Below are 52,814 nucleotides of genomic sequence, written 5' to 3'. Positions count from 1 at the left end.
TTAATTGCTCGACAACATGCTGGTCGTAAGGCACAAGACCCCAACCCCCTCGGCTTGCCCCCCCCGGGCCCCGCGGGGGGGGGCCACGCCTCGCCGAGCCCCCGTCCGGTCCGCCGGACGGGGGCTCCTGCGCGTCTGCGCGGAAGTGCCCGCGGGCTGCCGTCACCGGATCGTGACCGGCGGTGATGACCGGCCGTCCGGGCGCGACAGGCCCGGCCGCGGCGCGCAGGGATCCCGCGGCGCGCCGACCTACCGTCGCCCGGTGGGCCCGGACGCGGGCCTGCAGCACGCTGAGCGGGAGGCGGGACTGCTGATGACGACGACGGAGGCGACGGGGACCACGGGGGGCTTCCGTGGCGGCATCGACGTCCGCGTGAGCCTGCGGGCCGACGCCGGGTCGGGGGAGAACGCCTTCGACGGGGCCTGGTTCCCGCGCGGTCGCGACCTCGCCGTCGAGGTGCCCGAGCTGATCGCCGCGCTCGACCGCCGCGGCGTGCGGGTCGAGCGGTTCACCTACGCGCTGGACTCGTGGCTGCCGGCGCCGCGCAAGGTCGTCGTCGACGGCCGGGTGGTGCGCACCGGCGGGTTCCGCAGCATGGACCCCGGCGTCGTGTGCCTGAGCTGGGCCGGCGGCAACCGGCGCGCGGACCTGCTGGTCGTCCCGCCGGAGACCGACGTCATCACCGGCGTGCGCGCGCTGCGGCTGTGCACCCGGCGGGGCCTGCCGCGGTCGCCGCAGATGGTGCTCGCCGCGGCCCGCTCCCAGCCGCTGCCGCAGGTGCCCGACCTCCCGGTGGTCACCCGGGCGGTCTAGGAGGGCCCCGTCCTCCCCGCCCTCCGCACGCTCGGGGCGGGACCCGGGACGGGGCCGCCCGAGTCGAGGACGCCCGGGTCCTTGCGCCGTCCGCGAACCGGGTGGACGGCGGGGGAGCGGCTCCGCTGGGGTGGGCCCGTGCGACTCCTCGTCCTCGGCGGCACCCACTTCCTCGGCCGGCACGTGGCGACGGCGGCCCTCGACCGCGGCCACGAGGTCGCCGCGTTCAGCCGCGGCGTCACCGGCGTGCCGCCCGACGGCGTCCGCCCGCTACACGGCGACCGCGACGACCCCGCCGCCCTCCCGCGCGCCCTGGACGGCTGGACGCCGGAGGTCGTCGTCGACACCTCCTGCCAGACCCGCCCGGCCGCCGACCACGCCGCGGCCGCCCTGGCCGGCGTGCGGGCGTACGCGTTCGTCAGCAGCCTCAACGCCTACTCGACCTGGCCGCCGGGACCGGTCCGCGGCGAGGACGACCCCACCTGGGACACCGCCGACGACGACTACGGCCCGAACAAGGCGTACGCGGAACGGGTGCTGGGCGCGGCGCTGCCCGGGCGGTTCCTCACCGCCCGCGCGGGCCTGATCCTCGGCCCGCACGACAACGTCCGCCGGCTGCCGTGGTGGCTGCAGCGGATCGCCCGCGGCGGCCGCGTCGTCGTCCCCGACGCGCTGGAGCAGCCGATCGCGCTGGTCGACGTCCGCGACCTGGCCGGCTGGCTGGTCGAGATGGCCGCGCGCGGGCAGGCCGGTCCGGTCAACGCCACCGGCCCGGCCGGGATGACGACCCTGGGCGGGCTGCTGGAGACGTGCCGGGAGGTCACCGGCAGCGACGCGGAGCTCGTCCCGGTGCCGGAGGAGGACCTGCTGGCCGCCGGCGTGGAGCCCTGGCTGCACCTGCCGTTCTGGCTGCCCCGGGAGACGGCGGCGACGGCGTGGGACGTCGACACGGCCCGCGCGCGGGCGCTGGGGCTGCCCAGCCGGCCGGTCCGCGACACCGTCGCCGACACCTGGGCCTGGCTGCGGCAGGACCCCGAGCGGCTGCCCCCGCCGCACGGCCTGCCCGAGCCCGGCCTCCCCGAGGAGCTCGAGGCCACGCTGCTGGCCGGCCGTTGAACGACGGGAGGCCCCGCCCGGCAGCTGCCGGACGGGGCCTCCCGGACCCGACCTCCCTGAAGGGGCCCGCCACGAGCTCGCGAGTGGTGGGGGGCGGGAGGCCCTTGTTCAGTCGCGCGGGTTGGCGGGGCGGCCGGCGCGGAGGCTGCGCTCGAGGTCCGCGACGTCCGCCGCGTCCGGGGAGTGCAGGTGCTCGTCCTTGGCCAGGCGGGCGGCCTCGGCGGCGAGGGCGTCGGCCGACTCCTGCGCGCGGTCCTTGCGGTACTGGAGGAAGGAGTGGGCGACGGCGGCGGCCCACACCAGGTAGATGACCGCGTAGACCGAGTAGCGGACCGGGTCGGAGGCGTCGATCCAGTCGCTGCGCAGCAGCGTGCGGGTGTTGGTCAGGACGATGATCCCGCCGACCAGGGAGCCGAGCAGCCGCGGCGGCACGTGCCGGACCAGCCAGGCGGCGATCGGCGCGGCGACCAGGCCGCCGAGCAGCAGCGCCACCACCCACGCGAGGTCGATGCCCTGCGAGCCGAGCGCGAAGAGGAAGCCGAGGCTGGCGGCCAGCGCGACGAGGAACTCGGAGGTGTCGATCGAGCCGATCACCTTGCGCGGCTCCATGCGGCCGCTGGCCAGCAGCGCGGGGGTACCGACCGGGCCCCAGCCGCCGCCGCCCGTGGCGTCGACGAAGCCGGCCACCAGGCCGAGCGGGCCGAGGAACCGCTTGCGCACCGGCTTGCCCAGGTTGCGGCGGTCGATGCCGCGGAAGGTGAACCGGACCAGGAGGTAAACGCCCAGCCCGAGCAGGGTCAGCGACATCACCGGGGCGGCGACCTCGGTGGAGAGGTTCGACAGCACGGTGGCCCCGGCGAACGCGCCGACGGCGCCGGGCACGCCGACCTTGGCGACGACCTTCCAGTCGACGTTGCCGAACCGCCAGTGCGACACCCCCGACGCGAGCGTCGTGCCGATCTCGGCGAGGTGGATGGTCGCCGAGGCGGCGGCGGGGTTGGTGCCGAGGGCCAGCAGCAGCGTCGTCGAGGTGACGCCGTAGGCCATGCCCAGGCTGCCGTCGACGAGCTGGGCGCCCAGCCCGGCGAGGGCGAGCACGATGAGGGTCTTCACGGGGGTGGGGGCTCCTGTCCGGCTGGGAGGCGGGCCGCGGGCACGCGTCAGGGCGCGACTCGGCGCGGGTCGTGCGAGGGGGAGGGGCGCCCCGGAGGGCGCGGGCGTCAGCGGCCCGGACAGGTGGCCGTGCAGACGCGCAGCAGGTCGACGTGGATCCGCCCCACCAGGAGCACCGCCGTCGCCGCCACGGGGTCTATGTCTACCAGATCGATCGGGATATGCCAGCGGGGGGTCGACGAGACGGAGGTCACCCCGCGAGCACCCCGCGGGGTGCCCCCTCGGTCAAGGGAGCGGCGGCGTCAGCCGACGAGGAGGCCGGTGAGGAGGTACGCCAGCGCGGCCACCGCCCCGGCGGCCGGCAGGGTGACGATCCACGCGACGACGATGTTGCCGGCCACGCCCCAGCGGACCGCCGACAGCCGCCGCGTCGACCCGACGCCCATGATCGACGTCGTCGTGATGTGCGTGGTCGAGACCGGCACGGCGAAGACCGTCGCCGTCGTCACCATGACGCCGGAGGCCACGGTCTGGGCGGCGAAGCCGCCGGCCGGGGTGAGCTGGATGATCCGCCGCCCCAGGGTGCGCATGATGCGGAAGCCGCCCGCGTAGGTGCCCGCGCTGATGGCGAGCGCCGCGGCGAGCACGACCCACAGCGGCACCTCGAAGTCGTCGATCTCGCCGGCGGTGAACAGCGCCAGCGTGATGATCCCCATCGTCTTCTGGGCGTCCTGCAGGCCGTGGCCGAGGGCCATGGTCGCGGAGCTGACGATCTGCGCGTAGCGGAAGCCGCGGTTGGCGCGGGTGACGTTGGCCCGCCGGAAGGTCCACAGGATGGCGAGCATGAACAGGTAGCCGAGGCCGAAGCCGACCAGCGGCGACACGACCATCGGGATGACGACCTTGTCGACGACGCCCAGCCACTGGACGTCGTGGGCCGCGGCGATCGCGGCGCCCACCAGGCCGCCGATCAGCGCGTGCGAGGACGACGAGGGCAACCCGAAGTACCAGGTGACGAGGTTCCACACGATCGCGCCGACCAGCGCGGCGAAGACGATCTCCAGCCCGCCGGTCCCGGTCGGCGCCTCGATGATCCCGGCGCCGACGGTCTTGGCGACCTCGGTGGACAGCAGGGCGCCGACCAGGTTCATCACCGCCGCCAGCGCCAGCGCCACCCGCGGTGTCAGCGCCTTGGTGGAGACGGCGACGGCGATGGCGTTGGCGGCGTCGTGGAACCCGTTGGTGTAGTCGAACGCCAGGGCGACGACGACGATGACGACCAGCGCGACGAAGGCCGCGTCCATCGACGCTCAGGACTCCTTGACCGCGATGGACTCGACGACGTTGGCCACCTTCTCGAACGCGTCGGCGGCCTCCTCGAGCTGGTCGGCCACCTCCTTGAGCCGGAGGACCTCCAGCGCCTCGAACTCGCCGCTGTAGAGCCGGGACAGCAGCCGCCGGTACAGCTTGTCGGCCTCGTTCTCGATGCGGTTGACCTCGATCCAGTAGTCGGGGAGGCCCTTCATCGTCTGCAGCCGCGGCATCGCCTCGGCGGTGGTCTCCGCGGCGCGCTGCAGCAGCGCCGTCTGCTGGCTCATCTCCGCCGGCAGGGTGCCCAGCCCGGTGAGGACGACGAGGTCGGCGGCGGCCTCCACGTAGTCCATGACGTCGTCGAGGTGGCTGGCCAGGCTGTAGATGTCCTCGCGGTCGAACGGCGTCACGAAGCTGGAGTTCAGCTGCCGGAAGATGGCGTGCGTCGACTGGTCACCGGCGTGCTCGAGGTCGCGCAGCCGGTCGGCGAGCTCCCTCCGGCGGGCGTGGTCGTGGATGAACTCGCCCAGGACGTCGGTGGCCGCCACCAGGTTCTGCGCGGAGTCGCTGAACAGGGTGTAGAAGCTCTGGTCCTTGGGGGTCAGGCTGAAGGGCACGAAGGGGCTCCGGATCGGCGGGGTTCGGGAGGGCGCCCGCCGCGGATGAGCGGTCGCACGGCCGTCGGGCAGCATAGGTACCCGTTCACGCGCGGTTCAGCGCAGGTTCACCCGCGGGCCGCGTCCGGCCCCTCCAGCGCGCCCCCGCCGAGCGCCTCGACCAGGTCGGCGCGGGCCCGGGCGACCCGCGAGCGGATCGTGCCCACCGGGCAACCGGCCACCTCGGCGGCCTCGGCGTAGGAGAGCCCGAGCAGCTGGGTCAGCGCGAAGGCCTCCCGGCGGTCGGGGTCCAGCCGGGCCAGCAGGTCAGTGACGGCGGCGCCCTCGCCCACCCGGTCGGCGTCGTCGCCGCGGCCGAGGGCCTCCAGGTCGGTGTCGTCGCGGACCAGGGTCAGCCGACGGCGGCGCCGCGAGCGGACGGCGTCGGCGCAGACCCGCCGGGCGATCGCCAGCAGCCACGTCCGCAGCGAGGAGCGGCCCTCGAAGCGGTGCAGCGTGGCGAAGGCGCGGGCGTAGGTCTCCTGGGTCAGGTCGTCGGCGGAGTCCCGGTCGCCGAGCGCGGCGCACAGCCGCCAGACGTCGGACTGGGTGGACCGCACGAGGGTGGCCGCGGCGAGGGGGTCGCCGTCGACGGCGGCCGCCGCGACCCGCTCGAGCTCGTCCACGTGTTCCCTCCGTCACATCCGGGCCGCTCCCGGGAACCGGACGGGCCCTCCGTGACGACTACGACGACATGCAGTGTGCCCCCTTCCGCGAGGCGGTCTCCGCGCGACTCGACGGCGAGCCGCTCGGCGTGCCCGCCGCCGACCTCGACCGCCACCTCGCCGCGTGCCCCGCGTGCGCCGGGTGGGCCGACGCAGCGGAGGCGGTGACCCGCCGGGCGCGGCTGGCCCCCGCGCCACCGGTGCCCGACCTCACCGCCGCCGTCCTCGGCGCGCTGCCGCGGCAGCTGCCCGGCACCGCGGCCGCCGCGCGCGCCCGGCTGGTGCGGTCGGCGCTGCGGCTGGCGCTGCTGGCCGTGGGCGTGGCACAGGCCGGCCTGGCGTGGCCGGCGCTGTCCGGCGGCACCGCGGCGATGAGCGCGCCGGTGCACGTGGCGCACGAGACCGGCGCGTGGAACCTCGCCGTCGCGGCCGCCTTCCTCGCCGTCGCCGCCGCGCCCCGGCTGGCCGCGGGTGCGCTGCCGTTCCTCGCCACCTTCACCGTCCTGCTGACCGTCACCACGGTGCGCGACCTGCAGGCCGGGCACGTGCACGCCGACCGCGCCGCCGCGCACCTGCTGCTGCTCGCCGGCGTCGTGCTCATCGCCGTGGTCGCCTGGCGGCAGCGGCCGCGACGGGCGGCCGCGCCCGCGGCGGCCCGGCGGGTGGTCGCGTGAGCACCGCCGTCCCGGCCCGCCGCTCACCGCGGCCGGCCCTGCTGCTGCTCGTGCTGCTCGCCGGCTGGCTCGGCCTCGGCGTGGCCACCGCCGGCCCCGCCGCCGCGCACGCCGAGCTGGTCTCCACCGACCCGGGGGAGGGTGCCCGCCTCGACGCGGCGCCCGGCCAGGTCACCCTGCGCTTCACCGAGGGCGTGTCCCTCGGGGCCGGCTACGCCCGCGTCCTCGGCGACGACGGCGAGCGCGTGGACACCGGCGCCGCGTCGGTGCAGGACGACACGGTCACCGTCCCGCTGCGCGGCGACCTGCCCGACGCCAGCTACGTCGTCACCTACCGGGTGATCTCCGCGGACTCCCACCCGGTCAGCGGGGCCTACGCCTTCGTCGTCGGCGACGGCGAGCTCGCCGACGCCGGGGCGGTCGCCACCGACCCCGACGCCGACCCGTTCGTCGCCGCCGCGCTGCCGGCCGCACGCGCCCTCGGGTTCGCCGGGGAGGCCGTGGGCCTGGGCGTCCCGGCGTTCCTGCTGCTGTGCTGGCCGGCCGGCTGGGCCTCGCGGCGGATGCGGCGGCTGACCACGGCCGGGCTGGCGACGGTCGCCGGGGCCGCGGTGCTCACCTTCCTGCTGCAGGGCCCGTACGCGGGCGGGGTGGGGCTGGGGTCGCTGCTCGACCCGGCGCTGCTGTCCACCACCGCCTCCTCGGCCTACGGCCTGACCACGCTCGGCCGCGGCGCGCTCGCGCTGCTGCTCGCCGCGCTGCTGGTGCCGCTGTGGCGCCGCGCGGCCGCGCCGCAGCCGCCGGAGACGGTGGGCGTGGCCGTCCTCGGCGCCGGCGTCGTCCTCACCACCGCGGCGGTCGGGCACCCGGTGGCCGGCAGCCTCCCGGTGCTCGCCACCGCCGTCACCGCGGTGCACGTCGCGGCCATGGCGCTGTGGCTGGGCGGGCTGGCCGCGCTGCTGGCCGGCCTGGTGCGGCCCGGCGTCGAGGCCGGGGAGCTGGCCGCGGCGCTGCCGCGCTGGTCGCGGATCGCCTCCGGCTCGGTGGCCGCGCTGGTGGTCACCGGCGTCGTCCAGTCGGTGCGCGAGGTCGGCTCGCCGGCCGCGCTGGTCTCCACCACCTACGGCTGGATCCTGCTGGCCAAGCTCGCGCTGGTCCTGCTGCTGCTGGCCGCCGCCGGCGTCTCGCGGGTGTGGGTGCAGCAGCACCTCGGCCTCACCCGCCCCCGGCCGGGCGGCCGCCGCCGGGTGACCGCGCACGCCTTCGCCGCCCCCGGCGCCGAGGAGCCGGCGGTCGCCGAGGCCGCCCGCGCCCGCGCCGCGGTGCAGGCCCGCGGCGCCGTCGAGGACGTCGCGCCGCTGCGCCGCACGGTCCTGGTCGAGGCCGCCGTCGCCGCCGCCGTGCTGGTGCTGTCCGCGCTGCTGGTGGGCACCCCGCCGGCCCGCGCGACGGCCGCCCAGCCGGTCGACGTCACCCTGCCGCTGCAGTCGTCGGCGGGGGAGTCCGGCAGCGTCCAGCTGTCGATCGACCCGGCCCGCCCGGGCGCCAACACGCTGCACCTCTACCTGTTCGACGACGACGGCCGGCTGGCCCAGCCGGCCGACCTGCGCGTGACGCTCACCGAGCCCGAGCAGGAGATCGGCCCGCTCGACGTCGACCTCGAGCCCGCCGGCCCCGGCCACTGGGTCGCCGACGGGATGTCGATCCCGGGCGCCGGCACCTGGACCGTCGCCGTCAGCGTCCGGCTCGACGAGTTCACCGCCACCACCGCGAGCACCGGGTTCCCGGTGCGCTGAGCCCCTCCCCGGAGCCACAGAAGGAGAACCGTGTCCCTCATCCTGCGACCGCTGGCCCGTGCCGGCGTCGTCCTGGCCGCCGTGCTGACCGCCCTGGTCGCGTCCGTCGTGGTCGCCGCCACCGCGTCGGCGCACGTGACGGTCTCGTCGGCCGACGCCGCCGCCGGCGGCTACGGGAAGCTGACCTTCCGGGTGCCCAACGAGAGCGACACCGCGAGCACCGTCTCGGTGCGCATCTCGATCCCGGAGGACGAGGTGCTGGCCTCGCTGCGGACGATGCCGGTGCCGGGCTGGTCGGTCGTCACGACCTCCGCCGAGCTGCCCGGGCCGGTCGACAACCACGGGACGGAGATCACCAGCTACGTGTCGGTGGTCGAGTTCCGCGCCGACGCCGGCGGCGGGATCGCGCCCGGCCAGTTCCAGGAGTTCTCGCTGTCCGGCGGCCCGTTCCCGGACGCCGACACGCTGTCGTTCCCCACGGTGCAGACCTACAGCGACGGCACCGAGTCGGCGTGGATCGAGCCGACCGTCGAGGGCCAGGAGGAGCCGGCGAACCCGGCGCCGACCCTGGCGCTGACCGCCGCCTCGTCCGGGGACGGCACGGCCACCGACACCGCGGCCGCCACGGACGAGCACGCCCACGACGCCGAGGTCAGCAACGCGCCGGCCGGGCTGGCGCTGTTCCTCGCCATCCTGGCGCTGGCCGTCGGGGTCGCGGGCGTCGCCCTCGGATACCGCGCCGGCCGACGTACCGTGTCCTCGTGACCGCTCCCGGACGCGGCCGGAGCGCCGCGCTGCTCCTCGCCGCCGGCCTGGCGCTGTCCGCCTGCGGCTCCGACGACGGGGACCAGGCGGCGGCCGCCGAGGGCCACTCCCACGCCGACGGGGACCACTCCGGCGGCTCCCTCGCCACGGTGGAGGGGCCCGACGACACCTACGCCGGCCTCGACCTGCCCGACCCCTACCAGCGGCCCGCGTTCACCCTGACCGACCAGACCGGCGCGTCCTACGACTTCGCGTCCGTCACGGCGGGGCGCCCGACGCTGCTGTTCTTCGGCTACACGAACTGCCCCGACATCTGCCCGACGACGATGGCCGACGTCGCCCTCGCCCTGCGCGACACCGACCCGGCGCTGGCCGGGCAGGTGCGGGTGGTGTTCGTGACCACCGACCCGGCCACCGACACCCCGCAGGTGCTGGGGGAGTACCTGGACCGGTTCGACGCCGACCTGTCCACCCAGTTCGTCGGGCTGACCGGCGACCAGGACGCGATCGACCAGGCGCAGCTGTCGGCCGGCGTGCCGCTGGCCGAGGAGGACGGCCGGCTGCACAGCTCGCTGCTGCTGCTCTACGGCGCCGACGACCGGGCGCACGTTGCGTTCGACGCCGGCAACACCGCGCGGGACATCGCCGGCGACCTGGCCCTGGTCGCCGACGGCGCGTGAGCGGCCCGCGGGCCGCCGGCGCGCGGCTGCTGGTCGTCCTGCTCGGGGTGCTGGCCACGCTGGCCCTCGCCGGGCCGGCGCAGGCGCACGTCGGCGGGGAGGTCGCCGGCAGCGACTTCGACGGCCGGGTCACCTCGCTGCAGCCGCCGGTGCCCGGGGTGAGCGTCCGGGTGCTGGAGTTCGGGGACTCCCTGGAGCTGGTGAACACCACCGGCACCGAGGTGGCCGTGCCGGGCTACTCCGACGAGCCCTACCTGCGGATCGGCCCGGACGGCGTCTGGCGCAACGCGCACAGCCCGGCCACCTACATCAACCTCGACCGCTTCGGCCGGGTCACCCTGCCCGCGGACGCCGACCCGCGGGCCGAGCCGGAGTGGGTGCGCGTCTCCACCGAGCCGCAGTACACCTGGCACGACCACCGCACGCACTGGATGACCGAGGGGCAGCTGCCGCCGGCGGTCGCGGCCGACCCCGACCGGGCGCAGACGGTGTTCGCCTGGACCGTCCCGATGCGGCACGGCGACACCGCGCTGACCGTGCGCGGGGTGCTCACCTGGAGCCCGCCGCCGCCGACGGCGCTCACCTGGGGGCTGCACCTCGCGCTGGCCGCCGCCGTCGCGGCCGCCGGCCTGCTGGCCCGGGCGCCGCGGCCGCTGGGCTGGGCGCTGGTCGCGGGCGGTGCCGCCGCGCTCTGGCACGCGGCGAGCACGCCCGAGCCCCCGGTGACGGTGTCCTCGCACGGGGCGGCGGTGGTGTCCGCGCTGCTGCCGGCGGTCACCGCGGCGCTGGTGGCGGTGCTCGGCCGGGTCGCCGCCCGGCGCGGCCGCGGGGTCGTGGCCGGGCTGTGCGCGGTCGTGCTCGGCTGGCTGCTGCTGGTGCAGGGCCTGCCCGACGTCGACGTGCTGTGGAGCGCGCACGTCGCCACCGGCGGCCCGGAGCTGCTCGCCCGGGTGGCGGTCGCCGTGCTCGTGGCCGGTGGTGCCGGTCTGGTCGTCGGCGGGCTGGCCGCCGCCCGGCGCTTCCGCGACCCGGAGCGGGCCCGCCCGCAGGACCCCGCCCCGGAGCCCCAGCCGGTCGCCTGACCGGCCGGGGCCCGGGGGCAGTTCCGGCTAGGCGGTTCCGTCCGGCACCGGGTGCAGGTGCGGGCGGGCGCCGGAGAGCATCTCGTTGGCCCGGTCCAGGTCGGCCTCGAAGTCGACCTCGACGGCGGCCCACCGCGAGATGTCCACCGGCCGGAAGCGCACGCCGGCCTCGATGATCGCCGTCTCCATGCCGCGCTCGAAGTAGTCCTGGTCGCCGCAGCCGTCGAGGTGCTCGACCAGCACGGCCTTGTCGGCCGAGGAGACGTAGTTGATGCCCACGGCCTCGCCCAGGCCGCCCTTCACCGTCTTGGACAGCTCGGCGATGTAACCCTCCCCGTCGAGGGTGTACTTGACCTCCTCGTCGGCGACGGTGGAGGTGTCGACGCACACGAAGCTCTCGTCGGCCTGCAGCGTGGGCAGCACGGCCTCCAGCACGGCGGCGTCGAAGACGACGTCGCCGTTGAGCCACAGCACGCCGCCCTCGCGGGTGGTGCGCAGGCCGCGCAGCAGGCTCTTGGAGGTGTTGGTCCGCGCGAAGTGCGGGTTGTAGGCGAAGCGCAGGTCGGGCGCGGCCTGCATGAGCAGCTCGCACTGGAACCCGACGACGGCGGTGACGTCGACGGCGGGGCCGAAGACCTGCGCGAGCGTGTCCAGCTGGCGGTGCAGGATGCTGCGGCCGTCCACCAGCGGGGTCAGCGGCTTGGGCAGCGGGCGCCCCAGCCGGGTGCCCATCCCGGCGGCCAGGATGACCACCTGCGGCGGGAAGGGCTGCGTGCGGGCGGCCGGCCGGACCGTTCCGGTCCTGCGGCCGGGCACTCGGGTCTGCACGAGGTCAGCGATGCGCACTGTCGTCCCCTCCTCGGGTCGAGTCAGCCGCGCCGGCGGGGCCGCCGGGCGGGAAGAACAGGTCGAGGACGCGCCCGGTGGCGTTGCCGTCCTCCAGGGCGGTGTAGGTCTCGCGGAAGGACCGGTAGCGGTCGGCGTGCTCCGCGGTGACGGCGTCCAGGTCGGCGAGCGCGTCGACCAGCTCCCCGCTGGTCGTCACGATCGGCCCGGGCGCGACCTCCTCGAGGTCCACGTAGAAGCCGCGCAGCCGGTCGCGGTACTCGTCGAGGTCGTAGGGGAACAGCAGGATCGGCTTCCCGGTGACCGCGAAGTCGAACATCGTCGACGAGTAGTCGGTGACCAGCACGTCGGCGGCCAGGTACAGGTCGCGGATGTCCGGGTACGACGACACGTCCTGCACCGGCATCCCGTCGATCGACTCGAGCCGGTCGGAGACCATGTTGTGCAGCCGCAGCAGCAGCACGTGGTCCTTGCCGAGCCGGTCGGTGAAGTCCGCGAGGTCGACCGGGAAGTCGAAGTCGCGCTCCCCGGTGCCCTCGAAGACCAGGTCGTCGCGCCAGGTGGGCGTGTAGAGGACGACGCGGGCGTCGTCGTCGATGCCGAGCCCGGCCCGCACCCGCGCGCGCACCGCGTCCCGCTCGGGGCTGGAGAGCAGGTCGTTGCGGGGGTAGCCGGTCTCGTGCACCGGCCCGCGGAAGCCGAAGGCCTGGCGGAACCGGCCGGTGCTGTAGGGGTTGGGGGAGAGCATCGCGTCCCAGCGGGCGATGTCGTGCTCCAGGTAGGCCAGCCGGCCCTCCGGCGCCCAGAGGACGTCGTTGTGGATCCGCTTGAGCGGGGTGCCGTGCCAGGTCTGCAGGTAGAAGGCGTCCGGGCGCTTCTCCCAGTCCAGCGGCACGTGGTCGTTGGACACGACGACGTCGGCGGCCTCGAGCGCGGCGATGCTCTCCGGGCTGCCGAACGGGACGGTCTCGACGTCGGCCGGGAAGGCGGACTCGGCGACCGGCGCGGTCAGCCACGTGTGCGTGACGTCGTCGCCGCGCGCCACCAGCGCCTCGTAGACGGCGCGCGGGCTGTCGGAGAACAGGCCGCGGAAGCTGGTGTAGACGATCCTCATCGACCACCTCCGGTCAGGACGGGCAGCAGCAGGTCGGCGAGCTCCTGCCAGGACGAGACGACGGCGAGCACGCCGGCCTCCCACAGCGCGGCCTCGCGCTCGGCGCGCTCGGCGGGCTGGACGAACAGCAGGTTCCCCACCGTGGGACAACCCGCGCGGACCGCGGAGAGTGCCCCCGGGACGGAGTCCTCCACGGCGAGGCCCTGCCCGGGGGCGATCCCCAGGCGCTCGCAGGCGTACAGGTACACCGCCGGGTCGGGCTTGCTCGTGGGCACCGGCAGCGAGTCCTCGGCGCTGAACCGGGCCGACGGCGGGATCAGCGCGTCCAGGTCCGTGGCGGTGAAGCAGGCGGCGAGCCGGGCCAGCGCGCTGGAGCTCACCGCGGCCAGGCGCAGGTGCGGGGCGAGCGCGCTGAGGGCGGCGTTCGTCGGCCCGTGCGGGCGCAGGTGCTCGCCCAGGTAGGCGGTGACCGCGCGCTTCTCCTCGGCCACCCACGGCTCGACGTCGACCTCGGGGCGGCCGGCCTCGGCGGCCAGCCGGCGCGACGTCGTCCGGAAGTTCATCCCGGTGGTGGCCAGGCGCAGCTCCTCCGGGGTGTACCGGCGCGCGTCGCCGAGCTCGGCGAGGAAGCGGTTGGTGACCTCGGCGGAGGCGACGAAGGCCGGCTCCTCGGAGGGGAACAGGTTGCCGTCGGCGTCGCACAGCAGCGCGGTCAGGCCCGCGACGACGTCGCGGGGGAGGACCGCGGCCGCCCCGCCGGTGCGGGGCGCGGTCACCGGGCGCTCGCGGCGGTGGCGGCGGCGACGGTCTCCCGGACGCCGTCGCACCGGAGCCGGCGCACGGCGTCGGCGAGTTCGTCGGGGAACCCGGGGACCGAGCCGAGGTCGCCGAAGACCGGCTCGTCGGTCAGCAGCAGGCGCGGGTCGTCGCCGCCGGCGCGGGCCAGGGCCTGCAGGTGCAGCCCGCGGTCGTCCTCGATCGGCAGCGACCGGCCGTGCTCGTCGGCCTGCTGCAGGTAGCGGACCCAGCCGGCGAGGGCCAGGGTCAGCAGCGCGTGCGGGCGGTCCTCGGCCAGGGCCTGGCGCAGCGAGGGCAGCAGGTGGTGCGGCAGCTTGGTCGACCCGCGGCGGCACAGCCGGGACAGCCGGTCGGCGATGGCCGGGTTGGCGAAGCGCTGCAGCAGCGTGGCCTTGTACTCGTCGAGGTCGATGCCCTCCGGCACGGGGATCAGCGGGGTGACCTCGTCGTCCATGAGCCGGGCGGCGTACGCGGCGAACACCGGGTCGCCCATGAGCACGTCGATCCGCTCGTGCCCGGCCAGCGTGCCGAGGTAGCCGAGCGCGGAGTGGCTGGCGTTGAGCAGCCGGGTCTTCATCAGCTCGTGGTCGGTGACGTCGCGGACGAACCGGACGCCGACCGCGTCCAGCGGCGGGCGGCCGTTGCAGAAGGAGTCCTCGATCACCCACTGGGAGAACGGCTCGGTGACGACCGGCCAGCGGTCGTCGATCCCGTGCCGGCGGGCGAGCGCCTCGCGCTCCTCGGGCGTCGTCTGCGGGGTGATCCGGTCGACCATGCTGCTGGGGAAGGCGACGCGGTCGGTGATCCACCGGGCGAGGACCTCGTCGCGCAGCGCGGCGAACCCGGTGACGGCGGTGCGGGTGGCGTCGCCGTTGCGGTGCAGGTTGTCGCAGGAGACGACGGTGAACGGCGCCGTGCCGGCCCGGCGGCGGCGGTCGAGGGCCTCGACGAGGAAGCCGAACACGGTGCGCGGGGCGCCGGGGTGCGCGAGGTCGTGCCGGACGTCGTCGTCGGGGGCGAAGACGCCGGTCGTGGGGTCGAGCAGGTACCCGGCGCCGGTGATCGTCATGGTGACCACGCGGGTGCGCGGGTCGCTGAGCCGGTCGAGGACCGCGTCCGGGGCGTCGGGGGCGAACAGGTAGTCGGTGAGGACGCCGACCACCCGGGCCCGCTCACCGTCGGGACTGCGCTCGACCACGGTGTAGAGGTTGTCCTGCGGCGCGAGGGCCTCCCGCAGCCGCCGGGCGCGCAGGCCGACGCCCACGACGCCCCACTCCGCGGAGATCCGCTGCTGGGCGACCTCGTCGAAGTAGGTGAGCTGGTGGGCGCGGGAGAACCCGCCCACGCTCAGGTGCACGACCGACGGGGTCAGCGCCGCCCGGTCGTAGGTGGGGACGGTGAGCCGGGCCCCGTGCTGCTCGAGCGTCGCCGCGGTCAACGGCCGGACGCGGCCGACGGGCAGTGCCGTCGGCTGCGCGGCCGTGCCGGCCCGCGGGAGGTGCCGCGGGAAGCGCTCGGGCTGTGCCATCGAGGCATCGGTCCTTCCTGTCGGTGCTCGGCCGGCGCGCGACCGGCCGCCCCCGCGCGGCACGGGACGATCATGGGACCACGCCGGCCGATCCGGGTGCACCTCCAGGGGCGGAGGGTCGCGGTGGGGCCGTCGTGCGGTGCGTCGCGCCGGTGGGTCGCGACACTGCCCGCGGAGTGTGCTCACGCGGGCACCTGGCGTGGGGGCGTCGGCCCGGCGGTCTCGTCGGACCGGCGCGGGCTGCTCCACGCCGGATGAAGTCATGTCCCCGGGAGGACCCCGTCGTAAACACAGCCGCTCGTGACACAGCGCACACGGCGTGTCACGAGCGGACACGCCGCACTCCGGGTCACGGAGAGGTCACGGTGTGTTTGGATCGACACGACTCGATCGGGCCCGGACGGGCCGCTTCCCACGAGCGAGCGGGGTACGCGCCTTGGCTAGTCACCGGAGTGATGCGGGTCTGCTGACCCGTCCCGTCAGCGGCTCCCTCGCGGCGGTCCCCGGTCCCCGGACCGGCGACTCCTGGACCGCGGCGGACCACCCGGTGTCCCCGCTGCGCGGCTTCCCGCCGGTCCGCCCCGCCGGCGTCCCCGTCCCGCGGTCCGCCGCCGAGGCCGCCGACGACGTCCCCGCGCCGGCCACCACCGCCCTGCCCGTCCCCGCCGCGGCCGCCGAGCCGGCCACCGCGCTCGCCGCCCCGCGCGCCCGCCGTCGCGGCCTGCGCGACCGCCGTCCCCAGCTGCTGCTCGCGGCGCTCGTGGCCGGCGCGATCGGCGCCGGGGTCGTCGGGGTGCCCGGCGGGTCCGGGGCGGAGGGCGGGTCCACGGCGGTGCTCGGCGCGCAGATGGAGCTGGCCACCGGCGAGGAGTCCCTCGAGGTCATGCCGATGGCCTCGATCACCGAGGCGGAGGCGCAGGCGCGCCTGCAGGAGGTCGCGGCCAGCCGCGCGGAGCGGGCCGCGGCCGAGGCCGCCGCCGCGGAGGCCGCCCGCGAGGCGGCACGACCCGAGGCCGTGCTGCCGGTCGACGGTGCGCGGTTCACCAGCGGCTACGGCTCGCGGTGGGGCACCTTCCACTACGGCATCGACCTGGCCGCCCCCATCGGGACGCCGGAGTACGCGGCCATGGACGGCGTCGTCGTCCGGGCCGGTGCGGCCAGCGGTTTCGGCCTGGCCGTCTACGTCCTCCACGAGAACGGCGACGTCACCGTCTACGGCCACATGGAGGAGATCCTCGTCGAGCCCGGCCAGTACGTGGAGGCCGGTGAGACGATCGCGCTGCTGGGCAACCGCGGCCAGTCGACCGGTCCGCACCTGCACTTCGAGGTGCACCAGGGCGGGATGGACGGCCGCAGGATCGACCCGGTGCCGTGGCTGGCCGAGCGCGGGGTCGAGGTCTGACCCGCGACGCGCGGGACGACCCCCCGCCGCGGGGGGCCGTTCCGGACGTCGTATAGTTCTCCGTGGCCCGAGCGAGACCGGGCGGGCCGAGGAACGGGGCTGTGGCGCAGCTGGTAGCGCACCACACTGGCAGTGTGGGGGTCAGGGGTTCGAGTCCCCTCAGCTCCACCCCGATGACCAGGCCGTTCCCCTCCGGGGGAACGGCCTGAGTCGTCTCTGGTCGCCGTCTGCGTGCGCGGCTGGCTGTGGCCCGGCAGTTCCCGCCCAGGAGCAGCGTGGGAGGTCCGGCTCCCGACTCCCCGCGACGGGTAGGCCGGCACCCGGCCGGCTCAGTACGGTGCGCGAGCCGGCTGAGGTCGTGGCGCGGCGGTGACGTCGGCCCCCGACCCGATGCCCTCGGTGTCCGGGGTGAGCGCTGCGACGACGTCCTCCTCGTCCTCGTGGGCGCGCCGGACGGCGGCGTCCAGCAGCCGGCGCTGGCGGTCCAGCGGCCCCTGCCGGTCGGGCGGTGCCACGCTCTCGAGGTCGGCCAGCGCCGCGCACATCTTCCGGGTCACCTGCGGCTCCGACGCCCCGGCCAGGCGGATCTCGTCGAAGGCCAGCCGGACGTAGCCGTCCCAGCTGACGGTCCGTTCGAGCAGGCGCACCACGCCGTCCTCGTCGCGGTGTTCACCGCAGGGCAGGGGGCGAGCGGCGATCTGGCGCAGCAGGTCGTGCAGCCGGTGCAGCGCCTGGACCGTCGTCGTGGGGTCGTTGAACGGCTGTGCGATCGACCGCACGGCGATGTCGACGAGCTTGCGGAAGCCGTAGGCGAGGTCCTCGGTGTGCACGCGCTCCGGGCCCAGCAGGACGTGGCGGGTGACGTCGGTGGCCCGGAGCCGACCGGCCGAGGGGCCGTCGGCGCTCGCCGGCGACCGGGTGCCCGGGTGCACCCGGAACAGGGGCGCGCCGCCGACGACGAAGTCCCCGACGACGGGGACCAGCTCCAGCACGCAGTCCGCCCGCCGGGCCGCGGCGACCAGTGCCGGGCGGTCGACGCGGATCACGTTGCCCGGCTGCACGGCGACCATCTCGTCCGGGCCGCCGGTGACGACGGGCCGCTCCCCGTGCTCGCGGACGATGAACTCGCGGCTCCGGTCGCCGACGAGGTCGATGAGCCCGGCGACGCGCAGGCCCTGGCCGGTGTGGTGCACGAACAGGACGAGCACGACGATGCTGGCGAGCATCAGGAGGTAGCACAGCAGCATCGACAGCCCGGGCACGGTGCCGGTGTCGGAGCCGCGGATCTCGCGGAGGGTCAGCACCGCGACCAGGAAGCTCGCGCCGAACAACCCGATCGCCAGCTGACTCCACCGGTCGGTGAGCAGCGCCCCCACGATGCGGGGCGAGAACTGCCCCATCGCCAGCTGGACCGCGACCAGGGTGACCGTCAGGACGAGGCTGGTCAGCGACACCATGGCGGTGGCGAAGGAGGACAGGATCGTCTGGGCGTCGGACGGCGTCCCCGTCAGCGTCTGCGGGACGAGCCGGTAGCCCGTCGCCCGGTCCACGGCGAGCGTTCCGACGGCGAGGAGGGCGCCCGCAGCGAGGCAGCCCACCGGCAGCAGCCACATGCTGGTGCGGACGAAGCGCTGGATCCGTAGCCGACTCATGCGCTGGAGGCCTGCGGGCCGGCCGCCCGGGTGGACGACTCGTACGCGGTCATGCTCTCCCCTCCGGATGGACGGATGCGCTCGTGCGGACGCGCTCGACCCGGCGACCTCGTGGCGCGCCAGGTCCTCCCATGGAATCGATGCGGACGGGGGAGCACCATCGGCAGAACGCCCGATTCAGGTCCGGCAGGGCGACGGGACCAGGGGCACGTAGAGGCCCTCGCGCTCGGCCCGCACCGCGGCGAGCGTCCTCGTGGGCGCATCGAGTTTGACGAGGACGTGCTCGAGGTGGGCAGCGACGGTGCGCGGGGCCACGACCAGCGCGCGGGCGATCTGCTGGTTGGAACACCCGTCGACCAGCAACCCGAGCACCTCGAGCTCGCGCGGCGTCAGGCCCCGCAGGTCGGTCATGGGGGAGAGGACGACCGTTCCCAGCACGATCGCCGGTGCCTCGCTCGGACTGGCCAGGACGGTCACGCGGACGTGCCCGTCCGGGGCATGGCGTCCTCCGCGGGGCCACAGGAAGGACGCGAACACCCGGCCGTCGTCGATGCACGAGCGCGCGACGGTGACGACGGGCGACCCCTCGGCGAGCAGTGCGTCACCGTCGAGGCCGGGCAGCGGCCGGGTGGCGCTGTCGCGGCACAGCACCGCGCCGGCGGTCGCCCCCCGCACCACCCGTGTTGCCGCGGCCAGCGAGCGCAACGGGTCCGACCCGCGCGCCAGGACGGGCGCCAGGTGGTGCAGTCGACGCCGCAGGCCCAGAGGGGGCGGCTGCGTGCTGTGGAAGAGCAGCGCCAGGTGTCCGACGTGGCGCCGGCCTCCGTCGAACAGGGCGACGCCCAGGGCCTCGTGGAAGCCGGCGGGGAGGAGGCACTCGGCCCACGTCGGCAGGTCTGCGGCCGGGTAGGGCAGGTCGGACGGGCTCAGCGGCGGGCACGCGGGGTCGGTGTGGGTCACCTCGATGTCGTGCGCCGTGGTGGGACCGCTCAGGTACTGCACGGTGATCTGGTCGAGGCCGGTACTGGCCGTGCACGTGTAGCTGCTGCTCATCGGATCGGCAGTGGCCAGCCACGCGGCGTCGAACGGCACGAGGCGATGGAGCAGCTCCAGCATCTCCTGCGAACGTTCGGGGAGGGGACTGGCCGAGTGGGCGATCTCGGCCAGTTCGAGGCCCACGGTCTCGTCCATCGGCGCTCCCGGGACCGCCACCTCGGCCATGCACGCTGTCTGTTCAACGGTGCCGACGTCTGCCCCGGGTGCCCGGTTACCGCGAAGCGGGACGGAGTAGTCCCGTTCACGATGACGAAAGAGTCGCAGTGGTCTGAGGTACCGGCTAACGAGGTCACCGACGCGGGTGCACCGCGGAGCAGTAGCGTGGATCATGGAGTTGCGCCAGCTCAGGTACTTCCTGGCGGTGGCCGAGGAAGGGCGCTTCAGCCGTGCGGCGAACCGGCTGCACATCGCCGCACCCTCCCTCTCCCAGCAGATCCAGGCCCTGGAACGAGAGCTGCACGTGCCGCTCTTCGAGCGCACGCCGCAGCGGGTGGAGCTCACGATCGCCGGGCAGGTGCTGGTCGAGCGAGCCAGGGTGATCGTCGCCGAGGTGGAGCGGGCACCAGAGGCGGTGCGCGCCGCTGGTACGGGACGCGAGCGGTTGAGCCTCCGGGTCGCCAACATGGCCGACCTGGTCCTGGACGGTCCGCTCAGCGGGCTGGCCGAGGGCATCGACGGGGTCGAGGTCTCGGTGAGCTCGAGCCGGGGGGACGACGCGCTGGAGGCCGTCCGTCAGGCCCGTGCCGACGCGGCGGTCGTCTGGAGCCGTCGACCGGTGGACCGCGACCTCGACGGCGTCGTCCTCGGCTCGGTGCTGTTCGGCGTCGTCCTGCCGCTGGGGCACCGGGCGGCCGACTCGGCGAGGGTGCCGGTCGCTGCCCTCGCCCGCGAGGTGCTGGTCATGTTCCCGCGCGGACCGTTCGCCGGCATCTGGGACCGCACGGTGGACCACTTCTTCCCCGGTGGCGCCGGTCCCGGCCAGGTCGTCGTCGAACCGAACCTGCTCAACAGTCCCGGGGCCATGCTGCGCGCGGTCGCAGCGGGCGGTGGCATGGCCGCGGGCATCCTGGGCGTCGTCGACGGCATGGGTGTCGACGGGGTCGAGGCCCGGCGTCTCGAGCCCGACCTGCGGCTCGAACTGGAGGCCGTCTGGCGGGCCCCGGCCGGGCAGTCCGTCCGCAAGCTCGTCGACTTCCTGGTGCGATCCGCGCGGGACCCCGGTACCGCCATCGAGGCAGCCGAGCACCTCGGTGGCGGTACCGGGACGTCGACCACGGTGTGAGGACCACCTTCTCGCAGCGCTCCTGCTCGTGCTCGAGGACGTCGTGACCGTGCGGTGCCTCGGCCAGGGGCAGGCGGTGGGTGCTCACCCGGGTGGGGGCGATCTCGCCGCGCTCGATGCGCTCGAGCAGCGGACGCGTGTACCGCTGGACGTGGCACTGCCCGGTCTCCAGGGTCGGGGAGCGGGTCATCCGGGAGCCGGCCGGGAACTCGTCGATGCCCGCCGCACACCCCGATGACCGAGACGATGCCTCCGCTGCGGCGGAGGTGATCGCCTGGCGCAGGGCGTGCGGCCGGTCGGTCCCGGACCGGACGGGCCTGCTCGGCCCGGTCGTGGAGAGCACGTGTGCGGCGCCGTGGGTGGTCTCCATGCCGACGGCGTCGATGCACGTGTCCGGCCCGCGGCCGCCGGTCGGCTCCGTGGGTGTCGCGGTCCCCTCCCGGATCGTGCGGGTGACGGCTGTGTGGAGGTCGACGGCGGTGGTGACGGCGAGGCCGGCCATGGACGCGGCTGTGCGCTGCTGGTCGTGACCGTCGTGGTCGCGGAGCGCCCGCGTCATCAGGGAGACGTCCAGGGCACGCCGCACACCCGGCCCCACCGCCACCCGGGGTGCGGGCGGCGGGCGAACAGGCCGGCTGCGGCGGCCAGTGCGCGAACGCCGACCAGTTCGGTGACCACGCGCTGCCGTGGGGCGCCACCGACGCCGGTACTCCGTGCGGAGTCCGCTGGTCTGGTCACCTGCGGGAGGCCGAGCGCGGCGCTGGCCACACCGAGCCCGCGAGTCAGCGGGTCGTGTCCCGGGGACGGCTCCGTGGCCGGCCTGCGGGCCGTGGTCGCGGCCTGGATGTCATCGCACCGCCAGGAAGCCCTCGAGGGCACGACATCCCGGGGACCCCGAGCGGCGGCATCGGCGGAACGACCGATGACCCGGCTGCGCGACGGATCGCTCAGGTCGGTCCCGTCGTCCCCGGGGGGATGCGGAACCCGCCGCGCAGAGCGCGCACCGTGGCGGCCGTGAGGTCGCTGGTCCCCAGGGCGACCAGGCTCCGCTCCAGGGAGTCGGCCACGGCGTCCGCGGCCACGTGGAGTGACTGCGCGAGGGCCGGGATGTCGGGGACGCCTTCGACCACGAGGCCCAGGACGCGGAGGTCCAGGACGGTGAGGCCGCGCAGGTCGCCCGGTGCGCTCAGGAGAACCGCGGCGGAGAGGTGGTCGAGGTCCGGGCGGGCGAGGTCGAGCGCGGTGACCCGGATCAGCTGCTCGCCGCCGGTCCCCGGTGCCGGGGCGAGGAACGAGGTGTACGCGCCGCTGACGGCCAGCTCGTCGGCGGCGACCCCGAGGAGCGGTGAACCCGGCGTCAACAGGCGGTCGTCGGGCAGACCTGGCAGCGGCAGGACGTCGCCTCCGTGGGTGAGGACGACACCGGCGCCGGCGTTCCCGACGATCCGGGAGGTCTCGGCCATGTCCCGGGTCCGGTCCAGGTCGTCGGCGATCACCGTGGTGACGGCCGCGACGACCCTCCGGTCAGCCCGGCCCGGCCGCGACGGATCGGCGGAGAGCAGGCTGAGGAAGCCGATGTGCCGGCCGTCCGTCGTGAACAGCGGGGCCGCCAGGCCCTGGCGGAAACCCGCCGGGAGCAGGTGGTCGGCCCACGCGCGGACCTCGGACAGGGGGCTCGGGATCTCACTGGCCAGCATCGGCGGACGGTGCCGGTTGAGGCCCAGCAGGTCCACCTCCTCGTCGGCCTCCGGACGGCCGAAGTAGGCGACGAGTGCCTCAACCGGACCGGTGGTGGCCAGCGGGACGTGGGTCTGCCGCTCGGGGTCGCGCACGGCGAGCCAGCCGGCGTCGAAGGGCAGGATCCGCCCGAGCTTCCGCAGGTGCTCGGCAGCCCGTTCCTGCACGGTGGCGGACGATGCGACGACGCCCGCGACCTCCGACCACACCCCCTGGAGCTGCGGTTCTCTCCCGCTCATCACGGCCCACCTCCCCGCACGCGCGGGTGGACGTACTGCTCGAGGCGTTCGGCAGGGTCAGCGGCACGGGTCTGCGTGGGTGCCGGGAGGGCCGGCGGCCACCATCCTGCGCGGAGCACGGCTCACGGACTCCCGTGTGGATCACCGGAGGCGGGCTGCCGCGGCAGTGGGCGGCGGCGGCCGGCTCCGACCCCGTGCAACGTCGCATCCCGGACCCGTGGCCGCTACCACGGTCGCGGACGTCGTCCCGCACGAGATGCAGCCCGGGTCCTCCAGCCCCCCACAGCCGGGCCACGCAGGGCGCGCTGGGCGGCGGCGGCCAAGCCGATGCCGACCACGGCGGCGGCCGACGGTCTCGGCGACCACCGCAGCGCGCCGACGGCCCAGCCGACGGGCGCCTCGCGTTGCCGATCGGACTCACGACTCGGTGCTGTCGTCGCCGGCTCCGGTGACGCCTTCGCGAAGGCGTCGAGCATCCCCCGGACGAAGGCCGCCATGTCCTGGGGCCCTCTGCTGGTGGTGAGGTTCCCGTCCCGGACGAGCTCCTGATCGAGCCATGTGGCACCCGCGTTCACCAGGTCGTCGCGGATCCCGGGCCAGGAGGTGAGGGTCCGTCCGTCCACGAGGCCCGCCGAGGCGAGCACCCACGGTCCGTGGCAGAGGGTCGCGATGGGCTCGTCGCTCGCGGCGAACGCGCGAACGAGCTCCCGTGCCGGGGCGGACTGCCGGAGGAGGTCGGGATTGATGAACCCACCCGGCAGCAGCAGCCCGTCGTAGTCGCCGGGATCGGCTTCCCCGACCGTCTTGTCCACGCGGACCCGGCTGGCCGGCATGTGCAGGTTCACTCCCCGGATGCGTCCGCGCCGGAGGGACACGACGTCCACCTCGGCGCCGGCCGCCTCCAGAGCTCGCAGGGGAACCACCAGCTCGACCTTCTCGAAGCCGTCGGCCGCCAGGACAGCGATCCTGCGGCCTGTGAGCCTGCGTCGGGTGGGCATGTCGTTCCCCTGTCGCTCGACGGTGAAGCGATGACGGAACCTCCCGGCAGGGAGGCTCGATCGGGGCGCCGCGGAGTCGTCCTGACCTGGCCGGCTGCTCGATCTCCCTGAGGTCGCGGACGACGAGCGAGCCGAGGACGGCACGCAGCACCGTGGGCGCCCGAGCCCATCAGAGCGGGACCGAGGGACGTCGAGCATCGGCAGATCTGCCCATTCCGTACCGCGGGACAGCCGGCGCAGAGTCAGAACCAGGTGGGCAGGAGCCGGCCTGTGGACGCCCGTGGTGCCTCGACGAGCCCCGGGACCTGCGCCCTGAAGAGGGGATCCGATGCGAGCGATGGTGTACCGAGGCCCCTACAAGATCAGGGCCGAGGAGAAGGAACGGCCGGCGATCGAGCACCCCAACGACGCGATCGTCCGGGTCACCCTGGCCGCGATCTGCGGCTCGGACCTGCACCTCTACCACGGGCTGATGCCGGACACCCGGATCGGTCACACCTTCGGCCACGAGATCATCGGTGTGGTCGACGAGGTCGGGTCGTCCGTGCGGAACCTGCAGGTGGGGGACCGGGTGATGGTGCCGTTCAACATCTTCTGCGGCACCTGCTGGTACTGCGCGCGCGGCCTGTACTCCAACTGCCACAACGTCAACCCGAACGCCACCGCCGTCGGCGGCATCTACGGCTACTCGCACACCACCGGGGGCTACGACGGCGGCCAGGCCGAGTACGTGCGGGTGCCGTTCGCCGACGTCGGCCCGTCGAAGATCCCGGACTGGATGCCCGACGAGGACGCGGTCCTGCTGACCGACATGACGGCGACCGGCTACTTCGGAGCGCAGCTCGGCGACATCGTGCAGGGCGACGTCGTCATCGTCCTCGGCGCCGGGCCGGTCGGACTGGTGGCGGCGAAGTCGGCCTGGCTGATGGGGGCCGGCCGGGTGATCGTCATCGACCACCTGGACTACCGGCTGGAGAAGGCGCGCACCTTCGCCCACGCCGAGACCTACAACTTCACCGAGTACGGCGACATCGTCCTGGAGATGAAGAAGGCCACCGACCACCTCGGCGCGGACGTCGCCATCGACTGCGTGGGCGCCGAGGCGGACGGCAACTTCGTCCAGCACGTCACCTCGTCCAAGCTCAAGCTGCAGGGCGGCTCCCCGGTCGCGCTGAACTGGGCGATCGACTCCGTCCGCAAGGGCGCGACCATCTCGGTGATGGGCGCGTACGGCCCGCTCCCGAGCGCCGTCAAGTTCGGCGACGCGATGAACAAGGGGCTGACGATCCACACCAACCAGTGCCCGGTCAAACGGCAGTGGCCCCGGCTGTTCGAGCACGTGCGCAACGGCCACCTGAAGCCCAGCGAGCTGGCCACCCACCGGGTGCCCCTCGAGGACATCGCCGAGGGGTACCACATCTTCTCGGCCAAGCTCGACGGCTGCATCAAGCCCCTCGTCGTCCCGGCCGCGGCGTGAGCACCAGGAGATCCCGATGACCTACACACCGCACAAGCCGCCGATCGCGGAGTCGCCCGAGGAACTGCGCAAGCGCATCCCCGGCTGGGGCGTCGACCTCGACCCCAAGGACCGGCCGTCGGTGCCGAAGCTGCAGTTCCAGGAGGACCTCACCGGCGCGCACTGGGAGTTCCCGGAGCGACAGCCGGAGAGGTATCCGCGGGAACGTTCGGTCGAGCACGGGATGCTCACGCCGGTGTTCGGCACGGCCCAGCCGCCGTCGGGCGTCTCCGGTGTCATCCGCCGTTTCGCCTACCGCTACAGCGAGGGCCGCGCGGCGCACTGGCTGCTGCTCGTCCTCGCCGACCGGGTGGACGCGTGGGAGCACCACCTGAAGTCGCTGCTCACGCTGCACCCGGACAACCCGGTCACCGAGACCGGGGTGAAGGCCGAGTTCACCCACCACGGCCTGCGGTCGCGGGTCGGGCAGCACCGCACGGACCTCAAGCACCAGGTACTCGACCCGGTGCTCGTCGGTGGCCCGTGGATCGCCGCTGCGGGGGCGCTGTACGCCGGTGCCCGGAGCGTGTCGAGGTCGCTGGCGCGCGTCGGGTCCGACGGGCAGCGGCCGGTGCACTGAAGGCGCCTGCGCGGATCGGGGCGACGGCCCCGCAGCCAGCGGCTGCGGGGTCGCCGAGGTCGGACGAGCCCCTCGTCGAGGTCGGACGAGCCCCCTCGTCGTGGGACTCGATGCCGGCCGAGGGATCCACCCTCTCGTCGGCGTCCGCCCGGACGGGGCCTTCACCCGGCTCGGAACCCGAGCCGGCGACGGTGTTCCGGAGGACCGCTCCGGATCGGTCACGTCCGTGGTCGTCGGCGCCTACCGATGCGTTCGGCGGCCTGCCCGGTTCCGGTCTCCTCCAGCTCTGACGCACTCACGACTCCTCCATCCAGGTCGTTCCCCACCGGCGACGACGCGTGGCCCCGGAGCTCGGACGCGAGGACGGATGACCCGACGGTCGACGTCAGGAGCCAGGTGTCGGCCGGTGGGCGGCGGCTCCGCGGGGCCCGGTGCACGGCAGCATCCGCACCGCTGCAGTCAGCACTGCACTGCTCCTCGCCGCCCTGGCGGAGACCGGACACGCCAGACACGCCCGGTGCTCCCGAGCTCGTGGATGCCACCGGGAAAGACCATCGGCAGACCTGCCGGTGTGCGAGCGCGGCTCCACCGGGCCGTGGCCGAGGCGGAGGTCGGTGCCGGCGCTCAGCACCTGCAGGACATCGCTCGGCACGCCGGTCCGGACCTCGCGCGGGCAGGCGCGGCCGTCCACCGTCTGCTGCACAGCGAGCCCGAGTACCTGCACGGGGTCCCGACACCAGCCGCATCGATCCGGGACCGGTGTACGAACCGGCACCCCGCACCCGACCCTGCCCCGGACCGGCGTGCCTCTGGCGGTGCACCTCCCAGGTGGGCGTCGACCCGACCGGGATCGGCATGTCTGCCGATACCGGGCGCCCCGCCGCGCCGGGTGCAATCGAGGTCCCGACCCGAGCCGGGCACGGGACCACCCTGACGAGGAGGCAGCGTGAAGGCAGTCGTGTACGACGGACCCCGCCAGGTCAGCGTCAAGGACGTACCGGACGCGCGGATCGAGCGGCCGACCGACGTCCTGGTGCGGATCACCTCGGCGAACATCTGCGGCTCGGACCTGCACATGTACGAGGGCCGGACCGACTTCGAGACGGGCCGCTGGTTCGGGCACGAGAACCTGGGCCAGGTGGTCGAGGTCGGCGACGGGGTCGACAAGGTGCGGGTGGGGGACTGGGTCGTCCTGCCGTTCAACATCGCCTGCGGGCACTGCAAGAACTGCGAGCGGCAGCTCACGAACTACTGCCTGACCGCGCAGCCGGAGCCGCAGATGGCCGGCGCCGCCTACGGCTTCGCCGACATGGGCCCCTGGGCCGGTGGGCAGGCGGAGCTGCTGCGCGTGCCCTGGGGTGACTTCAACTGCCTGCGGCTGGGTGAGGACGCCGAGCAGCGCCAGACCGACTACGTGATGCTCGCCGACATCTTCCCGACCGGCTACCACGCCACCGAGATGGCCGGCGTGAAGCCCGGCGACCAGACGGTCATCTACGGCGCCGGCCCGGTCGGGCTGATGGCCGCTCTCTCGGCCACCATCCGGGGGGCCGGCAAGGTGATGGTCGTCGACCGGCACCCCGACCGGCTCAAGCTGGCCGAGTCGATCGGCGCGATCGCCATCGACGACTCGAAGGTCGATCCGGTGCAGGCCGTCCTCGACGAGACGATGGGGCTGGGCGCGGACAACGGCTGCGAGTGCGTCGGCTACCAGGCGCACGAGCCCGACGGCCAGGAGCAGGCCAACCTGACGATGAACCGGCTGGTCGCCTCGGTGCGCTTCACCGGGACGATCGGCGCCGTCGGCGTCTACGTGCCGCAGGACCCCGGCGCCAGCGACGAGCTGGCGAAGCAGGGCAAGCTCGCCTTCGACTTCGGCATGTTCTGGTTCAAGGGCCAGCACATCGGCAGCGGCCAGGCGCCGGTCAAGAAGTACAACCGGCAGCTGCGCGACCTCATCGCCGCGGGCAAGGCCGAGCCGTCGTTCATCGTGAGCCACGAGCTGCCGCTGGACCAGGCGCCGGAGGCCTACGAGCACTTCGACGCCCGGGACGAGGGCTGGACCAAGGTCATCCTGCACCCGGCGACGGCGGGGAGCTGACGTGGCCGGGGAGCTGAACGGACGGCGGGTCGCGATCCTGGCGGCCGACGGGGTGGAGCGGGTCGAGCTGGAGCAGCCGCGCCGGGCCCTGGACGACGCCGGCGCGCGGACCGACGTGCTGTCGATCCACGACGGCGAGATCCAGGCGCGCAACAACGACCTCGAGGACGCCGGCACCTTCGACGTCGACCGGCTGGTCGGCGCGGCGTCGGTGGACGAGTACGACGCGCTGCTGCTGCCGGGCGGCACGGTGAACCCGGACCAGCTGCGCATGCAGCCGGCGGCGGTCGAGTTCGTGCGGGACTTCGTCGAGTCGGGCAAGCCGGTGGCCAGCATCTGCCACGGGCCGTGGAACTTCGTCGAGGCCGACGTCGCGCGAGGACGGCGGCTGACGTCGTTCCCAAGCATCCGCACGGACCTGCGCAACGCCGGCGCCGAGGTGGTCGACGAGCAGGTCGTCACCGACGGCAACATCACGACGAGCCGGTCGCCGGAGGACCTGCCGGCCTTCTGCGAGCGCATCGTGCAGGAGTTCGCGCGGGCACCGCAGACCGCCGCCGCGGGAGGTCGGGCATGACCAGCTCCCTCGGGAACGTGGCGTCCCTCGCCGCCCGCGCCGGCGGGAGCGTCGTCCGCCAGGTGCGGTCGGCCATCGACCCGTCCGCCGCCCGGCCGGCCGGCGCGGGCCAGCCGGCGTCCGGATGGCTCGTGGTGACCGTGTTCCGCGAGCCGTCCGACGTCGACACCGCGCGGCTGCCCGCCCCCCTGGCCGGGTTCGGCGAACGGATCGAGGTCCGCGTCCGCCCGGCCGCGGGCGGCAAGGGCACCGAGCTCGCGGCCCGGTTGCGCGACCGGCCGTCGCCGGGCCCCGCCCTCGGCCGGCTGGGCGGCAGCGACCCGCAGGCCGACCTGCGGTCCGCGCTGCGCCGGGCCAAGCAGCTCATCGAGGTGGGCGAGGTGCTGGCGGTGGACCCGGCGCCGCACGGCAGGCGGACGGCGACCCCCGGTGGCGTGCTCCTGGAGGCGTGGACCCGGATGGCCCCCAGGGCAGGTGTGCGATGAAGGCGGTGACCTGGCGCGGGGTGAACGAGATCGGCGTCGAGGACGTCCCCGAGCCGAAGCTCCTCAACGACCACGACATCATCCTCGAGGTCGGCCTGTCAGTGACCTGCGGCTCCGACCTGCACCTGCTGGGCGGCTACATCCCCGCGATGCGCGCCGGTGACGTGCTCGGGCACGAGTTCATGGGCACGGTCGCCGAGGTCGGGGCCGGGGTGACCGAGCACCGGGTCGGCGACCGGGTGGTGGTGGTCTCCTTCATCGGCTGCGGGCAGTGCTGGTACTGCACGCAGGGGCTGTGGTCGCTGTGCGACAACGGCAATCCCAACCCCGGGATCACCGAGGCGCTGTGGGGCCAGTCCATCGGCGGCTGCTTCGGCTACTCGCACGCGATGGGCGGCTGGGCGGGCAGCCACGCCCCCTACATCCGGGTGCCCTACGCCGACCAGGGCGCCTTTCCCATCCCCGACGGCGTCTCCGACGAGCGGGCGCTGTTCGCCTCCGACGCCGCACCCACCGGCTGGACCGGGGCGCACCAGGCCGGGGTCCAAGCGGGCGACGTCGTGGCGGTCTGGGGAGCCGGCGGCGTGGGGCAGATGGCCGCCCGTGCGGCCATGCTGATGGGCGCCGAGCGGGTCGTCGTCATCGACCGGTACGACAACCGGCTCGACCAGGTCCGCACGCACATCGGGGCGGAGACCCTCGACTACGAGGAGGTCGACGTCCCCGCGGAACTGCGGGAGATGTCCGGCGGGCGGGGACCGGACGTCTGCATCGAGGCGGTGGGCATGGAGGCGCACGGCAACGGCCCCCAGTACCTCTACGACCAGGTCAAGCAGCAGTTGCGGCTGCAGTCAGACCGGCCGACCGCCCTCCGGGAGGCCGTCTACGCCTGCCGCAAGGGCGGGACGGTGTTCGCGCTGGGCGTGTTCGGCGGCCTGGTGGACAAGTTCCCGATGGGGGCGGTGATGAACAAGGCGCTGACCCTGCGCGGCGCCCAGCAGCACGGGCACCGCTACGTCCCGGAGATCCTCGAGCGCATGAGCCGGGACGAGGTGCGGACCGAGCACCTCGCCACCCACGTGATGCCGCTCGACGACGGGCCGAAGGGCTACCGGATGTTCAAGGAGAAGGAGGACGGGTGCGTCCGTGCGGTGTTCCGTCCGGGTGGCTGAGGCGACACCGGACGGACCGCTCGGGGGCCCGGCGCCGGGCCGGACGGTGGGCCGGCGCCGGGCCCCCGCCGGCCCGCTGCGGCGCCATCCGGTGAGCGTCGCGCGCGGCAGCACGGCGGTGGTGGCGGCCTGAACTCGGTGACCGACCTGGGGCAGCACATCAGCGGTTCCTGACAGGTCATGCGGGTGGCCCAGCGGATCACGGGCCACCCGCCACGGGCGACTCACTCCGGGGTCGAGGACCTCCGTCGACCAGCCGGACCTGACAGAGCGGACCGCGATGAGCCCCGACGACGATCAGCGGCCGTCCGAGCCTCTGGACGTCCACGACGCCTTTGCCGAACTCGGGCAGCTGTCCTTCAGCGACACCTCCCTGGACGCGATGCTGCAGAGGATCGCCGACCTGGCCGAGCAGGTCATCCCCGGCGTCGCGGAGGCCTCGGTCAGCCTGGTGGAGAACGACAAGGCCACCACCGCCGCCTTCACCGGCAAGCTGGCGCTCGACCTCGACGAGTCGCGGTACGGTCGCGGCTACGGTCCCTGCCTGGAGGCGGCGGTCGGTGAGGAGATCCGCGAGATCACCGACGCGCGCGAGGGGAGGCGCTGGCCGGACTACGCCCAGGTGTGCGTCGAACGCGGCTCGCTGAGCTCCATGTCGGTCCCCGTACCGGTGCGACAGACCGTCCACGGTGTCCTGAACCTCTACGCGGTCGAGGCTGCCGCGTTCGACGACGAGGCCGGAGACGTCGCTCGGGCGTTCGCCTCCTACGTCGCCGTGGCGGTGCACAACATGCACCTCTACGAGAGCACCCGCGAGCTCGCCGAGAACCTGGACCGGGCGATGCAGACGCGCGCTGTCATCGAACAGGCCAAGGGCATCCTGATGAGCCAGCGGCGCTGCAACGCGGCCGAGGCCTTCCAGTTGCTCGCGACCGCCTCGCAGCGGTCCAACCGCAAGCTCCGCGACATCGCGCAGGCCGTCGTCGACGGTGCGAGCCGCACCCCGAGCAGCGAGGCCTAGCCGGCGTCGACGACGTCCCGGACGTGTCCCCGGCAGGTCGGGCTCGGAGGTGCCGCTCGCGGACAGGCGGGACCCCGGGGGGAGCAGGACCGGGTGCGTCGCCGTGCTCGCGACGGCGTGCGAGACGCGTGCAGGCGAGCCGGCCGGTGGCGCTCCGTCAGGAGGGTCGGAGCTGCGGCGTCCGGTCCTGATCCACCTGGTCCCGTTCCCCGTCGGCGAAGTCGCCGGCCGTCCTCGGCGCGTGGGTCGGCGAAACGGGCGCAGCTGCATCGTCCGTCGGCCGGTCCCGTCGCTCGCGTCGGAGGCAGGCCACCGCGCCGGCGCCTCGGGTGCGCGGAGGGCGGCCCCGCCACCCCGGGTCTGGAGTGGCGGGGCCTGACCGCGGCACGCCCCCCGGGTGGCCGCCGCGGCTGCTCGGGGTGCAAGCAGACGCTATGCGTCTCGCTGGTGCACCGCCTGTTCGGTGGATCGTGGGCGCCGGGCTGGGACGAGCGGCAGTTCGCCGGTGAGGACGAGGCGCTCGGCGATCTCGCGGACCTTGACGTTCCTCCGCATGGACACCGTGGCGAGGGCTTCGAAGGCCTGATCGGGGGTCAGCCTGTGGCGCTCGATCAGGATGCCCTTGGCCTGCTCGATGACCGCTCGGGACTCGAGCGCGATCCGGAGGTCGTCGGCCGTCTGCCGGGCCCTGCGGTACGCCTGGACGGTTCCGGCGGCGACCGCCGCGTAGGGGGCGAACCCGGTGGCCACCGCTCGGCTGGCCTCGTCGAAGGCCTCCGGCCTCCGGGCGTAGACGTTCAGCGATCCCGCGACCTGCTCCTCCCCGGCGAGGACCAGGGGCACGGCCAGCAGACTGAGGACGCCGTGCTCGGCGACGTAGCGGCCGTAGTCGGGCCACCGGCTGTCCACGCGGGTGTCGCTGATCTCGACCAGGACGCCGTCGTGGGCGGTGTGCAGGCACGGCCCGTCCCCGCGGCGGTACTGGGCCTCGTCGAGGCCGAGGGCCAGGGGCCCGGTGTCGACGACCGTTCGCGGCTCGTCCCCGATCAGCAGCGTGACCGATGCCTCCGGGTCACCGGGCATGACCCTCTTGGTGAGGTCCGCCATCGACTGCAGCAGGCTCTCCATGGAGAGTTCCTGCAAGGACCTCTGGCCCAGGTGCTCCAGGGCCTCCGCTGCTTTCGTGGACCGTTGCTTCCCGCTGTGGGCCACCGCAGGCCTCCGGTCTGATCGATACCGGGGCACGACCTCGGCGGCGAACCCCACGGTGGGCTCCGCATCTGGCTACGCCGCTGCCTGACGCAACATCGACGCCCGACGCCGGGCGCTGGAGGAGACCCTATCCGACTGCCTGGCCGGCACAGTGGCGGTCTCGGACGGCCACGTGTCACGCGGCTCGTCGTCGGGCGTCCTCGAGCCGCCTCGGAGACGTCGGGAGACGGCAGGGCCCCAGCCGGGCGCGGGTCCGCCGGCGTGGCTGCAGTCGTGGTTGCAGCTGGGTCGGACCTGCGGCGACACAGGTCGGACCCTCGTCGTCGTACGGGGTCGGCGCGGCCGCACGGCAGCCGGGGACTCCTCCCTAGAGTTGCCCCATGTCGATGCGGCCGGTCTCCGGCCTCGACGTCGGCGTCCTGCTCGACCGGGTCGAGGGGACGGCGCCGATCGAGGCCCTGCAGGCCGCGGCGGAGGCGCTCGCGGAGATGCTCGGGGCGCAGGACCTGACCTTCCTCATCGCCGACTTCAGCGGCCGCGCCGTCGTGCGTCTCACCACGGGGATCGCCGGAGCCGAGGGCGGTCGCTCGCAGGCGGGCGCGCACGCGGAGACGCTGCCGCTGTCCGACACGGTGTACGACCGCGTGCTGCGGACCCAGGAGGTCGACGTGCGACCGCTGGGCGACGGGGCCCGGGTGGTGGCCCCGGTCAGCGACCGGGGGGACGCGATCGGGCTGCTGGAACTGGTCCTGCCGGCGCACCCGGACCCGGCGGTGGTCGTCGACGTCGCCGCCGCCGCGCACGCCCTGGCCTACGTCGTCATCGCCGCCCGCCGGTACACCGACGTGTTCGAGTGGGGCCAGCGCACGACCCCGTTCTCCCTGGCCGCGGAGATCCAGCGCCGGCTGCTCCCGGCGTCCTACACCTGCGAGGCCGGGCAGTTCACCCTCGCCGGCTGGCTCGAGCCGGCCGCCTCGGTGGGCGGGGACACCTTCGACTACACGCTCAACCAGGACTCGCTGCACGTGTCCATCACCGACGCCGTCGGTCACGAGGTCGACGCCGCCCTGCTGGCCACGCTGCTCGTCGGGGCCCTGCGCAACGCCCGCCGGAAGGGTCTGGGCCTCGCCGGGCAGGCCCGCTACGCCAACGACGCCCTCGTCGACGGCGCCGCGCCGGGGCAGTTCGTCACCGGACAGCTCCTGCGGGTGCACCTGTCGTCCGGGACGGCCGTGGTCGTGAACGCCGGTCACCCGCTGCCGCTGCGGCTGCGGGACCGCACGGTGCAGGAGATCGCCCTGGACGTCGAGCCGCCGTTCGGTGTCGTGCCCCGCGCGTCCTTCCGGCCCCAGGAGTTCCGGCTGGCACCGGGGGACCGGGTCGTCCTCCTCACCGACGGGATGCAGGAGCGCAACGCCGCCGTCCTCGACGTCGCGGCGGCCCTCCGCGACACCGCGGACCTCCACCCCCGGCAGGTCGTCCAGGAACTGGGGGCCGCGGTCCTGCGCGCGACCGGCGGCGACCTCCGCGACGACGCCACGGTGGTGTGCCTGGACTGGTACGGAGGTCCCCCGCGCCGGCGGGACAGCGCGCACGGTGCCGACGCCGGCCGCGCCTCGTCGGCGCGGTCGCCCCGCCGCCCGGACGCCTGACCGCGGGCGCGGACCTCACCCGGCGCCGAAGCGGGCCCAGACGTGCTTGCGGTCGTCGGCGACGGTCCACCCGCGGTCGACGCTGAGGTGGGCGACCATGCGCAGGCCCATGCCGCCGAGGGCGGGATCCCGGTCGGCCGCGGGCTCGGGGGCGGTACGCGGATCGCCGTCACTGACGTCGAGCAGCACTCCCCGGCCCGTGCGGACGGCGAGGACGCGCACCGGCGCACGGCCGTGCCGGAGACCGTTGGACGCCAGTTCGTCGACGGCCACCACGAGGTCGTCGACGACCGCTCCGTCCGCGTCGGACCCCTCGGCCCCGCCCGCCGCCCAGACCCGCAGCTGCGCCCGTACGGTACGCAGGTCCGCAGCGTGGGAGATCTCGCACTCGTAACGGGGTCCCGTGGTCTCGGGACACGGCCGCCGCGGCCAGGGCTCCAGGTCCATGGGCTCGTTCCGGTCCGGGGATGTCCCGGTAGCAGTGCCCCGTCGCCGGCGTCCCGAACCGGTCCGGGTCGTCGCGTGGGCGTCCGCGCGGTCGACCGGGGGTCAGGACGGCCGGTCCGCCTCGCGTTCGGCGGCGCGGTCGCGCTCCCGCGACGCGAACTCGCGGGCCTCGCGGGCCTCGCGGCGCAGGCGTTCGCCGTCCTCGGGGCGGGTCTCGGCGAGCTGGTCGAGGGTCTCGGCGAGCCGCGTCTCGGTGTCGACGATGTTGCGGGAGGTCCGGGCGAGCGCGTCGGCCAGTGCCTCCCTGCGGAGCAGGAGGTCCTCGGCCCGGCGCCGCCCGGCCTCGGCCCGCCGGGCGAGGTGCCGGGTCCGGTCGGCCTCGCCGGCGGGGGGTGTTCCGCTGTCCTCCCGGGACGCCATGGCCGACAGCGTGACGCACCGGCGTCCGCCGCGGCACCCTCCGCTGCGTCCCGGGACGACGGCGGGGACCGGGACGCCCACCCCGACGGGGGACGGCGCGGCGCGGCTGCTTGCGCAGGTCGGCAGACTGCCGGGGTGATCGAGAGCGCCGACGCCGCCGGGACGACCGCACGCATCCCCTCCCTCCCGGCCGCCCGGACCGCTCCGGTCCCCGCCCCGTCCGACGACACGCTGCTCGTCCCCGGGGAGACCTGCTGGCGGATCGAGCGCGCCGACCGCCACGCCGTCTTCGTCGACGCCGCCGACTACTTCGCCACCCTCAAGCGCGCGGTGCTGCGCGCCGAGCGCCGGGTGCTGTTCATCGGCTGGGACTTCGACCCGCGCATCCGGATGGACCCGCGCACGCCCGGCCGTGCCCGCGACGACCGCCTGGGCCGCGTGCTCGAGCACGCCGTCCGCGCCAACCCGCGGCTGGAGATCGGCGTCCTGCAGTGGGACCTCGGCATGGTGGTGGCGCTCACCCGCCGCATGGCCCCGATCGTGCTGCTCGACCGGCGCACCCCCGACCGGCTGCGGTTCACCGTCGACACGCACCACCCGCTCGGCGGCGCGCACCACCAGAAGATCGTCGTCATCGACGACTGCCTGGCCTTCGCCGGCGGCATCGACGTCACCGCCGACCGCTGGGACACCTCCGAGCACCGCGACCGCCACCCGCTGCGGCACCGGCCGCACACCACCCGCCTGCGCGGGCCCTGGCACGACGTCACCAGCCTGGTCTCCGGCCCGGCCGCCCGCGCGATCGGCGACCTCGCCCGCGAGCGCTGGGAGAGCGGCACCGGGGAGCACCTGGAGCCGGTGACCGACGTCGAGGCCTGCTGGCCCGAGGAGGCCGAGACCTTCCTCACCGACGTCGACGTCGCGGTCTCGCGCACCCGCCCCGAGTACGGCGGCGCCGGGCTGGTGCACGAGATCGAGCTGCTGTGGCTGGCCGTGGTCGCGGCCGCCCGGCGCACCGTCTACGTCGAGACGCAGTACTTCGCCAACCGCCGGGTCGCCGAGGCGATCGCCGAGCGGCTGCAGGAGCCCGACGGGCCGGAGTTCGTCGTCGTCCTGCCGCGGTCGGCCGACGGCTGGCTGGAGAGCAAGGCCATGGACACCGCCCGGGTGAAGCTGTTCGACCTGGTCACCCGCGCCGACCGGTACGACCGGTTCCGGCTGCTCGTGCCGGTCACCGAGGAGCGCCGGCCCATCTACGTGCACGCCAAGGTGACCTGCCTCGACGACCGGCTGCTGCGGATCGGCTCGGCCAACCTCAACAACCGCTCGATGGGGCTGGACACCGAGTGCGACCTGTCGATCGAGGCCCGCACCGGCGACCCGCGCCACGACGAGCTGGCCGCGGCGGTCCTGGGCATGCGCCACCGCCTGCTCGGGGAGCACCTCGGGGTCGCGCCGGAGGAGGTCGCGGCCGCGGTGGAGGAGCACGGCGGGTCGCTGGTCCGCGCCGTCGACGCGCTGATGCGGCCGGCCGGGCGCTCACTGGTGGCCTTCGAGGCGCCGGAGCTCGACCCGGTGGAGCGACTGCTCGCCGAGACCGAGCTGCTCGACGCCGAGCACACCCCGAACCGCTGGCGCCGGGTGAAGCGGGCCTTCGCCGGCCGCCGGCGCCGCCAGCGCGGCTGAGCGCGGGCGGGTCAGAAGCCGAACAGCAGGCCCAGGCCCGCGACGGTGAGCAGCACCATCACGAGCACCAGCGGCAGCTGGTCCGACGCCGGGGCCCGCGGCGCCACGCGCAGCGCCTTCTCGTGGGCCAGCAGCACGCCGACGACGTGGCCCAGCACCACCGCGCCGACCTGCACCCAGGCGATGACGTCGGGGCTCACCGCGCGCAGGTCCACCACGTCGGCCGCCGTGCCGAACAGGTCGGCGCCGGTTCCGAACGGGTCGCTGGCGAGGATCCACGTCGTCTGCCCGTCGAGGGCGAGCAGCGAGAAGTAGTGCGCCACGGTGTAGCCGACCGCGATCGGCACCACCGACGCCGCGTACAGCCGGGGCTGCGGGCCCGGCGGGAGGCGGCCGAGGCGGCCCGAGAGCCGGGTGCCCAGCAGGTACAGGACCGCGACCAGCGCGGTGCACGCGACCAGCCCGACGGTGCCCGAGGCGGTGTCGCCGGCCGCCCCCGGGCCGGTCTGCCACCACGCGGTGCGGGAGAGCCCGTCGAAGCCGGTGGAGCCGAGCAGCACCACCACGACGGCGGCCAGTCCCGGGGAGTCCGGGCCGGCCATCGCGTTGGTCAGCGGCGAGCGGACGACGACCACGCCGTCGTCGCGCCGGCCGACGACCGACAGCCGGCCGAGGACGGCCGAGTACACCTCGAAGCCGTCGCCGCGGGCGAACCACCCCTCGCCGAACCAGGCCGCCGCCGCCAGGTGCACGACCGCGTGGGCGGCGAGGAAGACCGCGACCGTGACCGGCTCCGACCGGCCCGGGTACACCAGCTCCAGCCAGACGAAGGCCAGCAGCGAGCCGGCCGCCGGCCACAGCCCCAGCGCCGGCAGCCGGTCGGCGCCGCGCGGCGGTCCCGTGAGCACCCGCAGGCCGCGGGCGAGCAGCCGCAGCGGGTTGAGCACCCGCCACACCGGCCCGAGCAGCAGGCTCACCGGCACCAGCCCCACCCAGAAGGTCACGTAGAGGACCCAGGGCGCGAGGTTGTCCGCCGTGTCTTCGGGGCCGGCCAGCGCCACCGCCAGGACGAGCACGGCGACGGCGAGCGCGACCGCCTGCATGCCCCGGCGCAGCGGAGCGCTGTGCGCGGCGCGCTGCACCCAGGCCGGCAGCGGGTGCCCGGAGGCGGCGTCGCCGAGCCTCGGCCGGCGCCAGAACAGCAGCAGGACGGTGAAGCTGACCAGGATCGCCGCGCCCGCGCCGTAGAGCGCCAGGCCGAGGGGGAGCGGCAGGTCGGTGCGCGACCCGACGCCGTGCGCGAGGACGGTCACCCGACCTGCAGCGACAGCAGCACCGTGCCCGTCCCGTGCAGCTCCACCTCGAACACCCCGGGGATGTCCGCGGTGAACCGCACCGTCGCGGGCGTGCCCGGGGCGAGCGCGGCCTCCAGGTCGTAGCCGTGCACGTGCACCTCGTCGGCGGCGTCGCCGGTCACGGTGAGGGTCACCTGCTCCCCGAGGGGGACGGGGACGCGGCCGGTGTCGCCGGTGGCCCGCCCGCCGGCGACCTGCACCGCGAGCGCGCGGCCGGCCGGGGTGGGTGCGGCCGAGGACGGGGACGAGGACGGGGACGAGGACGGAGCCGCCGTCGCCGACGGCGCGCCCGCGTCGGACGGCGCGGTCCCGGCACAGCCGCTCAGGGCCACGACCGCGAGAGCGGCCAGGGCCAGGCGGCGGGTCACCGGCCGGCCCCGCTCGGCGCCGGGGCGGTGCTGCCCACCGGCCGGTCGGGGGACCGCTCGCCGGCGCTGCCGCGGCGCGAGCAGCGGCCCACGCCCCAGGAGATGGCCGCGACGATCGCGATCGTGCAGGCCAGGACCACGAGGTTGGCCACGGCCCACAGCCCGCCGCCGGCGTCCTTCAGCTCCCGCTGCAGCAGGTCGACCTCCGGGACCGCCGCGCGGGTGACCCCGTCGGTGGCGGCGATCTCGCCGGCCGGGATGGCCGGGTCCTCGGGCAGGTAGACCGGCACCGCGGTGAGCACGCGGCCGTCGTGGATGCGCAGCATCGTCTTCCAGTCGTCGTGCACCGGCACCGGCTCGGTGGTCCGGTACTCACCCGGCCCGGTGCGCTCGAGGTCGGTGACGACCAGCCCCTGGCCCTGCCACGCGGTGATCTGCACCCACGCCGGGTCGTCGAGGGCGTCGGCGGGGTCCAGCCGCACGGTGACGTGCGCCGTCCGCGGGTCGGTGGTGACGTCCTCGATCGCGAGGGTGGCCTCGAGGTCGCCGGGCACGGTCGCGACCAGCCCGTTGGCCACGCCGCCGGCGAGGGCCAGCAGGCTCAGGACGAGCACGCCGCGCGCCACGGCGGGGCGCGGCAGCCGGCGGCGCAGGCCGAGCGCGAGCAGCGCGCCGATCAGCCCGCCCGCGACGCCCCCGACGACGGCCATGAGGGTGCCCTCGACCAGGACGTCGCCGTTCCACTCGAGCACCTGGGTGACCCGGGTCCACAGGCCCTCGACCGCCGTGCCGACGGTCCCGACCAGCACGCCGGCGACCGCGCCGAAGGCCAGCGGGCGGCGGGCGAGCGGCCAGGCCAGCGCGAGCAGTTCCACCAGCAGCGCGGAGCCGAGGTAGAGCGGGAACTGCGGCGTGATCTCGCCGAGGACCGGGCCGACGACGACGGCGATCGTGCCGCGGACGACGAGGAAGAACCCGGCGGCGGCCAGCGCCCCGCCCCGGCCCATCCAGAGCCGGGCGGCGACCAGCGCGGCCCCCGCGGCGCCGGCGATCATGAACGGCTCGAGCACCAGGCGGAACTGCGGGACGTCGAAGTCGAACTCGCCCTGGAACACCGACAGGCCCAGCAGCAGGCCGCCCATGGCCGAGGCCCGGCGGAGGAACCGGGCGCGGTCGCCCCCCTCGCGGCCGCCGTGCACCCGGCCGCCGTGCACCCGGTCGCCGTGCACCCGGTCGCCGTGGCCCTCCGTCTCCAGCACCAGCAGCCCGACGATCGACAGGCCGGCGCCGCCGATGAGCATGAGGTGGGTGGGGCCCCACAGCGTGACGTCCTGGCCGAACAGGCGGTGCCAGACGTCGTCGAGGGGGAAGCCGAGCAGGGCGTAGAAGCCCGCGGCGGTGAGCAGCACGCCGCCGACCGGGACGTCCCAGCCGCGGACGAACCGGACGGCGGCCGGGCCGGGGCGCTCGTCCAGCGGCATGGAGCAGGCCAGCACGCCACCGGCGAAGACCCCGAACAGGCCGAACAGGATGAGGTAGTGCGCGGGGTTGGCCAGCGGGCCCTCGTCGCGGCCGACGCCGACGTGCAGCGCGATGTCCCACATCATCCCGAGCAGCGCGACCAGCAGCGACGCCGTCGTCAGCACGGTCGGGAGGGCGACCCAGCCGGGGACGTGGGTGGCCCGGCCGAGGGCGCTCCCGGCGCGGGCGAGCACCGTCGTCCGGCGGGTGCGGTGGGCCCACACCAGGCCGAGCAGGACGGCGGTGAGGGCGAACCCGATGGCGGAGGCGAGCACGACCTCGCCGACGGCGGCACCGCCGGCGGGACGGTCCTCCACGGCGAGCAGCACTGGTCCCAGGGACGTCACGCCGCTATAGAACACTGATCGACGTCACATCGCAAAGTGGCACATTGCCACACCGTTACGATCGGGTCCTGATGGAGGCTGAGGAGCGGGCTGCCGAGCACGACGGCGAGCGGGAGATGACGGTCGACGAGCTCGCCGCGCGGGTGGGCATCACCGTGCGCAACGTGCGGGCGTACGCGGCCCGCGGGCTGCTGCCCCCGCCCCGGCTGGTGGGGCGCACCGGCTACTACGGCCCCGAGCACGTCGCCCGGCTGCTGCTGGTGCGGGAGATGCTCGCCGAGGGCTACTCCCTCGCCGTCATCGAGCGGACGCTGGCCACCGCCCCCGCCGTCGGCGGCTCGGCCACCCTCGCGCTGCACCGCGCGCTGCTCGCGCCCTGGCTGCCGCCGGAGCCGGAGGAGACCACCGCCGAGGAGCTCGCCGCCCGGGCGGGCGTGCCGGTGGACCCGGCCACCGTCGACGAGATGGTCCGGCTCGGTCTGGTCGAGCGGCTCGACGACGGCCGGCTGCGGGTCACCGACCCGCCGCTGCTGACCGCGGGCCTGCAGGTCGTCCGGCTCGGCGTGCCGCCGTCGGCGCTCATCGCCGCCCAGGCCCGGGTCATCGAGCTGGTGCGGGAGATCGCGGCCACCTACGTCGGCATGTACGTCGAGACCGGGTGGCGCGCGCTGTTCGCGGAGGGCTCGCCGCCGGACCAGCTCGACCGGGTGCGGGCCGTGGTGGACCGGCTGCAGCCGGCCGCCGCGCAGGCGCTGCTGGCGAGCTTCCGCACCGAGATGGCCGCCGCGGTCGGCGCCGCGGTCGAGGCCGAGCTCGGCGCGCTCGCCGAGGAGTGAGCCGGGTCGCCTACCCGTCGCGGCCGGCCGACGGCTCGTCGATGCGCTCGTGGGAGCCGTCGCGCCCGTCGCGCTCGCGGGCGGCCAGCCGCCGGTCGCGCACCACCGCGGCGACGACGACCGCGACCAGGACCGCCGCCGGCACGGAGAACCCGGCGGTGGCGATCAGGCTCAGCCCGTCGGTCGCCAGGACGCTCGTGCCGGACACGTCCTCCATGTGACACCGATCGGTGTCACGGTGTCAAACCGGCGCACCCTGTCGGCACCCGGCGGTAGGACACCGCCATGAGCCCGCGCCGCCCGCTCGACCTGCTGGCCGCCCCCTCCAGCGCCGCGGCGCACTGGCCCGGGCAGGAGCGCGCCTGGGCGGCCCTGGCCGCGGCGGGCCTGACCGGAGAGCTCGGACGGGCCCGGGAGGTCGCCGTCCGGGAGCTGTTCCCGCCGGTCCGGTGGGCCGCCGGCCCGGCCCCGGCGGGGCGGGTGCGCGACGCCGCCCGCGTCGTCGCCGGCCTGGCCGCGGTGCGGGACGCGGTCGCCACGGCGCTGGACGCCGGCCGGACGCCGGTCGTGGTCGGCGGCGAGTGCACGACGACGGTGGGGCTGGTCGCCGGTGCCCGCGCCACCGGCCGGTCCCCGGGGCTGGTGTACGTCGACGGCGGGGTCGACCTGCGCACGCCGGCCGACAACCCGACCGGCGTCGCGGACTCGATGGCGCTGGCCCACGTGCTCGCGCTGCCCGGGTGCGATCCCGACCTGCTCGCGGTCGGCCCGGTCCGGCCGCTGCTGGCGGTGGACGACGTCGTGGCGGTGGGCGTCCGGGACGCCGAGCCGGACGCGACGACGGCGCGCCGGATCGGCCTCGCCGCCGTCCCGGCCGACGAGGTGGTGGCCGACCCCGACGGCGCCGCCGCGGGGGCCGCCGCGGCGGTGGACGGGCCCGACGGCTTCCTCGTGCACCTCGACGTCGACGTCGTCGAGTTCCTCGACCTGCCGCTGGCCGACGTGCCGGACCACGGGCGGGGGCTGCCGCTCGAGGTCGTCGCCGCGGTGTTGCGCCGGCTGTGCGCCGAGGACGGCTTCCGCGGCCTGTGCCTCACGGAGGTCAACCCCGACCACGCGCCGGACCCGGGCGAGGTCGCCCGGCTGGTGGCGGTCCTCACCGCCGCGCTGGCCTGAGCCACGGTTCCGCGCGGGCGCCGCGGGGGAGGAGCAGGGCATGAGCGGTTCTGCGACCTTCGACTTCACCGGCTCCGTCGTCCTCGTCACCGGCGGCGGGACCGGCATCGGCCTGGCGATCACCCGGGCCTTCCTCGACGCCGGCGCCACCGTCGCGATCACCGGCCGCCGGCGGGACCGGCTCGAGTCCGCCCTCGAGGGCGTGCCCGCCGAGCGCGGCGCGGCGCTGCCCGCGGACGTCTCCGACCCGGCCCAGGTGCGGCGGCTGGTCGCCGACGTCGTCGACCGGTTCGGCCGGCTCGACGTCGTGGTCAGCAACGCGGCCGGCTACGAGAGCGGGGAGGTCACCGACCTCGCCGACGACGCGTGGGAGCAGATGCGCGCCACCAACGTCGACGCGTTCTTCCACCTCGCCAAGGCCGCGCTGCCGCGGCTGGCGGAGTCCGGCGGCAACCTGGTCGCCGTCTCCTCGGTGTCGGGGCTGCGCGGCGACTGGGGGCAGGCCGGCTACAACGCCACCAAGGCGGCGGTGACCAACTTCGTGCGGTCGCTGGCGCTCGACTGGGGCCCGCGCGGCGTGCGGCTCAACGCCGTCGCGCCCGCGTTCACGTTCACCGAGCTCAACGCCGACGCCCCCCGCGACGACGAGTCGCTCGCGCCCTTCCGCAACCGCATCGCCCTGGGACGGCCCGGGGAACCCGAGGACATCGCGCCGTCGGTGCTGTTCCTCGCCTCCGGGGGCGCGCGGTACGTCACCGGCGCGGTGCTGGCCGTCGACGGCGGCACCAGCGCCTCCACCGGCCAGGCCCACGTCTGAGAGGGCGCACGGGTGACCGCCCGCGCCGCCTCCGACCGGCTGGCGTTCGTCGCCGGCGTCGTCGCGGCGGCGCCGGGGGAGCGGGTGCTCGAGGTCGGCTGCGGCGCCGGCGTGCTGGTCACGGAGCTCGCGGCCGCGGTCGGCGACGGGCGGGTGGTCGCGGTGGACCGGTCGGCGCGGACGGCCGCCGCGGCCGCCCGCCGCAACCGGGAGGCGGTCGACGCCGGCCGGGTGCGGGTCCTCGCCGCGCCGCTGCTCGACGCCGACCTGGCCGGCGAGCGCTTCGACGCCGTCGTCGCCGTCGACGTCCGGGCGTTCTGGACGCCCCCGGCGCCGGAGTGGGACGTCGTCGCGCGGGTGCTCGACCCCGGCGGCCGCGTGGTCCTCGGGTTCTCGGTCATGCGCCCGGACGACCGGGACCGGGTGCGGGCGGCCGTGGCGCGGCTGGCGGGGGAGCGCGGGTTCGCGGTGACCGTGGCCGCGGAGGCGGCCACCGCGCCGTTCCCGACCGCCGCGGTCGAGGTGCGCCGTCCCGGGTAGGGGAGGGGCCACCCACCGACGGAGGACCCTGCGATGACCGACGAGCTGCCCGGCGACCTCTACGGCTACGAGACGCTGCTGGACGACGACGAGCGCAAGGAGCTGGCGGGCATCCGGCGCTTCCTGGCCGAGGAGGTCCGGCCCCGGGTCAACGACGCCTGGGCCGCGGCGGAGTTCCCGATGGACCTGGTGCCGCGCTTCGCCGAGGAGGGCATGGTCGGGCGCAGCTACGACCTGGAGCACCGGCCGCGCGCCTCCCGGCTGTTCACCGGGTTCATCGCGCTGGAGGCCGCGCGGGTCGACCCGTCGATGGCCACGTTCCTCGGCGTGCACAACGGCCTGTCGATGGGCTCGATCGTGCTGCTGGGCTCCGACGAGCAGCGCGCCCGGTGGGTCCCGGACATGGTCGCGCTGGACAAGGTCGGCGCGTTCGCGCTCACCGAGCCGCACGGCGGCTCCGACGTCGCCCGCGGCCTGGAGACCACCGCCCGCCGCGACGGCGACGAGTGGGTCATCGACGGCGCCAAGCGGTGGATCGGCAACGGCACCATCGCCGACGTCGTCGTGGTGTTCGCCCGCGACGTCGCCGACGACGCGGTCAAGACCTTCGTCGTCGAGAAGGGCACGCCCGGGTTCACGCCCACGAAGATGGAGGGCAAGTACGCCCTGCGCACCGTGCAGAACGCCGACATCGTCTTCGACGGCTGCCGCGTGCCCGCGGAGAACAAGCTCGAGCACGGCAACTCCTTCACGGACGTCAACCGGGTGCTCAAGCTGACCCGCGGCGGCGTCGCGTGGTCCGCGGTCGGCTGCCAGATGGGCGCCTTCGAGGCGGCGGTCGCCTACGCGAAGGAGCGCGAGCAGTTCGGCCGCCCGATCGGCGGCTTCCAGCTGATCCAGGACCTGCTCGCCCGGATGGCCGGCAACGTGACCGCGAGCCTCGGCATGGCGGTGCGGGTGTCGCAGCTGCAGGAGGAGGGCGTCTTCCGGGACGAGCAGGCCGCGCTGGCCAAGGCGTTCGTCACCGGCCGCGCCCGCGAGACGGTGGCGCTGGCCCGCGAGCTGTTCGGCGGCAACGGGATCCTGCTGGAGAACGACGTCGTGCGGTACTTCGCCGACGCCGAGGCCCTCTACTCCTACGAGGGCACGCGGGAGATCAACAGCCTGATCGTCGGGCGGGCGCTGACCGGGATGAGCGCCTTCGTCTGAGGAGGGGCCCCTCGCGAGGGGGAGGCCACCCCGCGCCCGGCTGCACGCCGCGGCGCGGGGCGCCGATGCCCTCCAGGAGACGGGCGGGACCGCCGCCCGCGGGCCGGGGAGGTGCGGTGGGCGCGCAGTCGGTGCTCGTCGTGGAGGACACCGAGGAGATCCGCGAGCTGGTGGCCACGGTGCTGGAGCGGGCCGGGCTCGACGTCCGCGCCGTCGGCTCGGGCGCGGAGTGCCTGGCCGAGGTGCGCCGGTCGGCGCCCGACCTCGTCGTCCTCGACCTCGGGCTGCCCGACGGCGACGGCACCGAGGTGTGCCGGCAGCTGCGCGCCGAGAGCGGCTGCTACGTCCTCATGCTCACCGCCCGCGCCGAGGAGGTCGACCTGCTCGTCGGCCTCGCCGTCGGCGCCGACGGCTACATGGCCAAGCCGTTCTCCCCGCGGGAGCTGGTCGCGCGGGTGCAGGCGATGCTGCGCCGCCCGCGCACGGTCGTCGCCGTGCCGGAGCCCGACGCCGTCGTCCGGCTGGCCGACCTCGAGGTCGACGAGGACACCCGCGAGGTGCGCGTCGACGGCGTCGTGGTCGACCTGACCCGCACCGAGTTCGACCTGCTGGCCGCGCTCGCGTCGCGGCCGGGCCGGGTGCTGCAGCGCGAGACGCTGCTGCGCGAGGTGTGGCGCACCGACTGGGCCGGCAGCCTGCGCCTGGTGGAGGCGCACATGTCCAACCTGCGCCGCAAGCTGACCGCCGCGGGGCTGCGGGCGGCGCAGATCCGCACCGTCCGCGGGGTGGGCTACCGGCTGGTGGCCTGACCCCGCCGGGGCTCGGGGACCCGGCTGCCGGCGGCGCAGCAGGTGGCCCGGGCGCGCAGCCGCCGCACCAGGACCGGGTCGGCCGCGGGGTACTGCGGGGCGGCGGGCGCCGCGGCGGAGCCGGCGAGGAAGGCCAGCAGCCGGGCCGGCAGCTCGCCGCCCGGGCCCGGGGTCGTCCGCACCGTGTCACCGTCCTGCGTGCTCACGACGGGGAGCCTGCCACCGGCCGCGCAGCCGGTCCGCGGGACCCCCGCGCGCTCCGCGCGCGACCGGTGTGCTCAGCGCGGCAGCACCAGGGTCGCGGTGGTGCCGCGGCCCTCGGTGCCGGCGAGCTCGAGCCGCCCGCCGTGCGCCGCCGCGATGGCGTGCGTGATCGACAGGCCGAGCCCCACGCCCGGCACGCCGGCCCGCACGGCGGTCGTGGCGCGGGTGAAGCGGGTGCCCAGGCCCGCCTGCTCCGCGCCGGGGATGCCGACGCCGGTGTCGCGGACCTCGATGCGCACCTCGCCGTCGTCGGCGGTGCCCAGGCCCAGCTCGACCCGCCCGCCGCGGGGCGTGAACTTCACGGCGTTGGACAGCAGGTTGTCGACCGCCTGGCCCAGCCGCAGCGCGTCGCCGGGCACGACCGGCCCTGCCGCGGGCGCGGTCACCGCCAGCGTCACCCCGGCGGCGTCCGCGGTGACCTGCGCCGACTCCCCGGCGGCGCGCACGAGCGCGGCCAGGTCGACCTCGCCCGGCGTCAGCGCGAACCGGCCGGCCTCCACCTGCGCGGTGAACAGCAGGTCGCCGACGAGCCGCTCGAGGCGGGAGGCGTTGCGCTGGACGGTGGTCAGGCACCGGCGGTGGCCGGCGCCCAGCGCCGGGTCGTCGAGCACCAGCTCCAGGTAGCCGAGCACCGACGACAGCGGGGTGCGCAGCTCGTGGCTGACCAGGGCGACGAACTGGTCCTTGAGCCGCTCGGCCGCGCGCGCCTCGGTCGCGTCGGTGCCGACGAAGGTCCAGCCGGCGGGGCCGCCGTCGTCGTCGGCGCGGGGGGTGACCGCCACCGAGACGGTGCGCCGGGTGCCGTCGGCGGCCACGTACGTCCAGTCCCGGACGTCGCTGCCGCGCGCGGAGGCGACGGACACCAGCGCGTCCAGGCCGCGGCCGGCCAGCTCGGCGGGGTCGTGGAAGTCGGTGATCCGGCGACGGCGGACGACGTCGGCGCGGGGGAGCCCGAGCAGCCGCTCGGCGCCGGGGTTCCACACGCGGACGACGCCGTCGCGGTCGGTGCCGACGACGGACTGCTCGGTGATCGCGTCGACGACGCTGGTCATCGTGGCGGCGCGGGCGCGCAGCACGCGGGCGGCGACGGCGAGCTCCTCGCCGCGGGCGTCGACCAGCGCGGTGAGCGTGGCCCGCTCGGCCTGCAGCGCGGCGACCTGCGCGCGCAGCTCCGCGACCTCGGCGTCCGTCACACCGGCAGCGTCGGCCGCGGCCGGGCGCGGCTGCAGCGGGGGCCGGCCCGGGTCACCCGGCGAGGGGAGACGCGGCAGCGCCCCGCCGGGACGGACCCGGCGGGGCGCTGCGCTGGTGAGGTGCGGGAACGGCCCCTCTGCGGGGTCCCGCCGCGAGCGTGCGAGCGGTGGGGGGCAGAGGAGTCCTTCCTCAGCTGCTGCTGGAGGCCTGGCTCTGCACGGACTCGCGGGACTGCTGGGCCTGGCCCTGCACGTCCTGCGCGGCCGACTGGCCCTCCTGCTTGACGGTCTGCGCCGCGTCCTGCGCGGTCGACCGGACCTCCTCGACGGCCTGCTGGGCGGCCGGCTTGAGCTGCTCGCCGACCTCCTGCGCCGCCTGCTTGGCCGGGGCGAGCAGCTCGTCCTTGTGCTCGCGGACCGCGCTCTCGGCCTGCTCGGCCAGCTGCCGCTCCTTCTCGGTGGCGGGCAGCAGGCTGGACACCAGCCAGCCGACGCCGAAGGCGATCAGCCCGGCCGCGAGGGGGTTGCCCTGCGTCTGGCGGATCACCGCGTCGGGGGCCTGCTGGACGGCGTGCGCCGCCTGGGAGGCGGCGTCCTGCACGGTGCCGGCCGCGCTCGACGCGGCGCCCTGCACGGTGCCGGCCGCGTTGGAGGCCGCGCCCTGCACCGAGCCCACGGCGTGCTGCGCCATGCCGCGGGCGTCCTGAGCGGTGCCGCGCGCCGAGGACCGGGTGTCGTGGGCCGAGCCCATGACCTTGTCCTTGACGTTGGCGAAGCGGCCCTTCGCCGAGGCCATGCGCCGGTCGATGACGCGGGCGGGGTTGACCTTCTCGTTGAGGGCGTCGACGTCGTAGCTCAGCTCGCGACGCGTCTCCTCGATCTGCCGCCGGATGACGTCCGGGTCACTGCTGCTGGTCATGTCTGCTCCAGGGGGTGTGGTGGCCTGACCGGTCGGGTCGCGGGCCGAGGGTCAGTGGGGCTTGAGGGCGCCGGGGACCTGCTGGAGGGTGTCCACGGTCCGTTCGGGCTTCGGGTTCACCTGCCGGAACTTCTTGCGTCCCATGGCGTAGGCGACGGCCCCGATGACGCCCCAGATGACCGCCACGATCAGTGCGGCCAGGCCGGCGTCCATCACGTTCTCCAGCGCCCACCACAGGGCGAAGGAGAGGAACAGCACCGTCATGTAGCCGGCGAAGCCCGCGGCGCCGAACATGCCAGCGCCCTGGCCGGCCTTCTTGGCCTCGACCTTCAGCTCGGCCTTGGCCAGCTCGAGCTCCTGGCGCATGAGCACCGAGAGGTCCGTGGTGACCTCGCTGATGAGCTCGCCGACGGAGGTGCCGCCGACGTCGGGGCGGCCGGTCTCGGTCATCGGGGTGCCACGCTCACCGGCGTGCGCCCCGTAGGACTGGGTCGGGTACTCCTGCTGGCCCGCGTAGTCCTGCTGGCCGGCGTAGCCCTGCTCGTAGCCGGGGGTCACGGCGTAGTTCGCCTGCGGCGGCTCCGGGGGGTAGCCCTCCTGGCCGCCCACCGGCGTGGCGCCGGAGTAGGGGGAGCTCATGGTCAGACCCCCTGGCCCGGGCGGCGGGTCGGGTCGTCCCACCCGGCGGGCGCCGACGGGGGCACGACGCTGCCGGCCGGCGGGACCGTGCCGTACGGCGGGGGCGGCACCGGGGTGCCGGGGGTGGCGGCGTGCTCGCCGTAGGAGCCCGTCGTCGTCTCGTAGCCGCCGGTCGTCCCGTAGCCGGTGGTCGACTCGTAGCCCGAGTAGGTCGGGGCCGGGTCGACGTAGGTGCCGGTGGTGGAGGACGACGGCGTCGAGGCGAGCTGCTGCGAGCCGGACGAGGAGCCGTTGCTGTGCGCGGCCTTGACGCCGCTGGTCAGCCGCCCGGCGAGGACGCCGGCGACGGCGGCGCCGAGCAGGAAGGTGCCGGGCCGACGGCGGGCGAAGGAGCGGACCTCCTCGAGCAGGTCGGCCGGCTCGCGGTTCTGCAGCAGGTCCGCGAACTCCTGCACCTTGCCGGCGCCCTGCTGGATCAGGTCGCGGGCGGGGCCGGGGGCCGGGGCGTTGCCGTCGACCATGCCGCGCAGCTGCTCGGCCAGGCTCGACAGGCTCTGACCGGCCTTCTGCTGCTGCGACACGACCTGCTGGCGGGCCTGGGTGCGGCCCTGCTCGACCAGGCTCTGCGCCTGCTGCTTGGTCTCGGCGACGACGTTCCTGGCCTGGTCCGCGGCGGTCGAGGCGACCTGCGAGCCGGCCTCCTTCGCGGTCTGGCCGACGTTGCGGGCCTCGTCCTTGGCGACGTCGGTGGTCGACGGCGAGCCCGAGCTGGTGGTCGAGGTCGTACTCGTCTCCCCGTAGCCGGTGGCGCCCGAGGAGGGCGGCGGCGGGAGGGGGGCGTCGATGGAGTGGGTCATCGTTCCTCCTGAGTGGATCTCGGTCGAGGCTGGCGCTACCCAGAAATGGATCACTCACACACGTCCCGGCGACGGCCGTCGCCGGGACGGATGCGGGTGGAGCGGGGCCGGCGATGCGTGGCGCCGGCCCGGTGAGCCGTGGGGAAGACGCGGTCGGGGAGCCGGCCGGCCCGGGCGTCCGTGCCCGGCGGCGTCGCCGTTCCCGCAGGCCACGGGCTACCCGGACGCACGGGGCCGAAACGGCGGCCGGGCTCTCAAGCGGCGCAGGTAAGGTGAGCCTTCCCTGATCCGAGGAGAGCTCATGGCCGACCAGTCCCCGCGCCGCAGGCGGACGCCCCGTACCGGCACCGTCGTGCGCACCAGCCGCGTGACGCCGCACGTCGTCCGCGTCGTCCTCGGCGGGGAGGGGCTGTCCGGCTTCGCGCCCGAGCACACCGACTCCTACGTCAAGCTGCTCTTCCCGCCGGCCGGTGCGCCCTACGCCGCCCCGTTCGACCTCGACGAGGTGCAGGCCCGCCTGCCGCGCGAGCAGTGGCCCGCCACGCGCACCTACACGGTCCGCTCCTGGGACGCCGCGGCCGGCGAGCTGACCGTCGACTTCGTCGTCCACGGCGACCAGGGCGTGGCCGGCCCCTGGGCCCTGGCCGCCCGCCCCGGCGACACGCTGCAGCTGTTCGGCCCCGGCGGCGCCTACAGCCCCGCCGCCGACGCCGCCTGGCACCTCATGGCCGGTGACGAGACCGCGCTGCCGGCGATCGCCGCCGCGCTGGAGGCCCTGCCCGCCGGGGCGCGGGCGGAGGTCTTCGTCGAGGTGGCCGGGCCCGAGGAGGAGCAGGACCTCGCCACCGGCCCGGGTGTGCGGGTGACCTGGGTGCACCGCGGCGCGGCCCCCGGGGTGGCGCTGGTCGCGGCCGTCGTCGCGGCGGACCTCCCCGACGGCGACGTGCACGTGTTCGTGCACGGCGAGGCCGGCGCCGTCCGCGAGCTGCGCCGGTTCGTGCGCACCGGGCTCGGCGCCTCGCGCGAGCGGCTGTCGGTCTCCGGCTACTGGCGGGTCGGCAGCACCGAGGACCGCTGGCAGGCGGAGAAGCGCGAGTGGAACGCCGCCGTCGAGGCGGAGGAGCAGGGGCTCGGCGTCGCCTAGCGCCCCTCAGGGCGTCCAGGGGAAGCGCGGGGTGCGCCGCTCGGTGAAGGCGGCCACGCCCTCGGCGAGCTCGCCGGCCGCGATGGTCTCCCGGTACCAGCGGCGGGCGACCTCCTCGCCGTCGCCGCCCGCGGCCAGCGCGGCGGTGATCTCCTTGGCCGCGTGCTGGGTGAGCGCCGAGCGGCCGGCCAGCACCCCGGCGAACCGGCGCACCTCGCCGGCCAGGTCGCCGGCCGGCAGCAGCCGGTCGACCAGGCCGGTGCGCAGCGCGGTCTCGGCGTCGACCAGCTCCCCGGAGTACAGGAGGTAGCGGGTCGTCGCCGGGCCCACGAGCTGCACCAGCTGGCGGGTCGACGTCGGCGTGTACACGATGCCGACCTTGGCCGGGGTGACCCCGAAGACGCCGGTCGGGTCGGTGAACCGCAGGTCGCAGCAGGTGGCGAGCTCGACGCCGCCGCCGATGCAGTGGCCGCGGATCATCGCGATCGTCGGCCGCGGGAAGTCCCGCAGCGCCGCCTGCGCGGCGAGGTTGTCGCGGCGCAGGTGCGCCATGGGGTCGTCGGTGTCGGGCCCGCCGAGCAGGTCGGAGATGTCGGCGCCGGCGCAGAAGGTGGTCCCGGCGCCGGTGAGCACGAGCACCCGCACGGAGGGGTCCTCGGCCAGCCCGGCCAGCACGCGGGGGAGCGCGGCCCACATGCCGGCGGTGAGCGCGTTGCGCTTGTCCGCGCGGTCGATGGTCAGCACGGCGACGGCGCCGTCGCGGCCGACCCGCAGGTGGTCGGCGGGGTCGTTCGGGGTCACGCGCTCAGCCCAGGTCGTCCGTCGAGAAGGTGTCGCACTGCCGCGGGTCGCCGGTCTCGTACCCGGTCAGGAACCAGCGCCGGCGCTGCTCGGAGGAGCCGTGCGTGAAGGTGTCCTGGTCCACGGTGCCACCGCCGAGGTTCTCCTGGATGAAGTCGTCGCCGATGCGGCCGGCGGTGTCCAGCGCCCGGTCGACGTCGTCCTGGGTGATCTCGGCGATCAGGGGTGCGCCGGACTCGTCGGGGACCGTCTCGGCGTGGTTGGCCCACACGCCGGCGTAGCAGTCGGCCTGCAGCTCCAGCCGCACGGTGCCGCTGGCCGGGCCGGTCTCGCCCGGGGTCACCTGCCGGTTGGCGCCGAGCAGGTTCTGCACGTGGTGGCCGTACTCGTGGGCGAGCACGTAGGCGTTGGGGAAGGCCCCGCCCTCGGCGCCGAACTGGCTGCGCAGCGTGTCGAAGAAGGTCAGGTCGATGTAGACCAGCTGGTCGGCCGGGCAGTAGAACGGCCCCGAGCCGCTGGTGGCGCCGCCGCACTGCGTCTGCACCTGGCCGGGGAAGAACACGGTGTCGGTGGGGACGTAGTCCGCGCCGAGCGCCTGCGACCAGTAGTCCTGGATCGAGTCGACGTCGGCGACGACGGCGCACTCGACGGAGGTGTTGGCGTCGCCGCTGTCGTCGCAGGACTGCTCGAGGGCGCTGTTGTCGGCCGTCTCGCCCTCGCCCAGGCCGCCGGACAGCGCGCCCAGCCCGGCCCCGGCGGTGCCCCCGCCGCCGCCGAGGACCTGGAACAGCACGACGACCAGGAGCCCGACGAGGCCGATCCCGCCGCCGCCGACCGCGAGCCCCCGGCCCCCGCCCAGGCCCCCGCCGCGTCCGCGCCGGTCCTGGATCGACGACGTGTCGAGGTCGCCGCCCTCCCTGTACCTCATCCGCTGCTGTCCTCCCGGTGCCTGGCCGTCGTCCGACCGTGCCACCGGCCCCCGCACTGCGCGACCCGGGAGGGGAACACCCCCGTCCGCCGGCCATCAGCGTCCCGGGCAGGGCCTCGTCCCGCTCACCTCGCCCGCGATCACGGAGTTCCCGTGGCGACACGCCGTCGCCGGCCCGCGTGTCGCCACCGCGACCCCGTGATCGCCGCGGGAGGAGGCCGCAGCGGGCGACGGACCGTGGTCACGGCGCCCTGGTCGCGGGGGAGGGAGGTGGGTCAGGCGCGCTCGGCGGGCTCCGCGCCGGTGCGCGGGGCGGCGTCGCGGTCCTCGCGCAGGAACAGGTACCAGTACGACGTCCCGACGAAGACGACCGCGCCGACGAGGTTGCCCGCCCCGGCCAGCAGCCAGTTGGTCAGCGTGTCGCCCCAGTTCGCGCCCTCGACGCCGGCGAACACCGCCGCCGGCAGGAAGAACATGTTGGCGACGACGTGGTCGAACCCCATCGCGACGAACGCCATGACCGGGAAGAACACCGCCAGGATCTTGCCCGCGACGCTCGAGGACGCCAGCGACATCCACACCGCCAGGCAGACCAGCCAGTTGCACCCGACGCCCCGCAGGAAGGTCTCCCACGCGGTGTGGTGGGTCTTGCCGTCGGCGATCTCCGCGAGCCGGGTGAAGGTCAGCTGCGCGCTGCCGGTGCTGTCCGGGTCGCCGATCACGCCGGTGGAGACGGCGAGGAAGTAGGCGACGAACAGTGCGCCGAGCAGGTTGCCGAACAGCACCAGCGTCAGGTTCCGGAGGACCTCGCCGGCGGTGATCTTGCCGTTCATCGCGCCCAGCGGGACCAGCATCATGTTGCCGGTCGCGAGGTCGGAGCCGGCGATGAGCACCAGCA

At 75.3% G+C, this 52,814-nt stretch carries 52 protein-coding genes and 1 tRNA gene (1 of these 53 only partly in view); 26 read left to right on the top strand and 27 right to left on the bottom strand.

Translation table 11 applies throughout. The annotated features are described in order from the left end of the window. The first annotated feature begins 262 nt into the window (after positions 1–262). A complete protein-coding gene (locus ACI8AB_RS01705) occupies positions 263–814 on the top strand; it encodes a DUF5994 family protein (protein ID WP_387986009.1) in 552 nt (183 codons plus the stop codon). A gap of 138 nt (positions 815–952) precedes the next feature. Further along, positions 953–1,930 carry an NAD-dependent epimerase/dehydratase family protein gene (locus tag ACI8AB_RS01700; protein WP_456948712.1) on the top strand — a complete coding sequence of 326 codons (978 nt, stop codon included), beginning with the start codon at positions 953–955 and terminating at the stop codon, positions 1,928–1,930. 108 nt (positions 1,931–2,038) lie between these two features. Here ACI8AB_RS01700 and ACI8AB_RS01695 read toward each other — a convergent pair whose 3' ends face one another. The 4 genes from ACI8AB_RS01695 to ACI8AB_RS01680 all read right to left on the bottom strand — a co-directional run bounded on the left by ACI8AB_RS01695 (position 2,039) and on the right by ACI8AB_RS01680 (position 5,636). Then, the gene (locus ACI8AB_RS01695; RefSeq protein WP_456948711.1) at positions 2,039–3,043 is read right to left on the bottom strand and encodes a sulfite exporter TauE/SafE family protein; all 1,005 of its coding nucleotides are present in this window, start codon (positions 3,041–3,043) and stop codon (positions 2,039–2,041) included. A gap of 302 nt (positions 3,044–3,345) precedes the next feature. Then, positions 3,346–4,347: an anion permease gene (locus tag ACI8AB_RS01690; RefSeq protein WP_456902876.1), complete on the bottom strand. Its 1,002-nt coding sequence runs from the start codon at positions 4,345–4,347 to the stop codon at positions 3,346–3,348. 6 nt (positions 4,348–4,353) lie between these two features. After that, a complete protein-coding gene (locus ACI8AB_RS01685) occupies positions 4,354–4,971 on the bottom strand; it encodes a DUF47 domain-containing protein (RefSeq protein WP_387985999.1) in 618 nt (205 codons plus the stop codon). A gap of 107 nt (positions 4,972–5,078) precedes the next feature. Continuing rightward, complete coding sequence (locus tag ACI8AB_RS01680; protein ID WP_387985996.1) at positions 5,079–5,636, bottom strand: sigma-70 family RNA polymerase sigma factor; 558 nt, start codon at positions 5,634–5,636, stop codon at positions 5,079–5,081. 68 nt (positions 5,637–5,704) lie between these two features. Between ACI8AB_RS01680 and ACI8AB_RS01675 the strand changes: the two genes are divergently transcribed. The 5 genes from ACI8AB_RS01675 to ACI8AB_RS01655 are packed head-to-tail and all read left to right on the top strand — an operon-like array spanning position 5,705 to position 10,672. Further along, positions 5,705–6,349, top strand: coding sequence for a zf-HC2 domain-containing protein (locus tag ACI8AB_RS01675; protein WP_456902874.1), 645 nt, complete (start codon positions 5,705–5,707; stop codon positions 6,347–6,349). Further along, positions 6,346–8,145, top strand: a complete 1,800-nt coding sequence (locus ACI8AB_RS01670) for a copper resistance CopC/CopD family protein (protein WP_456948710.1) — start codon at positions 6,346–6,348, stop codon at positions 8,143–8,145. Before ACI8AB_RS01675 ends, ACI8AB_RS01670 begins: the two co-directional genes overlap by 4 nt. A gap of 30 nt (positions 8,146–8,175) precedes the next feature. Further along, entirely contained in the window at positions 8,176–8,910 is a 735-nt protein-coding gene (locus ACI8AB_RS01665) for a YcnI family copper-binding membrane protein (protein ID WP_456948709.1), read from the top strand. Next, positions 8,907–9,590: an SCO family protein gene (locus ACI8AB_RS01660; RefSeq protein WP_456948708.1), complete on the top strand. Its 684-nt coding sequence runs from the start codon at positions 8,907–8,909 to the stop codon at positions 9,588–9,590. Before ACI8AB_RS01665 ends, ACI8AB_RS01660 begins: the two co-directional genes overlap by 4 nt. Beyond that, entirely contained in the window at positions 9,587–10,672 is a 1,086-nt protein-coding gene (locus tag ACI8AB_RS01655) for a hypothetical protein (protein ID WP_456948707.1), read from the top strand. The genes ACI8AB_RS01660 and ACI8AB_RS01655 overlap by 4 nt, the downstream gene beginning before the upstream one ends. A gap of 27 nt (positions 10,673–10,699) precedes the next feature. Here ACI8AB_RS01655 and ACI8AB_RS01650 read toward each other — a convergent pair whose 3' ends face one another. Genes ACI8AB_RS01650 through ACI8AB_RS01635 form a run of 4 tightly spaced genes read right to left on the bottom strand, consistent with a single transcriptional unit; the run spans position 10,700 to position 14,958 of the window. After that, positions 10,700–11,518, bottom strand: a complete 819-nt coding sequence (locus ACI8AB_RS01650; protein ID WP_456948706.1) for a phosphocholine cytidylyltransferase family protein — start codon at positions 11,516–11,518, stop codon at positions 10,700–10,702. Further along, entirely contained in the window at positions 11,505–12,632 is a 1,128-nt protein-coding gene (locus ACI8AB_RS01645; protein WP_456948705.1) for a CDP-glycerol glycerophosphotransferase family protein, read from the bottom strand. The genes ACI8AB_RS01650 and ACI8AB_RS01645 overlap by 14 nt, the downstream gene beginning before the upstream one ends. Continuing rightward, the gene (locus ACI8AB_RS01640) at positions 12,629–13,408 is read right to left on the bottom strand and encodes an HAD family hydrolase (protein ID WP_456948704.1); all 780 of its coding nucleotides are present in this window, start codon (positions 13,406–13,408) and stop codon (positions 12,629–12,631) included. The genes ACI8AB_RS01645 and ACI8AB_RS01640 overlap by 4 nt, the downstream gene beginning before the upstream one ends. Next, positions 13,405–14,958 (bottom strand): mannitol dehydrogenase family protein, encoded by a 1,554-nt coding sequence (locus ACI8AB_RS01635; protein ID WP_456948703.1) that lies wholly within the window; start codon positions 14,956–14,958, stop codon positions 13,405–13,407. The genes ACI8AB_RS01640 and ACI8AB_RS01635 overlap by 4 nt, the downstream gene beginning before the upstream one ends. 547 nt (positions 14,959–15,505) lie before the next feature. On the opposite strand from ACI8AB_RS01635, the gene ACI8AB_RS01630 reads away from it, so the two are divergent. Together ACI8AB_RS01630 and ACI8AB_RS01625 are read left to right on the top strand one after the other, a co-directional pair. Continuing rightward, the gene (locus ACI8AB_RS01630; RefSeq protein WP_456948702.1) at positions 15,506–16,360 is read left to right on the top strand and encodes a M23 family metallopeptidase; all 855 of its coding nucleotides are present in this window, start codon (positions 15,506–15,508) and stop codon (positions 16,358–16,360) included. A gap of 95 nt (positions 16,361–16,455) precedes the next feature. Further along, a tRNA-Ala gene (locus ACI8AB_RS01625) sits at positions 16,456–16,528 on the top strand. Positions 16,529–16,689: 161 nt separating this feature from the next. Here the strand turns inward: ACI8AB_RS01625 and ACI8AB_RS01620 are convergent. After that, a complete protein-coding gene (locus tag ACI8AB_RS01620; RefSeq protein ID WP_456948701.1) occupies positions 16,690–18,012 on the bottom strand; it encodes a DUF2254 domain-containing protein in 1,323 nt (440 codons plus the stop codon). Between the two features lie 177 nt (positions 18,013–18,189). Further along, on the bottom strand, positions 18,190–19,203 hold the full coding sequence (locus ACI8AB_RS01615) for a response regulator transcription factor (RefSeq protein WP_456948700.1): 1,014 nt from the start codon (positions 19,201–19,203) through the stop codon (positions 18,190–18,192). Between the two features lie 193 nt (positions 19,204–19,396). Between ACI8AB_RS01615 and ACI8AB_RS01610 the strand changes: the two genes are divergently transcribed. Beyond that, complete coding sequence (locus tag ACI8AB_RS01610) at positions 19,397–20,350, top strand: LysR family transcriptional regulator (RefSeq protein ID WP_456948699.1); 954 nt, start codon at positions 19,397–19,399, stop codon at positions 20,348–20,350. 947 nt (positions 20,351–21,297) lie between these two features. Here ACI8AB_RS01610 and ACI8AB_RS01605 read toward each other — a convergent pair. Both ACI8AB_RS01605 and ACI8AB_RS01600 read right to left on the bottom strand, forming a co-directional pair. Continuing rightward, entirely contained in the window at positions 21,298–22,326 is a 1,029-nt protein-coding gene (locus ACI8AB_RS01605) for a hypothetical protein (protein ID WP_456948698.1), read from the bottom strand. Between the two features lie 224 nt (positions 22,327–22,550). Beyond that, positions 22,551–23,324 carry a type 1 glutamine amidotransferase domain-containing protein gene (locus ACI8AB_RS01600; RefSeq protein WP_456948697.1) on the bottom strand — a complete coding sequence of 258 codons (774 nt, stop codon included), beginning with the start codon at positions 23,322–23,324 and terminating at the stop codon, positions 22,551–22,553. Positions 23,325–23,661: 337 nt separating this feature from the next. Here ACI8AB_RS01600 and ACI8AB_RS01595 point away from each other — a divergent pair, with 337 nt between their 5' ends. The 7 genes from ACI8AB_RS01595 (at position 23,662) to ACI8AB_RS01565 (ending at position 30,776) form a co-directional block, all read left to right on the top strand. Beyond that, positions 23,662–24,801: a zinc-dependent alcohol dehydrogenase gene (locus tag ACI8AB_RS01595; protein ID WP_456948696.1), complete on the top strand. Its 1,140-nt coding sequence runs from the start codon at positions 23,662–23,664 to the stop codon at positions 24,799–24,801. Positions 24,802–24,817: 16 nt separating this feature from the next. Continuing rightward, positions 24,818–25,420 carry a hypothetical protein gene (locus tag ACI8AB_RS01590; RefSeq protein ID WP_456948695.1) on the top strand — a complete coding sequence of 201 codons (603 nt, stop codon included), beginning with the start codon at positions 24,818–24,820 and terminating at the stop codon, positions 25,418–25,420. Positions 25,421–26,366: 946 nt separating this feature from the next. After that, on the top strand, positions 26,367–27,521 hold the full coding sequence (locus tag ACI8AB_RS01585; protein ID WP_456948694.1) for a glutathione-independent formaldehyde dehydrogenase: 1,155 nt from the start codon (positions 26,367–26,369) through the stop codon (positions 27,519–27,521). 1 nt (position 27,522) lies between these two features. Beyond that, the gene (locus tag ACI8AB_RS01580) at positions 27,523–28,098 is read left to right on the top strand and encodes a type 1 glutamine amidotransferase domain-containing protein (protein ID WP_456948693.1); all 576 of its coding nucleotides are present in this window, start codon (positions 27,523–27,525) and stop codon (positions 28,096–28,098) included. Then, positions 28,095–28,583 (top strand): hypothetical protein, encoded by a 489-nt coding sequence (locus ACI8AB_RS01575; protein WP_456948692.1) that lies wholly within the window; start codon positions 28,095–28,097, stop codon positions 28,581–28,583. The genes ACI8AB_RS01580 and ACI8AB_RS01575 overlap by 4 nt, the downstream gene beginning before the upstream one ends. Beyond that, positions 28,580–29,755, top strand: coding sequence for a zinc-dependent alcohol dehydrogenase (locus ACI8AB_RS01570; protein WP_456948691.1), 1,176 nt, complete (start codon positions 28,580–28,582; stop codon positions 29,753–29,755). The genes ACI8AB_RS01575 and ACI8AB_RS01570 overlap by 4 nt, the downstream gene beginning before the upstream one ends. A gap of 280 nt (positions 29,756–30,035) precedes the next feature. Then, positions 30,036–30,776, top strand: coding sequence for an ANTAR domain-containing protein (locus tag ACI8AB_RS01565; RefSeq protein WP_456948690.1), 741 nt, complete (start codon positions 30,036–30,038; stop codon positions 30,774–30,776). A 432-nt stretch (positions 30,777–31,208) separates the two neighbouring features. Here ACI8AB_RS01565 and ACI8AB_RS01560 read toward each other — a convergent pair whose 3' ends face one another. Then, positions 31,209–31,904 carry an ANTAR domain-containing protein gene (locus ACI8AB_RS01560; RefSeq protein WP_456948689.1) on the bottom strand — a complete coding sequence of 232 codons (696 nt, stop codon included), beginning with the start codon at positions 31,902–31,904 and terminating at the stop codon, positions 31,209–31,211. Between the two features lie 464 nt (positions 31,905–32,368). Between ACI8AB_RS01560 and ACI8AB_RS01555 the strand changes: the two genes are divergently transcribed. After that, entirely contained in the window at positions 32,369–33,640 is a 1,272-nt protein-coding gene (locus ACI8AB_RS01555; RefSeq protein ID WP_456948688.1) for a PP2C family protein-serine/threonine phosphatase, read from the top strand. 15 nt (positions 33,641–33,655) lie between these two features. Here the strand turns inward: ACI8AB_RS01555 and ACI8AB_RS01550 are convergent, their stop codons facing one another. Next, complete coding sequence (locus ACI8AB_RS01550; protein WP_456948687.1) at positions 33,656–34,087, bottom strand: ATP-binding protein; 432 nt, start codon at positions 34,085–34,087, stop codon at positions 33,656–33,658. 102 nt (positions 34,088–34,189) lie between these two features. Further along, positions 34,190–34,507 carry a hypothetical protein gene (locus ACI8AB_RS01545; protein ID WP_456948686.1) on the bottom strand — a complete coding sequence of 106 codons (318 nt, stop codon included), beginning with the start codon at positions 34,505–34,507 and terminating at the stop codon, positions 34,190–34,192. 135 nt (positions 34,508–34,642) lie between these two features. Here ACI8AB_RS01545 and ACI8AB_RS01540 point away from each other — a divergent pair, with 135 nt between their 5' ends. Then, entirely contained in the window at positions 34,643–36,193 is a 1,551-nt protein-coding gene (locus tag ACI8AB_RS01540; RefSeq protein WP_456948685.1) for a phospholipase D-like domain-containing protein, read from the top strand. Positions 36,194–36,204: 11 nt separating this feature from the next. Here ACI8AB_RS01540 and ACI8AB_RS01535 read toward each other — a convergent pair whose 3' ends face one another. From ACI8AB_RS01535 to ACI8AB_RS01525, 3 genes are read right to left on the bottom strand one after another with little or no spacing between them, the layout of a single operon-like run. Further along, the gene (locus tag ACI8AB_RS01535) at positions 36,205–37,506 is read right to left on the bottom strand and encodes a hypothetical protein (protein ID WP_456948684.1); all 1,302 of its coding nucleotides are present in this window, start codon (positions 37,504–37,506) and stop codon (positions 36,205–36,207) included. Further along, a complete protein-coding gene (locus ACI8AB_RS01530; RefSeq protein WP_456948683.1) occupies positions 37,503–37,916 on the bottom strand; it encodes a hypothetical protein in 414 nt (137 codons plus the stop codon). Before ACI8AB_RS01530 ends, ACI8AB_RS01535 begins: the two co-directional genes overlap by 4 nt. Beyond that, positions 37,913–39,784 (bottom strand): hypothetical protein, encoded by a 1,872-nt coding sequence (locus ACI8AB_RS01525; protein WP_456948682.1) that lies wholly within the window; start codon positions 39,782–39,784, stop codon positions 37,913–37,915. The genes ACI8AB_RS01530 and ACI8AB_RS01525 overlap by 4 nt, the downstream gene beginning before the upstream one ends. A gap of 71 nt (positions 39,785–39,855) precedes the next feature. On the opposite strand from ACI8AB_RS01525, the gene ACI8AB_RS01520 reads away from it, so the two are divergent. Then, positions 39,856–40,620, top strand: coding sequence for a MerR family transcriptional regulator (locus tag ACI8AB_RS01520; RefSeq protein ID WP_387985931.1), 765 nt, complete (start codon positions 39,856–39,858; stop codon positions 40,618–40,620). Positions 40,621–40,630: 10 nt separating this feature from the next. Here the strand turns inward: ACI8AB_RS01520 and ACI8AB_RS01515 are convergent, their stop codons facing one another. Further along, positions 40,631–40,828, bottom strand: a complete 198-nt coding sequence (locus ACI8AB_RS01515) for a hypothetical protein (protein ID WP_456948681.1) — start codon at positions 40,826–40,828, stop codon at positions 40,631–40,633. Positions 40,829–40,905: 77 nt separating this feature from the next. Between ACI8AB_RS01515 and ACI8AB_RS01510 the strand changes: the two genes are divergently transcribed. From ACI8AB_RS01510 to ACI8AB_RS01490, 5 genes are all read left to right on the top strand, one after another. Then, complete coding sequence (locus tag ACI8AB_RS01510; RefSeq protein ID WP_456948680.1) at positions 40,906–41,796, top strand: arginase family protein; 891 nt, start codon at positions 40,906–40,908, stop codon at positions 41,794–41,796. A gap of 40 nt (positions 41,797–41,836) precedes the next feature. After that, positions 41,837–42,613 carry an SDR family NAD(P)-dependent oxidoreductase gene (locus ACI8AB_RS01505; RefSeq protein ID WP_456948679.1) on the top strand — a complete coding sequence of 259 codons (777 nt, stop codon included), beginning with the start codon at positions 41,837–41,839 and terminating at the stop codon, positions 42,611–42,613. Between the two features lie 12 nt (positions 42,614–42,625). Next, positions 42,626–43,153, top strand: coding sequence for a methyltransferase domain-containing protein (locus ACI8AB_RS01500; RefSeq protein ID WP_456948678.1), 528 nt, complete (start codon positions 42,626–42,628; stop codon positions 43,151–43,153). Between the two features lie 33 nt (positions 43,154–43,186). Next, a complete protein-coding gene (locus ACI8AB_RS01495; protein ID WP_456948677.1) occupies positions 43,187–44,362 on the top strand; it encodes an acyl-CoA dehydrogenase family protein in 1,176 nt (391 codons plus the stop codon). A gap of 116 nt (positions 44,363–44,478) precedes the next feature. After that, positions 44,479–45,171, top strand: coding sequence for a response regulator (locus tag ACI8AB_RS01490; protein ID WP_456948676.1), 693 nt, complete (start codon positions 44,479–44,481; stop codon positions 45,169–45,171). On the opposite strand, the gene ACI8AB_RS01485 is transcribed toward ACI8AB_RS01490, so the two are convergent. The 5 genes from ACI8AB_RS01485 to ACI8AB_RS01465 all read right to left on the bottom strand — a co-directional run bounded on the left by ACI8AB_RS01485 (position 45,153) and on the right by ACI8AB_RS01465 (position 49,043). Next, on the bottom strand, positions 45,153–45,377 hold the full coding sequence (locus tag ACI8AB_RS01485) for a hypothetical protein (RefSeq protein WP_456948675.1): 225 nt from the start codon (positions 45,375–45,377) through the stop codon (positions 45,153–45,155). The two genes, ACI8AB_RS01490 and ACI8AB_RS01485, sit on opposite strands and share 19 nt — an antisense overlap. 72 nt (positions 45,378–45,449) lie before the next feature. After that, on the bottom strand, positions 45,450–46,628 hold the full coding sequence (locus ACI8AB_RS01480; protein WP_456948674.1) for a sensor histidine kinase: 1,179 nt from the start codon (positions 46,626–46,628) through the stop codon (positions 45,450–45,452). 190 nt (positions 46,629–46,818) lie between these two features. Then, positions 46,819–47,547: a DUF3618 domain-containing protein gene (locus ACI8AB_RS01475; protein WP_387985907.1), complete on the bottom strand. Its 729-nt coding sequence runs from the start codon at positions 47,545–47,547 to the stop codon at positions 46,819–46,821. Between the two features lie 51 nt (positions 47,548–47,598). Then, complete coding sequence (locus ACI8AB_RS01470) at positions 47,599–48,186, bottom strand: phage holin family protein (protein WP_456948673.1); 588 nt, start codon at positions 48,184–48,186, stop codon at positions 47,599–47,601. 2 nt (positions 48,187–48,188) lie between these two features. Next, entirely contained in the window at positions 48,189–49,043 is an 855-nt protein-coding gene (locus ACI8AB_RS01465; protein ID WP_456948672.1) for a hypothetical protein, read from the bottom strand. Between the two features lie 301 nt (positions 49,044–49,344). On the opposite strand from ACI8AB_RS01465, the gene ACI8AB_RS01460 reads away from it, so the two are divergent. After that, positions 49,345–50,187, top strand: a complete 843-nt coding sequence (locus ACI8AB_RS01460; protein ID WP_456948671.1) for a siderophore-interacting protein — start codon at positions 49,345–49,347, stop codon at positions 50,185–50,187. Positions 50,188–50,193: 6 nt separating this feature from the next. On the opposite strand, the gene ACI8AB_RS01455 is transcribed toward ACI8AB_RS01460, so the two are convergent. The 3 genes from ACI8AB_RS01455 to ACI8AB_RS01445 all read right to left on the bottom strand — a co-directional run. Then, positions 50,194–50,988, bottom strand: coding sequence for an enoyl-CoA hydratase/isomerase family protein (locus ACI8AB_RS01455; RefSeq protein WP_456948670.1), 795 nt, complete (start codon positions 50,986–50,988; stop codon positions 50,194–50,196). 4 nt (positions 50,989–50,992) lie between these two features. After that, complete coding sequence (gene ypfJ / locus ACI8AB_RS01450) at positions 50,993–51,916, bottom strand: KPN_02809 family neutral zinc metallopeptidase (protein ID WP_456948669.1); 924 nt, start codon at positions 51,914–51,916, stop codon at positions 50,993–50,995. 275 nt (positions 51,917–52,191) lie between these two features. Continuing rightward, a protein-coding gene (locus ACI8AB_RS01445; protein ID WP_387985892.1) for a formate/nitrite transporter family protein crosses the window boundary here: on the bottom strand, positions 52,192–52,814 show its 3' portion. The gene runs 223 nt beyond the window's last position; the window shows 623 of its 846 coding nt (coding positions 224–846); the start codon falls outside the window, past its right edge; its stop codon occupies positions 52,192–52,194.

It is taken from the genome of Geodermatophilus sp. SYSU D00698, assembly GCF_054050335.1.
Note: the sequence above shows the minus strand (reverse complement) of the source record. Positions and strands in the feature narration are given on the sequence as shown.

Excerpts from the sequence above, each read along its gene's own strand:
- ACI8AB_RS01690 (WP_456902876.1), bottom strand. The coding sequence starts at position 4,347 with ATGGACGCGGCCTTCGTCGCGCTGGTCGTCATCGTCGTCGTCGCCCTG.
- ACI8AB_RS01675 (WP_456902874.1), top strand. The coding sequence starts at position 5,705 with ATGCAGTGTGCCCCCTTCCGCGAGGCGGTCTCCGCGCGACTCGACGGC.
- ACI8AB_RS01645 (WP_456948705.1), bottom strand. The coding sequence starts at position 12,632 with ATGAGGATCGTCTACACCAGCTTCCGCGGCCTGTTCTCCGACAGCCCG.
- ACI8AB_RS01635 (WP_456948703.1), bottom strand. The coding sequence starts at position 14,958 with ATGGCACAGCCCGAGCGCTTCCCGCGGCACCTCCCGCGGGCCGGCACG.
- ACI8AB_RS01620 (WP_456948701.1), bottom strand. The coding sequence starts at position 18,012 with ATGAGTCGGCTACGGATCCAGCGCTTCGTCCGCACCAGCATGTGGCTG.
- ACI8AB_RS01615 (WP_456948700.1), bottom strand. The coding sequence starts at position 19,203 with ATGGACGAGACCGTGGGCCTCGAACTGGCCGAGATCGCCCACTCGGCC.
- ACI8AB_RS01610 (WP_456948699.1), top strand. The coding sequence starts at position 19,397 with ATGGAGTTGCGCCAGCTCAGGTACTTCCTGGCGGTGGCCGAGGAAGGG.
- ACI8AB_RS01605 (WP_456948698.1), bottom strand. The coding sequence starts at position 22,326 with ATGAGCGGGAGAGAACCGCAGCTCCAGGGGGTGTGGTCGGAGGTCGCG.
- ACI8AB_RS01600 (WP_456948697.1), bottom strand. The coding sequence starts at position 23,324 with ATGCCCACCCGACGCAGGCTCACAGGCCGCAGGATCGCTGTCCTGGCG.
- ACI8AB_RS01595 (WP_456948696.1), top strand. The coding sequence starts at position 23,662 with ATGGTGTACCGAGGCCCCTACAAGATCAGGGCCGAGGAGAAGGAACGG.
- ACI8AB_RS01590 (WP_456948695.1), top strand. The coding sequence starts at position 24,818 with ATGACCTACACACCGCACAAGCCGCCGATCGCGGAGTCGCCCGAGGAA.
- ACI8AB_RS01575 (WP_456948692.1), top strand. The coding sequence starts at position 28,095 with ATGACCAGCTCCCTCGGGAACGTGGCGTCCCTCGCCGCCCGCGCCGGC.
- ACI8AB_RS01570 (WP_456948691.1), top strand. The coding sequence starts at position 28,580 with ATGAAGGCGGTGACCTGGCGCGGGGTGAACGAGATCGGCGTCGAGGAC.
- ACI8AB_RS01565 (WP_456948690.1), top strand. The coding sequence starts at position 30,036 with ATGAGCCCCGACGACGATCAGCGGCCGTCCGAGCCTCTGGACGTCCAC.
- ACI8AB_RS01560 (WP_456948689.1), bottom strand. The coding sequence starts at position 31,904 with ATGGAGAGCCTGCTGCAGTCGATGGCGGACCTCACCAAGAGGGTCATG.
- ACI8AB_RS01555 (WP_456948688.1), top strand. The coding sequence starts at position 32,369 with ATGTCGATGCGGCCGGTCTCCGGCCTCGACGTCGGCGTCCTGCTCGAC.
- ACI8AB_RS01550 (WP_456948687.1), bottom strand. The coding sequence starts at position 34,087 with ATGGACCTGGAGCCCTGGCCGCGGCGGCCGTGTCCCGAGACCACGGGA.
- ACI8AB_RS01545 (WP_456948686.1), bottom strand. The coding sequence starts at position 34,507 with ATGGCGTCCCGGGAGGACAGCGGAACACCCCCCGCCGGCGAGGCCGAC.
- ACI8AB_RS01520 (WP_387985931.1), top strand. The coding sequence starts at position 39,856 with ATGGAGGCTGAGGAGCGGGCTGCCGAGCACGACGGCGAGCGGGAGATG.
- ACI8AB_RS01510 (WP_456948680.1), top strand. The coding sequence starts at position 40,906 with ATGAGCCCGCGCCGCCCGCTCGACCTGCTGGCCGCCCCCTCCAGCGCC.
- ACI8AB_RS01505 (WP_456948679.1), top strand. The coding sequence starts at position 41,837 with ATGAGCGGTTCTGCGACCTTCGACTTCACCGGCTCCGTCGTCCTCGTC.
- ACI8AB_RS01495 (WP_456948677.1), top strand. The coding sequence starts at position 43,187 with ATGACCGACGAGCTGCCCGGCGACCTCTACGGCTACGAGACGCTGCTG.
- ACI8AB_RS01475 (WP_387985907.1), bottom strand. The coding sequence starts at position 47,547 with ATGACCAGCAGCAGTGACCCGGACGTCATCCGGCGGCAGATCGAGGAG.
- ACI8AB_RS01470 (WP_456948673.1), bottom strand. The coding sequence starts at position 48,186 with ATGAGCTCCCCCTACTCCGGCGCCACGCCGGTGGGCGGCCAGGAGGGC.
- ACI8AB_RS01465 (WP_456948672.1), bottom strand. The coding sequence starts at position 49,043 with ATGACCCACTCCATCGACGCCCCCCTCCCGCCGCCGCCCTCCTCGGGC.
- ACI8AB_RS01460 (WP_456948671.1), top strand. The coding sequence starts at position 49,345 with ATGGCCGACCAGTCCCCGCGCCGCAGGCGGACGCCCCGTACCGGCACC.
- ypfJ (WP_456948669.1), bottom strand. The coding sequence starts at position 51,916 with ATGAGGTACAGGGAGGGCGGCGACCTCGACACGTCGTCGATCCAGGAC.